The following is a 57,671-nucleotide window of genomic DNA, read 5'->3' as shown; positions in this document are numbered from 1 at the left end:
TATTGGGCGGGCCAACCCAGATGATATTTACCTGATGCTGGCGGGCATCAAGCAAAATAGCGTCAATTCGTTGACGATAAAGGTTTTCCCAATCCTCGCTGGCGAATTTCAAATAAGGGCCTCCACGTTTTGTTGGCATATCCCAAGGGTCATTAGGGCCTAAAAACATGACAACCAATTTAATATCAGGGTTATTTCTCAGGGCATTGCTAATGGTTTTCGGCCAGTCAAAGAACCCGGGATAAGATAATCCGGTACTCTGCTTGCTTAAGTTAATGCTGGAAATACCATATTCCTGATAAAGGCGACGTTTCAAATGTGGCGCAACGCCCTGCATCATTGAATCACCGACAAAGAGCACCTTATCTTTTACGCCGAGATTAACGTGAGTCTTCTGGACAATTTCAATGGCAGGGTTTTGTCCCCGGCTATTTTGGAGCCAGGGTGTCTGAACGAGTTTAATATCCTTTTGCAGTAATGCTGGAAATGCGAAAGAGAGATTCTCGATAGGATGTACATAACCTTCAAGAAAGCGCAGGCCGACTTGAAAATCAGGAGGAAATACGGCTCGGGTGCCATCACTATTCATGGCCTGCGTGTGATTATCTTGATATTTACCAGTTGCATATGCCATGAATGTCTCACCGGCAGCAAGTGAGCCTTGCTGAATATTATTACCTAAATCCCACAATGGCTCACCCTTGAGAGATGCCCAAGGGCTATTGCGGTGATATTTTTGTTGCCAGAAGTTTTCCAACGAACTTTGATTCAGCCAGATGAGCAACAGACTGGTTACGGAAACGACACAAATCACTTGTCCGACTTTTTTAAGATTAGATATAAATTCAGAAGTTGGCATAGATAAATCCTGGCATTCCAGAAGGTGACAATATAAATACCAAAGTAAGGATCAAGGCTAAGGGAATCGGATAATAAACCCAGGAAATCAGGTTATGATTTTTTTCAATTTTATTTCTGAGATTCACCAACCACGGATAGATAATAAATAATCCCCAAAAAGCCATTAATAACGCGCTGCTGGATAGCAGTGCTGTGAAGATATTCCCGGAGAACAATTGATTTAACACAGCTAACGCATCATTAAACGTTGGGCTACGGAAAAAGACCCACGCAAAGCAGACAAAATGGAATGTCACCACGCGGGATAAAAATAATGAAACCGGATTCCTTGCTTGTAACTCGTTATTTTTTTTCGCTGTGGGGAACAGGGCATTTTTAATATTTTGCAAAATTAACCCTAAGCCATGAATCGCTCCCCAGATAATAAAACTGAGACCGGCACCGTGCCATAGACCCGAAATCACCATAGCTATGAACATATTCAGATTCTTGTGGAATGTGCCTTTTTTGTTACCACCCAGTGGAATGTAGACATAATCACGGATGAACGTTGACAGGCTGATATGCCAGCGTCGCCAAAACACCTGTAAATTCTCGGCAAGATAAGGGGCATCGAAATTGCGTGGGACGTTGAAACCTAATAGCAGGGCGATACCAGTGACAAGATCGGTATAACCGGAAAAGTTAAAATAGATATTCCAGGCGTAAGCATAAATTGCCACGAGAATTTGCCCGGCATGATAGCTGGTGGGATCTTCAAAAACGGGATTAACAAAATTCTCAGAGAGCGTTGAACTGAGTAAAAAGAGTTTTGCGATAGCGAGTGCGATCAATAGCAGTGCTCTTAAAGGTTCCAGCATCACTCTGGATGCTGCCTGAATTTGTGGCAGAAAATCTTTGGCCCGATTAATTGGCCCGGCGACGATGCTGGGAAAAAAGCAAAGATACAAAATGACATCGGGCAGTGGAGCGGGAGGCAGTTCCTTCTTGCATACGGATATAACATAACTGACCGAATGGAAAGCATAGAATGACAGCCCTAACGGCATCAGTAATTCCAGTACAGGAAGATCTACGGTCATGCCAATATTGGCTAATGATTGCTGAATAGCTTCTTGGAAGAAAGAGTAATATTTGAAGGCAATGAAACAGCCGAGAATACCGAATGTCAGCAGAGTGAATATGACTTTATTGGATAAATAACGACTGAGAATATTCGCCAAGAGATAAATAAATAGGGTATAGGTGAATAAAATGTAGGCGAAGTTTGCTGAAAAAGAGAATACAAATAAATAACTAACTAAAATTAATAAGCCATTCTGTAGCTTGGGGGCCTTCTGCAAAAGCCAATAGACAACAAGCAGAATAACAAACGATCCAAGAAACTCAAAAGAAAAAAAATTCATATTAGGCTCTGGCTAACCATTTATCGTTGGGAGAAGGTATATAATTGTGGGGCACATTATAGTATGGAATTTATCTATGTTTACATAGGTAATATAGAAGAGGCTTATAAAAAAAGAATCCACTTTGCAATTAATACAAAATGGATTATTGAGAGATTATTGTACTGGCTATTCCCTGGCCTTTTTGTTTATTTAGCCGTATGTTTATTGGATAGAGAATTCCTGTACCTGTGAAATCAACTGCTTATTGACATTAAATACCTGATGCAGATAGCGATTGTAGCCAGCACCCAGTTCGGAATAACCATTAAGGTTATCGATAAGTTTGCTGGTATTCAGTGGCTTCTGCGCTGTCCTTTGGTTTGCACGCGAAGAACGCAGTGACTCATAGGCACGGTGCGTGTTCAGGTTTTTCATATAGGCAACGACAGAATCATCAATGGTATGGTAAACAGAATAACCTTTGACTTTTCCTTTCGTTTTACCACAAGAGCTACAGCGCATACCAAACAAGTTATTGTTTTTCTGGGCAAGCTCTGACGTTCCCCAGCCGGATTCTGCTGCTGCCTGAGTGGCGACAAAATGGGTCGGTATAATATCAACCCGGCTGAGTAGTTGATTCCAACTGACCCGTCTTGGTGAGTTGCAGGTCATTTTGTAATCCATGCAGATATTTTTTAATCGATTGATATCCTGTACAGACCAGTTACGTGTTTTCTGATATGACAGGAGCCATTTACGATCCTGCATAATCTTTTGATTATGCTTGTCAATTACAGGGACAACAACATTTAAAAACGCTTTCTTCCGGGGTGTACCTGAAGGGTATTTTCGCAAATCAGGCAAGTTTGACTGAATGCCATTGTGAGAATACTCTTCCTTTTTCGAGGTACTGGTCGAGGCATAGCTCAGACCGGTAAAGACTAATGAGATAAAGAAAGCGAAGACCGCAGTTGTCCTCATCGTTCGAGAGGGCATTTGCTTCTCCTCGTTTTATTACTCTGGATAAAAAACAAACGAATATTAGCAGAGCAAACAATATCTGGCTACTGTTATTCGTCCTTCATAAGTTTCGTTTCTGTAACGAATATTAGCACCCTACTGACAAATATCTATATTTTTTACGTTGTATAGTAAATAAGTGTAATGATTATTATGATTTTATCTGGTGGATAGTATGGGGTATTTAATGTTTATCTGTAATTATGGGGGAGTTTGACTTTACGGGGTTTTTTATTACTTTTTGTTTTTAAAGTATTATATTATTAATTTAATAGATTGATGACAGGGTGGTTTTGTTAATTTTGTTATTGTGTGAATCGTAATTTAAATCAGTAAAAATTTATTATTAACTTTTCTGGTTTATTTATTGTTAATTACCATAGCTGTCATTTTCAAAAGTCGGCTGCACTAAACGTGATTATGCTCGGTACTCGTGTGCACCAAAACCCAGAACTACACGGAATGATTGCTAACTTAGCTCTGGCAATTCAGTGTAGTCGAGTTCTGACAGGATGTGCAGTTTTGTCTAAAAATGACTTTAATGAGGTCAAAACAGTTACGTTAGATTATCTCGCGTCCATCCAGATGATTAGCAGGCACCATGCGCTTGTGTAGTACGCCAAATATAACCAGTTGCCGCTCGTGGATCATGTAATAAATGACATGACTGGCATGGGGAAAGCTCAACACTCCCGCACCAACGTCCGTCCTGAATCTCCCCAGAGAAGGGGTGACAGACAACAAACGAAAAGTTTGTTGAAGTTCGGACAGGTATTTTTTTGATTGTACCTTACCCCATTGCTTCACGGTAAAACGGCGAATTTCAATGAGGTCGGACTGGGCATCTGGGGTTAAGCGATAGTTTTGTCTAGTCATTCGTCGTTAATTATCCCTGGGAACATCGATGCTGCCTTCAATAATATCTGTATGGTTGGCAGATGTTCTAGTCGTAATGACCTGAGTTCAGTTCATTAAAAAAAGCTTCGCCATCAACGATGTTACCAGCTTCGATATCAATGCTGGCCTGAGCCGCCCTTGACTGCAATAATTTTAATCTGAGTACTTCAATACCTTCGTACTCATCCATTGAGATAACCACAGCCACGGGTTTTCCATTTTTATTTATTTGGATTGGGGCGCGTTGTGCTTTAAGTAGCATGTCGCCAAATTGAGTTTTGGCTTCATTGGCAGAAAGAGCATCCATTAGAGTTCCCTCGTTGAATGATGGTTCGATTTAATCAATATAAACGAATCGAACGATTAGGTCAATTTTTACTCTATCAAAAAGTATTGTCATTTTCAAAAGACGACTGCACCAATTGATAGGGTTTAAAACCGAGTGTGCATATGACTTCTGACAAAATAATTTCAGAAGTCGGCTGCACTAAACGTGATTATGCTCGGTACTCGTGTGCACCAAAACCCAGAACTACACGGAATGATTGCTAACTTAGCTCTGGCAATCGAGTGCAGACGACTTTTAACATTCCGTGCAATCGTCTCCTGAAAATGACAATAGTTGGTTGAAAAATGTTTTTGGTTTTTATTTGAAATTAAACCAATTACTTATTTGCTGAAATCAAGTGAAATACCCAATTTCATATCTGGTTAAAAAACGCGATGCTTATCAGAAAAGAATTAGGGAGCCGCAGCTCCCTAATTGTGCATGATGGAAAATCAACGAAATATTACAGCCATTTAGAAACTCCGCCGTGACGAGAACATGCTCCTTTACGAGATTTACTCTTGCTATAAGTTCCGTCTTTACAAAGAGCCGTATTGGCACCTTTTTTCACAGATTTATTTTTCTTCTTAGAAGCTTTTTGGCTTTTTGCTTTTTTGGTGACTTTCTTTTCTGGTGAATTAACTTTATTTTTAGCTGCTTTCACATTATGTTCTACTGCCGTTGCTGTTTTTGACGCAGTTTCGGCTGAGGTTGATACTGTAGGCGCTGCAAGTGCGGCACTTGAAAACAACACCAGTAATGCTGCAACTGATAACTTCAAGCTTTTCATCATATATGTCCTCTGATTAGAGTCCTTACAACCCGAAATATACTCTTGCAGTTTGGAGTATAGTTTTGAATGTTATGATTGCAAATTTAACATAGGGAATATTTATATTTTTATATATGGGCGGTTTATGTTTTCTTTTAGGAACAAATGATTATATATATGTGATATTGGGTTTATATGTTTATTTTTAATTAGCTAATCTATTTTATAGGTAATTAATGGTATTTAATCTGCAAGGTTTTGATGTGAAAAAATAACACGAAAAATGAGGAGAATGGCGGGGTTATTGTTAATGTTTCATCCGCTGCTTCCAGACTGGGGGCTCCTCATGAATATGTTGATTATGCGGCATCGAAAGGTGCCGTTGATACGATGACAATTGGCTTGGCGCAAGAAGTGGCTGCACAAGGGATTAGGGTAAATGCCGTGCGTCCTGGGTTCATTTATACCGAAATACATGCGGATGGTGGGGAACCTGAGAGGGTTGATCGCATCAAAGATTCTTTGCCCATGAAACGGGGTGGACAGCCGGAAGAAGTTGCTCAGGCCATTGCGTGGTTGCTGTCTGATGAATCATCGTATGTTACAGGCAATTTCATTGACTTAGCAGGTGGCAAATAGGCTGATGGAATTTGAAATGAGGCTCTGGGTAAGATGGCCTGAAATATTCGTATAGAAATATTAAAAGCCGGAATTCTTCTTAATATTTCCGGCTAATTGATAGAAGGTAATTTTTTAGTGTCAATGGTTTTAAGCCAACATTTCCATCAACTTAGGTTTAAGAATAATTTTGCCAGGTTCCATCTCAATATTAATGGGTTGTTCTATTAACTTACTGATTGTCAGCCAATCTCCTGCAATATAAAGCTCACCATTTTCACGGATATTGTCGATCCCTTCATATGGATTAGTTTCCACTTCGTTGATCAAACTCGCCAGATCTGCATTGGGATCAATAAGAGAGATGATGATTCCATTGGAAAATTGGGAGATATGAAATAACTCATTCGCGGTAAATCCAGCATCGCTGAGTGCACTGCCATTCAGGATTAATTCTGGGATATCAATGTCAGTATGGCGAAATGAAACATGAAGGCTCATTTGTACGTTCCTTGTGTTATTGGGATATATTACGATACTTTATCAGCACTTCGCCCGCACTGCACCGCGAATTCATACGTGTTTTCATTTGTATCGCATTCTTGGTTAATGATTGATACCTACCCTAGCGTTTAGTTGACTAATATGCTATCGACAATGTTGCTCTTTGCGAAGCGACTCGCAAAAAATCACTGGATATTTATCCATTTTCAAATGCTTTGTTAGCATTCAACCACACAATCATTCTGATATGATTGTCATATTTATGAAATAAATTTTTCATATAATTGTCATTGGCGATTTTTCTCCCGTTACATTTTTTACATGCTAATACGAATGAAGGTCGGGAACAGGAGGCTATCTCTTCAAATTGTGATCTGGAAATAAATAATGATCTGGAGATAAATAGTGATCTGGAAATAAATAGTGGTCTGGAAATAAATAGTGGTCTCAGGTGGAAAGTTTTTTAATGTGTTATCTTAGCCCTTATTGAGACAGTTCCTTAGTGGCTGATAATAAAAAATATAAATTATCTTTATGGAATGTTTATTATTGATAACGATTTTATATTTGTTTGTTATGGAAGAGAAAATGAAACTGGATTTATATAAAAATAACCATATGGTTTACTATGTATTTCTAATACCTGTATTCATGATTGTGTTTTATCGAGTTATATATAATAGTTTTTTATTTTTTAAGTCAATGATTCCTTCTACCACAGTGAGTAATACATTATGCTAAAACGTAAATATTTAACTCAATCCGAAATTGAGCAATTGCTGGCTGAATTAGAAAAAGGGGCAAATGCAGAGCGTAATATCTGTATGCTTTTTATGGGGTTTCTCCATGGCTTTCGCGTTTCTGAGTTACTTGGGCTACGTATGTCTGATGTGGATCTGCGTGACCGGAGTTTGAGTGTTAATCGCTTGAAAAATGGTTTTTCCACAATCCATCCCATGATCTCGCGTGAAATTCAATTATTGCGTAAGTGGCTGACTATCCGTAAGAAATATGAAAAATTCGGCAAGAGTGAATGGCTGTTTATTTCCCGCACTGGCGAGCCTTTATCGCGGCAGCAGTTCTATAAAATCATCAGGAACACAAGTATCAAGGCAGAAATTGCGATTTGCGCGAATCCGCACATGTTGCGTCATTCGTGTGGTTATGCGTTAGCGGATAACGGAGTCGATACTCGATTGATTCAAGACTATTTAGGTCATCGTAATATTCGCCATACCGTCAGGTATACCGCGAGTAATGCGGGTCGCTTTGATGGAATTTGGAGGCAGAGAGGGAAAAGAAAAAGGGTTACATTTAGTACCAAACTGTTAACCCAGGATGATTAAACTTAGTTTGAATATTATTTTGGTTTATTACTCCAACATCAATGGAGGTTTTAATTTATACAGCTTTCGATGTCGAGCAATTTAAACTTTTGTTCAACGTGATAGCAAAAAAGGAATATTTTGATAAGGGAAAAACAAAGTGTGGGGTTAGGATAGGAGGGAAATTTTTTAAGCTTGAATCAAAGAGTTATTTTGATTCTTGCGAAAGACGTGAAGATAAATAGTGTTGAAAAAGTGGGAAAATTTATTGGTTAACAGTTTGGTACTAAATGTTAACCATTTGGCAGTTTCTTGTCTTATATTTTCCGGTTAATATTTAAACAATCACTACCTCCCAAAGAAGTAGTTGAAGGATGATAATGAAAAAAGCCATTCCTGTTCAGGAATGGCTTAGATTTTTGAAACCTTAATCTTTTTCTATTTATTAACAATATAAACCTCTGCCTTATAATCCCAGTATGGTTTCCGCTACACAGGCATATTGATTATTCATATTCACTTTAGGGGGAGTAAAACAATCTTCCAAAAACCAGTCTGCGGGAGTTTCCAGGGCAATAGCAATAGCGACCAAATGCTCCAGACTGATTTTATTGGTTCCTCGCTCATAACGTGACAATTGCTGATGGCTAACTCCAATTTTGTCTGCCAGCTCTGCTGCTGTCACTCCAATTTCTTTCCTTTTCATTTGGATTCTTTTTCCTACCAGCATACTGACGTGCATGATATCTTTGCTCTCAATTTATAAATAAGTTAAATAAACGACTGCGGTGCCTTCATATTTACCGGCTTCTGGTGGAGTGATTGTGTGCAGTGTTGATTTTAGTGTGAAAGGCGATCTTTCATTATTTTTTCTGGCAGTGACCCCAACCCCATTTGCTGCGTTTTGGTCATTAATTTGCAATGTCGCATATACTTGTCTATTGGAATCAAAATAAACTTTAGACTCACCATCGATTGATTTAGCGTGCAACTGTATTTTGCTACTGGGCAGAGCACATTGAAGGTAACCATTAATTGTTCGGCTGGCATTATTCACTTCTGAAGCAATTAATTCTCCGTATGCAATTTCAGAAGGTAGATAAATTTCACAAAATTGACGCGGAGGCGGCATTTTATTGCAAGTGGAATTCGGGAATTTTGCAGCATGACCATATCCAGGGGATGTCTGCGCCGCATAAAACAAACCTACACATTCTGAATCTGCGGTCATAATGTCGAATGTAACCCGTTTAGGAATTCCAAATTTCTTTTTATAAGCTCGCATAACATCAGCTGTTGTCGGATATTTTTGTGCATCTGTCAGGCATACCCCGGCAATGTCGCAAGAACCGTACATACCCGGCTGATGATTACTATACTGTACATCAGGGCCAACAAGGCATCTTCCCCATCGATAACAAGGATTCGGGATACCCTCTTCCTCTGTCCATTCAATAATTTCCATGGTTGTGGTAGCTTGAGTACCCTTTGGTACCGTATTCACCGGCATCACATAAGCCCCACCATAGACATGTGTGGCACTTAATAAAAACAGCAAGGCCGCTAGTTTCAACAACGATTTTTTAATATGGCGCATAGCTTATTTTCCAAATAGCATCTGATTCTGACTAAAGATCGTGGATGAAAAACCAGTCAGCATGACTAGTCGTAGTTAACTTCAAAAGCCGCGATGGCAGTAAATCGACCAATACCAATCTTTTTCTCCTGAAGAGCGCTAGGTTCAGCCTGTATATATGCCCGGAATGGGATCACATTATTTCTGCTATCAGCTAATAACGGGAATTCACTGGTTTTATTAAACGGTATCGGTGTACCATCGGTTGTTTCCATTCCAATAGCGACTCCCCCCTTACCAGCGGTAGATCTAATTGCTAACAATCCCGGCAATTCTTTGCTGGATTCTCCTGCGAACTTAATTTTTAGGCGTTTTGTGACACGAGGATCACAATTCTCCAGACGAAGATTAAACCGTTGGTTTTCTGTACGGTGTTTCTGATAAAGATCCCTGTTAGAAATATTTCCGAAATCTACTTCTATATTTTGATCTTCTGTCTTAATCGAACAAGTCGGAGCAAGTACAGTGAACGTAATTTTGACATCTTGGCGCAGGTTATCTTGTGCATACGCAATTGGCTGGCTGTTAATGCCCAAAAGAAACAACCCTGTCAGTACATATTTGGATAATTTGATGCTTAACGGACTCATTATTATTACCCTACATTTAGCCAATTATTTATCGAAAGAAATTTATCTCGTTCCGGCTAGTTCTGTATTGATGCCCACCAATGTCGTCGCTATTTACTATTGATGGGACATCACCTATACAACTTAATTTAATCAGCTTCCTTCAGTGACGATTTTTTTCACCGCACAGGTATTGCCACTACAATTAAATGTTAACTGTGGATGACCACCATAATCATTGACATAGGTCAGTACCGGCGTATTTCCCAATAAACTGATTGTTCCACCCAGTTTTTCGCTGCTTCTGGGCGCTAACATAACAGGCTGAAAACCCTCTACACTCTTACCATCCAATTTGTTCGATGCTTCTGAAATAGTGATGTAATAAGGTGTCGGGTTATTCACTAAATACTGATTTCCTTCACGGGTTAGAGTGAGTTTTTCCTGCCACGGGTTATCAATATCAATACGACGTGCGATGACAGATTCAGGACGGTAGAACAATTTGATGCGCGTCTGTACCGCAAGTTGCAATACATTAGGCTTCTCACTGCGTGGTGGAATTTCGCGAACATTGAAATAGAACAAACTCTCTCTATCTTGTGGCAGTTGAGCGATTGTCGGCAATGTTTGAATCTTAACCTGACTCTTTGATCCCGCTTCAATACGCTGTACAGGCGGAACAACGACAAGCGGGCCATTGCTCTTATTTCCCTTTTCGTCTTCAATCCATGACTGTGCCAAATAAGGCAAATCAAGATGTTGATTTTCGATGTTAAGGCTAACGGATTTCATATCCCCATTAAAAATGACTCGGGTACGATCCAACGTTATTGCTGCCATTGCCTGATGAACTGACATCAAACCAATCAGTGTCATGGCAGTTATCATTAGAATTTTTTTCAGTTTCATAGTGTCATTTGCTCATGCTCAAAAGAAGCTCAGGTTTATACTGCTGTGCTAACCAAAGGCAGCACTTCCCGCGTCAAAAAAGCAATATAATACGCTATTTAAGACAGATTTTACGGACTGTTTCATTACATTTTACTTATCCTCGCCTTTTAAAAACTGACAAGGTAACAAAATTGCAGATAAAGATTCTGCGGCAATATCATCTGGTACGGTAATCTCACACTGGGCACGCCCATTCCAATGTACTGTCAATTTTTCACCCTGATTAATGCCGCTCAGGTAAGCGTATCCATCATCACTGACAATGCCGATTTCACGCTGAGCGGCATTCAAGACAGAGGCACCAAAAGGCGGGAATGAACCGTCAGGCTGCTGGATAATCGTCATCGCTTTAATCCCTGACACAACCTGGAATTTGCGATAACCAATCGCACCTTCTGTCAATGTTGCCTGCTGGACAGAGCGCAGTGCCTCTACATCATCTGGCAAGTTATCTAAGTCAATATTTGCCGTATTACGGTAATAGTTGTTCACATCAACCAGCACTGCTTTACCAAAATAGTTGGTATAAACGGCCGAACCGAATCCTCGGATAGGTACATTGCTGACACCTTCTGCATCTACCATTAGACGCGTTGCACCCGGCATGTTAATACGGTGCAGTGCGGCCCCATTTGCGGTTACAGTCACCCCACCTTGCAAGCCAAGTGCGGCCGTGGTATTGCCACCATCCTGATAACTGGCGCTGGCAGTCAACAGTGCCTTGTCACCATAGTGAGTGTAATAACCATCCGCTAATGCTCTGCCGCTCATATTGGTACCCGCTGAAATACGGTAGTTATTGCGATCATCAATGCGGCCATAGTAGCCAGCCATATGAGAGTTGCCTTGACGGTTAAGCATTCCGCTATAACTGAAAGTGCCACTATCTCCCCACGGAACGGAAAGATTCAGGTACATGCCGTCATCTTTTTTATTGTCAAAATTGTTGCGGTAGGCTGATAGGCTGACACTGATATTTTTATAACGTCCAATATCTACGTATTTGGATAAGGAGACGTTATAACGATCATTTGTTGGCCTATTCCAGTAGGTTTGATGGCTATAGTTAAGGTGTGCACTCAGACCGATATCTATAAATTGTTTATTGAAAATAATGGTATACAGCTCTTTGCCACTATCAGAAGAAACATTACGATAGCGGCGATCAATATACTGCCCCATATTCATGAAATTACGTTCAGAGAAACGATATCCGGCAAATGTCACCTGGCTGTTGTATTGATCAAAACGTTTCGAATAACTGAGACGATAAGAGCCGCCCGTCAGCGTCTTATGCTCTCCCGGTAATCTCGCCCTTGATTCCGTCACGTCAAAAGACAGCGCACCAAACATCATCAAGTCACGGCCGACCCCCAATGACAAGGCGTTATAGTCCCCCGCCGCCAAAAGGCCGCCATACAGTGACCAACCGTTGTTAATTCCCCAGGAAAATTCCCCCAGACCAAACGCTGGCCCTTCACGACGGTGCTTATCATTAGTCGATTGACCACCAACTAATTTGTACTGCACGCGTCCGGGGCGTGTCAGGTAGGGAATAGTTGCTGTGTTGACCTGAAATTGCTGGATGCTGCCGTCCTGCTCTTCAACTCTGACATCCAGCGTTCCTGACACAGCATCACGCAGATCCTGAATACGGAATGGGCCAGAAGCGACCTGAGTTTCATATAATACTCTTCCCAGTTGGCTAATCGTCACCTTGGCATTAGTCCGCGCCACACCTGTGACTTCAGGCGCATATCCGCGCAAATTCGGTGGCAGCATATTTTCATCTGTCACCAAACTGATACCTGTATAGCGGAAGCTATCGAAAATGTTGGAATTGAGATAATCCTCACCCAGTGTTAATTTCGCTTCCAAACGAGGGAGTGCACGATACGCGTAATAACGGCTCCAATCCCACTCACGCTCGCTTCCCGTAGAATTATTCCGACCAGAGCTATTCCCATTAAAGCGATTCGATTTATCATCCTCGGTTTTAAAACGGTTATATCTGGCCTGCCAGTCAGCGCGAAAACGCCATGCGCCGGCATTCATACCCGCGGTTCCGATAGCGCTTACCTGTTGGTTACTGCTGCCATGGTTAGGTTTGGATGTTTGTGCGTTAAGGTTATAGTCAAATAGCAATCCGGGGATCCCATTATCCCAACGGGAAGGTGGATCCCAGTCCTGTAAATCATATTCCAAATAGATTTTAGGGATGATTAAATACAGCGTGTAAGTGGCTAAATCACCTCTGGCCGATACGCCCGGCAGGGTATTGAGATCGAGACATTTCCCTTCATTCTGCCAACCCAATTTTTCTACCCACTCCGGTTTCAGTGCGATTTGTTTCACTAATTCGGGGGATATACAGGCTTCACTGCTTTTCGGGTCATCAGGTGGTGCAATGAAATCGATAGGATACATCTCCGGAAATTCATTTTTATTCACCCGGACACCCATTATATAGTTACCCGGCATGATATAACCTGCGCGTGCGAACTTATCCAAATCAATATTGGCACGTTCACCGATATCCAGCGCATCGGTATTAAATTCAATTGCTGGCTTAGAATAACCTGCCTGAATACCCGATACTGCAAACAGTACCAGAGCAGAAAGAGGTTTGATTCCGTAGAGTAAATAGCCTGTTTTTATTTTATTAACTATCTTCTTTTTATTAACCAATCTGTTTTTATTAAAGGTGTTTTTTCTATTACTGTTCGTTTTTTTATTAAAAGATGAAGAATCATGATTCATAGAATCTGAAAACAAAGCCATAGCATCCTCTAAACAATGAATCGTTAATAATCTAATTTGAATTTAGCCGCTGTTTGATACTGCCAAATCTGTCAGTGTGTAGGAGTTCTCACCAACCACATGGCATCATTAAAATTCATCGTTCTAAATTGAGGAATATGACCAATACTGAGGTTGCAGAAGTAGCCACATGTCCTGCTTATATCCGTAATAGTTACGTTCTCTGTTTATGCTTTACTGGATTAACCGTACTGCGGGGAATAGAGAAAACATGTCGCCATCGGTATGCCATCAAAAATTAATTTCGAGTGGAAAAAAATTATTTTCCTAATACAGCCAATAGAGAACACCGTAGTTTAAATAAACAAAAAAGGGTATTTCAATTTACCTCATATAGGGTTAATTTCGTTAATGGCACATTCTGCTTACTCAATGATTCGTAATATTGATTTATATCAATAAAGCCGATCCCGTTACAGAATATTGTAATACCATACTGCTAACATGTGATATCCAAGAAATACCCTGAAAGTATCATCAGGAAACTCATAATAGAAATCGCGATTGGTTTCCTGATATTCAACTAATAAAAATTACCTGTCAGTTCGGAATATTACAGGTAGTTCAAAGTGAAGTTTGCGATAGCAGTAAAGTTACCTGTTTTCACTGTAATGTCTTTACCTTCAGTGCCACCCTGCAACCCTTTCAGGCGAGCAGCGAAATTCAGGTTATTGTCGCCATCTTGCAGAGATACCAAGTCAGATGCCTGGCCCAGAGGAATATGCTTGTTGCCATGATTAGTAATCATGATACCAGCACCTTCTGCACCACCTTCAATAGCCAACAAGCCTTTGATATTACCGTCAGCTTCTGGGCCGGTGAACGTTGTGGTTACGCCTTTTTTAACGCCAAGCTCACAACCTTGTAGTTCAATCTTGAAAGGTACAGAAGCTGAGTGACCACCATCTTTCAGAACAACGTTGCTCACTTGGCCCATTTCAACTTCAAGATTATTATTTTTGATTGAACACACTGAATTAATAATAGAACCATTGAATTTGACTGTACCGTTACCTTGAGTAGGTGCTGCATTTGCCGCGCCAGCAGTTAAAGCCACACCCAAACCTAAAACCATCGCCAATTTGTTAAGTTTCATAATTTAACTTATGCCTTTAATTGTAAAATAGATTCTGATAGCCAAAAGGAAGCCGAAGTACAGAAATTAATTTCTGACACTTAGGCGAATGATTATTTAGTTTTTTGACAGAAATCATAACTGGTCAAAATAAACCAAACTGACAATATCATTCTACAGAATAAGTCTTAAGTCAAATTTCAGCCGATAAAACTGGTTATGTGCCTTAACATCATATGAAATATGAGTTTTTATAAAAAAGTACGCATAATGAGTAGTATATTTTACTAATAATTTTTTTATTTTGGATTATTCCCCTGAGTTATATCGAGCGATGTTTAGTAATTTAGTATCTTAATTGGCGTTGCTTTATTGCTCTAATTTATCTTTCTGAAAAGCAGGGGGGTTTTATTATCTCGACATAACCATAATATTTAGATTTTATTATCAACCCTATTGATTAAGCCAAAATAAACACAAAACATTTATCTGGGAAGCATAGTTATCAAGCTAATTATCAATCAATGGTATAATTTAAAAAAACGCCACTTTAAATTTATTAAATTTCTTCTCTTCATTCATTTTTTAGCCAATTTGTTGTGGAATAAAATAACTATTAAATGAATCTGCCTAACCTATCATTAACAAAATAGGAAAAGGGAAAATATATTTTAGAAATAAAAAGCCCTTTCCATTATTGGAAAGGGCTTATTTATTTCTGATAAAACGGTAAAATTATTTACGTTTTTTTAATTATCACCTAACAAAATGGATTCAAGTGCAATCTCAATCATGTCGTTAAATGTATTTTGACGTTCTTCAGCTGTTGTTTGTTCGCCTGTACGAATATGGTCAGAAACAGTACAGATCGCCAGTGCTTTTGCACCAAACTCAGCAGCAACACCGTAAATACCTGCTGCTTCCATTTCAACACCCAGAATGCCGTATTTTTCCATGACATCAAACATCTGAGGATCTGGCGTATAAAACAGATCAGCAGAGAAAATGTTACCTACACGAGCATTGATATTCTTCGCCTTGGCAGCATCAACCGCATTGCGAACCAGATCAAAATCAGCAATCGCTGCGAAGTCGTGATCTTTAAAACGCAAGCGGTTAACTTTGGAATCGGTACATGCCCCCATGCCAATCACAATATCACGGATTTTGACATCTTCACTGACAGCACCACAGGAGCCGATACGGATGATTTTTTTAACACCGAATTCAGTGATCAGTTCTTTGGCATAGATAGAGCAAGATGGGATGCCCATGCCGTGACCCATAACAGAGATGCGGCGGCCTTTATAAGTCCCGGTGAAGCCAAGCATACCGCGAACGTTATTAACCTGACGAACATCTTCCAGAAAAGTTTCAGCAATGTATTTTGCACGCAGTGGATCACCTGGCATCAAAACAACATCAGCAAAATCGCCCATCTCAGCATTAATATGTGGGGTAGCCATAAGTTTATTTCCTTGTTTTTATTACGTATCAAAATAAGTGAAAATGAGGAGGCCCATGGCCTCCAAAAAATTAAAACATCGCTTTACCGTAATCCATTGGCGTCAGGTCGAAATATTTCGCCACGGTCTGACCAATGTCGGCAAATGTTTCACGATGCCCTAATGAACCTGTTTTAACGTTAGGTCCGTAAACCAGAACCGGGATATGCTCACGCGTGTGATCAGATCCCGCCCAAGTCGGGTCACAACCGTGGTCGGCAGTAAAAATCAGAATGTCATCTTCTTTAACCAATTTCAGCATTTCTGGCAGACGACGATCAAACAATTCCAATGCAGCCGCATAACCCGCAACATCACGGCGGTGGCCGTAAGAAGAGTCAAAATCAACAAAGTTGGTAAATACGATGGTGTTATCCCCTGCCTGCTCCATTTCAATCAGTGAAGCATCAAACAGGGCATCAATTCCTGTTGCTTTAACCTTTTTAGTGATGCCCACGTTCGCGTAAATATCGGCAATTTTACCGATGGAAACCACTTCACCCTGCTTTTCATCAACCAGTTTTTTCAGGATGGTTGGCGCTGGTGGTTCGACCGCCAAGTCATGGCGATTGCCGGTACGCTGGAAATTCCCTGTTTTATCACCCACAAATGGGCGGGCAATAACGCGCCCAATATTATATTCGCCAATATTCAGCTCTTCACGGGCAATTTCACACAACTCATACAGGCGATCCAAGCCAAAGGTCTCTTCATGGCAAGCAATCTGGAAAACAGAATCCGCAGAGGTATAGAAAATCGGTTTACCGGTTTTCATGTGCTCTTCACCCAGGTTATCCAGAATCACGGTACCAGAAGAGTGGCAGTTCCCCAGATAACCCGGCAAGTTAGCGCGCTCAACCAGTTTATCCAGTAATTCCGGTGGGAAACTGTTTTCTTGGTCATGGAAGTAACCCCAGTCAAACAGAACCGGAACGCCTGCAATTTCCCAGTGGCCTGATGGCGTGTCTTTACCAGAAGAAAGTTCACTCGCGTAACCATAAGCACCAATAATTTCGGCATCTTTATCCAGACCAATCGGAAAGGTTCCACAGGATTCTTCCGTCGCCTTACCCAATCCCAGACGGCTGAGGTTAGGCAGGTGCAATGGCCCTTTACGACCAATATCAGCCTCACCACGAGCACATTGTTCTGCGATATGGCCTAAAGTGTTAGATCCTTTGTCACCAAACTTTTCAGCGTCAGCACTTGCACCGATGCCAAAGGAATCTAATACCATGATGAATGTACGTTTCATAATTTTCTCCTGCGTCAATTCACGCTATCAATGCGGAAACTGCCAGCTATTAAAATCGATTTTCAATCTTGTGTGGTTTATCCACTAATATGACGGTAAACCATCGGTGTGGCGGCTTTTGTTTCAGTTTTTTCAAAAACCGTTTCTTCAAAATCCATTTCTTCAAAAACAAAGGCATTACGCACGGTTTCTGCGGCTTCATGCCAGGCATTTTCGCTATTGGCATGAATCATCGCCAAAGGGGTATCTGCATTGACTTTTGTCCCCAGCGCAACGATATCACTTAACCCCACACTGTAATTTATAGGGTCGGTCGCCTTACGACGGCCTCCTCCCAATGCAACAACAGACATTCCCAACGCTCGGGTATCCATTTTTGCAATGATTCCATTCTGCCCGGCCAGTACTGGCTTGCTGAATCCCGCAGTCGGCAGGTAACGGGCGTAATTTTCAATAAAATCCGTTGGCCCTTTCTGTGCTGCCACCATGCGGCCAAATATTTCAGCCGCTTTGCCACTGTCCAGTGCGGCCTGTAACTTACGACGCGCATCATCACGATCGGCGGCCAAATTGCCTGAAACCAGCATTTCAGCAGACAGCGCCATCGTGACTTCAAATAGCCGGGGATTACGGTACTCGCCTGTCAGAAACCAGACAGCTTCACGAACTTCCAACGCATTACCGGCACTGGATGCCAGAACCTGATTCATATCCGTCAATAATGCGGTTGTTTTGCACCCCGCACCATTGGCTACTCCGACGATAGACTCTGCCAGACGTTCTGATTGTTCATAAGTCGGCATAAATGCCCCGGAACCAACTTTCACATCCATAACCAACGCATCCAATCCTTCAGCCAGCTTTTTACCCAAGATCGATGCAGTAATCAAAGGAATAGAATCAACGGTTGCTGTGATATCACGCGTCGCATAAAAACGTTTATCCGCAGGTGCCAATGAGCTGGTCTGTCCTACAATAGCGACGCCAACATCCTGAATAATGCTACGGAAACGTTGTTCATCTGGAAAGATGTCAAAGCCGGGAATAGATTCTAATTTATCCAGCGTTCCTCCGGTATGCCCCAAGCCTCGCCCGGAGATCATCGGTACATATCCTCCACAGGCTGCCACCATAGGGCCAAGCATCAGGGAAGTGACATCGCCCACACCGCCTGTTGAATGTTTATCGACAATCGGCCCGGGTAAGTTCAGGGTTTTCCAATCTAAAACTGTACCAGAATCACGCATTGCCAATGTCAAAGCAACCCGTTCTTCCATTGTCATATCATGGAAATAGATGGTCATTGCCAGAGCAGCAATCTGCCCTTCAGAAACCGTGTTATCACGGACGCCATTAATGAAGAAGCGTATTTCTTCTTCACTCAATGGATGACCATCACGTTTTTTGCGAATAATTTCCTGTGCCAGAAACAAAGCTACCTCCCAATCATTATTATCTGAAAAGAATGGCAGTAATACACATCACTTTAATCTTAACGTGTATTTAATGAGTCATTATTGCTCTCAATAACTACTGCTCTGCTTGTGTCCCTGATGTCCAAGTGTGGTCAGCAAATTACCCAACAAGCTGGAGGCACCAAAACGGAAATGGCGGGAATCAACCCATTTGTCTCCCATGATACGTTCGGCCAGTGCCAGATACTGCGCCGCTTCTTCAGCAGTACGCACACCACCCGCAGGTTTAAAGCCAACGGTATCGCCGACGCCCATATCACGGATCACACTCAGCATAATTTCAGCACTTTCCAGTGTCGCATTGACGGGAACTTTACCTGTTGAGGTTTTGATAAAATCCGCACCTGCTTTAATTGAAATTTCAGATGCCTTGTGAATCAGATCCGCTTCTTTTAATTCACCGGTTTCAATAATGACTTTCAGCCAGATGCCTGATTCTGCACAGGCTGTTTTACAGGCTTTCACCAGATCAAAACCAATCTGTTCATTACCTGCCATCAATGCACGGTAAGGGAAAACAACATCCACTTCATCAGCACCATAAGCGATGGCTGCGCGGGTTTCGGCCAGTGCAATATCAATATCATCATTGCCGTGTGGGAAGTTAGTCACCGTGGCAATGCGAATTTCGGGGGTTCCCTGCTCACGCAATACCTTGCGCGCCACGGGAATAAAACGTGGGTAGATACAGACGGCGGCCGTATGTCCGGCAGGGCTGTTTGCCTGACGACAAAGTGCCGTCACTTTTTCATCTGTATCGTCATCATTAAGTGTAGTTAAATCCATCAGACTCAGCGCACGCTGAGCGGCGGCGGTTAAATCGGTCATAAAACTCTCCAACGGTATTATTATCGTGACTGAATCAGTTCACATATTCTTTTGTACGATTATTTTGAACGAACGGTTATCATTAACCATTAACACATTCGTTTGTTGGCGAGCGGACTTGGTTCCTTGAAGATGTTGCTATCATAATAATAGATGACAACAACAATAGAGTTCCTTCTCTCCGCACTATTTTTTGTGCAATCTTTCTGCACTTAGCTCTCTTCAGCCTGCATAACCTTACGGGTATCAGCTTCGTCCATAAAGTCTTTGCGTATCATTATTTGAACATGTAAATGATCAATAATTAGTGCTGAAAATCACATTAACAAAATACAATTTGCAACCATAAACATTTTAATGTGAATTAAATCATATTTAATAATCCCAGGAAAAACAAAAGCAGGTGAGATATCTCACCTGCATTCAATTTGATACGCGTTTCCCTGCGTTTACTATTCCCTGCGTTTTACTATTCCCTGCGTCTTACTATTTCCTGCGTCTTATAATGCGAGGAAAAATCCGGCAATTGTTGCACTCATTAAGTTAGAGAGTGAACCAGCCAGTACCGCTTTCAGGCCGAAACGGGCAATATCACCGCGACGGTTTGGTGCCATACCGCCCAAGCCACCCAACAGAATAGCAACAGAAGACAAGTTCGCGAATCCGCACAGAGCAAAGGCAATAATGGCTTTAGTATGGTCAGAAAGCACTTGCAGACCGGCTGCCTGAACCACATCATCTGCCTTCAGGTATTCACCAAAGTTCATGAATGCGACGAATTCATTGACGACTATCTTCTGTCCAATGAAAGAACCCGCGATAGTCGCTTCATGCCACGGAACACCAATCAGATAGGCAATTGGAGCAAAAACCCAGCCCAGAACCAGTTCCATGGATAATTGAGGATAATCAAACCAACCGCCGATGCCACCTAAGATACCGTTCAGCAAAGCAATCAATGCAGTGAATGCCAGCAACATTGCGCCGACGTTCAGAGCCAGTTGCATACCTGATGCTGCACCGGATGCGGCAGCATCGATGATATTTGCAGGGCGATCTTCCACCGATACCAGTGACATCGCATCAGCCGTATCGTGAGTTTGTTCTGTTTCCGGCACCATCAGTTTCGCAAACAGCAAACCGCCCGGTGCAGCCATGAATGAAGCGGCAATCAAGTATTCCAATGGAACGCCCATGGACGCATATCCTGCCAATACTGAACCCGCTACAGAAGCCAAACCACCACACATAACAGCAAACAACTCAGATTGAGTCATGGTCGCAATATAAGGGCGGACAACCAAAGGCGCTTCTGTTTGACCTACGAAAATATTCGCAGTGGCAGACAGAGATTCAGTCCGTGATGTTCCCAACACTTTCTGCAAACCACCACCCAATATTTTGATGATGAGCTGCATAATGCCCATGTAATAGAGAACCGCGATGAGTGAGGAGAAGAACACGATGACAGGCAGAACACGCAAAGCAAAAACAAAGCCGCCGCCGCCGAACAGTTCGAACATTTTGTCGGAAACCAGTCCGCCAAAAATAAAATCTGTTCCTTTCTGACCGTATCCAATCACGTTGGAAACGCCTTGTGATATTCCTTGCAGAATGTCTTTGCCAGCCGGTACGTAAAGTACAAACGCCCCAATAACAACCTGAATCAAAAAGGCGCCTAGGACGGTACGGATTTTAATGGCTCGATAGTTACTGGAAAAGAGTACTGCGATAAAAATCAGCACTACCATCCCGATCAGGCTCATAAGGAGTTGCATTGGAAGAATCCCTGTTCACTGAATGAATAATAAAAAAAATATGTCAGCTATTCTTAAATTCCTACTGACATTGTGTGTGCGCCGATTATACCTAGTCCCCAAAAGGAACAAGCAACTAACATCACAAATTAATACCGCAAAAAGTAATATAAAAACTCAAAATGAGAGATTCATCACATAAAACCACCTAATTTCGGTGGAGTTAGATAATCTTATGGAGAAAAGGATAAAATAAAGAATAAATAGGCAGGGAATATAAGTTAAATATTATTAATGTTTGTCTGAAACGCGTTGTACATTTCTACGATTGAAGAATTTTTACCATTTTGTTGATTAAAGTTAACTCAATGTAAATAATGCTACACTATTCTGATAAATTTGGTTGACAATTTCATCTGGAGATTCTCGGCGTAATTCACACAATATTGAAAAAACCTGTGCGACTCTTTCTGGCCGATTTGGCTGTCCCTGAAATCCTGATAGTGGCATGTCAGGTGCGTCTGTTTCCAATACCAGAGATGACAGCGGCAATTGCGAAATGGTATTACGTGTCTTTTGTGCCCTTTCGTAAGTAATCGTTCCTCCAACACCAATGTAAAACCCCAAACGAATAAAAGCCTGAGCCTGGGACAGACTCCCTGCAAAACCATGAATCACCCCTGTGCGTGGCAAATTATATTTCCGCAAGATTACCGCTAATTGGTCGTGGCTTTTTCTGGAATGAAGTATCACAGGCAAATCATATTGCCTGGCTAGCTTTATTTGCTCTTCCAACACATTTTTTTGTTTTTCAAACTGTGGCTCCGGCATATAAAGATCCAGACCAATCTCACCTACCGCCACACATTTGGCACTTTTCTTCTGTAGCTGTCGCTCCAACTCATCCAGATGCACGTTTTGATGTTCACGAATATAGAGTGGATGTAAGCCAAAAGCAGCATAGATTGAGGGATAAGTCTCTGCCAGCGTGGCAATTCTCTGGAAATTCATTTGGCTCACCGAAGGCACGATAATTTTTCCCACGCCCACTTGTTTGGCTTGTTCCAGACTTGTTGTTTCATTACCTGCAAAAGGAGGAAAATCAAAATGGCAGTGCGTATCAATAAACATCTACTTATCCAGACTATCCACGATAATCGACTCTGTTGCCTGTGCATTATCAATCACATCAGGTACAAGATTCTCTACTATTGAGTGATTGGCATGATTCAGAAAATGGTTGCGCCGGAAGCAATTACGATTGATGCCATCAGCGTTTAAACCACTGCGGCACACGCCATAACTCTTACGCTCTGCGTGACCAAATTTTCCACCCACAAATGTATGCCCGATCGTTGCCAAAAAATACCGCCCACAGCGCCTTCCTAAATGATAATCCTGATTTAATGCGCTGATTCGGCTTCCCAATGCCATAGCAGACAGGGGGGCAGGTGGATAAATTTCAAAAATTTGTACATCATCCGGTGGATTCTCGATAAATTTCTGTGTCCGGAGGTAACTCTGCGCATGGAGATTGAGCATTTTCACCATTTTTTGCAAACTGCTGGTTTCCAGCCAACGCTCCATACGCTTGAGCCATTGAGGCGTATAATACAGTTGTGAAGGTACTGTCCGGATAACAACAATCGTATCTGCACCACGGCGATAGGCTTCTTGCACAGGTATCGCATCGCTAATACCACCATCTTGGTAAATAACATCACCAAGTGTCACACCATTACGATAAAAACCGGGAATAGCACTGGAGGCTTTCACAATGTTCATCCAGTTTTTATCATCAGGATGCAAATAATCTGCTTTAAAATCATCAGCGCGACAGGCACACATATAGAATTCGCGTCCGGCATCAAATTGACGCATTGCCGCAGAAATATTAAGTGGTAACTGCTCAGAGATAGTATCAATATACCAATCGAGATCGATCAAGTGCCCACCACGAACAAAACGAAGAGGGTTAAAAAAGGCGGGATCTGTAGTATAACGATTGATCACTCTACGGGCATAGCCCGGTTGACCACAAATATAGGCAGAGAGGTTTTGTGCTCCCGCAGATGTCCCAATAAATAATTCAAAGGGATTAAAATTAAGCCGGAGAAATTCATCCAAAACACCTGCGGTAAAAATACCTCGTTGACCGCCACCTTCACAAACAAGGGCAATTTTCCCTGGCTTAATCTGGGAGTTATAAGCTAATGGTTCTATATTACCCAGCGTTATTGGAATATGTTTCCCCACTCTTCTCCTCCTCTAAAAACAATGAACCCTATGGACTCACACATTTATGCTAAATATCTATCAAGATATTGTTGCTTAAACAACTCAACTTGTAATGGTTTGGTTAAAAGATTAAGAATAAAGCATCAATAGATAAATAAATATTAGCTTAGCAAGTTACCTAAATACAGCCAGTGAATAGTATTCTTATGAGATAATCTCGCAATTTAATAGGATTTTATTTGAGGAAAAGAAGTAAAAAGAGTGGCTTATTACCACCACTCTATTCACAATTTCAGTGACTGTTTTATACCCTTCATCTTGAAATCCATTGGGTATATATCCGTTATTCTTTGATCTCTATCGTGCTTTTCACGGATTTAACACCTTTCACTCCATGAACAATTTTGGCTATTTTTGCTGCCTGATGTTTGTTTTTGACAAAACCTGAAAGGTAAACAACACCTTTTTCCGTTTTCACCGAAATGTCATTACTGTTTATACCCTTATGTTCCAGCAATTTCCCTTTCACTTTTGCCGTAATGGCGCTATCGTCCAAATAAACATCGGCGTGCTGCATGGAATTATCTATTTTCTTTCCTGTATTTTCTATTGAGCGATCAATTTTCTGCCCTGTACTCTCTACGGTTTTTCCCGGAGAGGTTTCGGCAGCCAGAGCACTACCACTGATCAGTACCGAGCCTAGAACAACAGCCAGTAGTGAATGTACCAACTTGATATTTTTCATCCTACCACCTTTTTAATTTAAGCTAGAATCGTTACCAACAGTATGTCAACTAGACTGTGCTGATAAAATGGGATTTACAAAAAATAACGTATATTTTCATTAAATCAGAGAATTATTCTTTAACTTAAGAAAAAGGTAGGGGATATGAATAAAATAGAAAGAGCCAACAGGATAGTTGGCTCAAAAGAAAGATTAGTGTTCCCGTGTCTTACGGAAAGCAACATCAGGATAGCGTTCACTGGTCAGGTTTAAGTTAACCATTGTTGGCGCAATGTAAGATAAGTTATCACCACCATCGAGTGCCAAGTTCATTTCATTCTTACGTTTGAACTCTTCTAATTTCTTCACATCATTGCACTCGACCCAACGAGCCGTAGAAACGTTAACCGGTTCATACAGTGCTTCAACGTTGTATTCACTCTTCAAACGGGCAACAACAACATCAAACTGGAGCACACCTACCGCCCCAACGATCAAATCGTTATTGGCCAGTGGGCGGAAAACCTGAACCGCTCCTTCTTCTGATAATTGAACCAGACCTTTCAGTAATTGCTTCTGTTTCAGCGGATCACGCAGACGGATACGACGGAACAATTCTGGCGCAAAGTTAGGAATACCGGTAAATTTCAGTTCTTCGCCCTGGGTAAAGGTATCACCAATCTGGATTGTGCCATGATTGTGCAAGCCGATAATATCTCCCGGATAAGCATGCTCAACATGGGAGCGATCTCCTGCCATAAAAGTCAGTGCATCAGAAATGACGACATCTTTCTTGATGCGGACTTGGCGCAGTTTCATGCCTTTTTCATATTTACCGGAAACAACCCGCAAAAATGCCACGCGGTCGCGGTGTTTAGGATCCATGTTAGCCTGAATTTTGAAGACAAAACCGGTGAATTTCTCTTCACTGGCTGTCACTTCACGTGCATCAGACCGTCGAGGCATTGGAGTTGGCGCCCATTCAACAAGACCATCCAACATATGATCGACACCAAAGTTACCCAACGCAGTACCAAAAAAGACCGGCGTGAGTTCACCTTGTAAAAAGGCATCCTGATCAAACTCATGAGATGCACCTTTGACCAGTTCCAGCTCTTCGCGCAATTGATTCGCCAGCTCTTCACCTACCGCAGCGTCCAGCTCAGGATTGTCCAATCCCTTGATAGCACGGACTGCCTGAATAGTGTGGCCTTGACCAGATTGGTACAGGTAAGTTTCATCAAGGTAAAGATGATAGACCCCTTTGAAAGACTTACCACAGCCGATCGGCCATGTAATCGGGCTACATGCGATGTTCAGCTCATTTTCCACTTCATCCATCAGCTCCATCGGATCACGAATATCACGGTCGAGCTTGTTCATGAATGTCAGGATTGGCGTATCACGCAGACGGGTCACTTCCATCAACTTGCGGGTACGATCTTCAACCCCTTTCGCAGCATCAATCACCATTAAACAACAGTCAACGGCGGTCAAAGTACGGTAAGTATCTTCGGAGAAGTCTTCGTGGCCCGGGGTATCCAGCAAGTTAACCAGACAATCGCTATAAGGAAACTGCATCACAGAAGTGGTAATGGAAATACCACGCTGTTTTTCCATTTCCATCCAGTCTGATTTTGCGTGTTGGTTAGAACCTCGGCCCTTTACCGTCCCCGCTTTCTGGATAGCCTGTCCGAACAGTAATACTTTTTCGGTAATAGTCGTCTTACCCGCATCGGGGTGAGAAATTATTGCAAAGGTGCGCCGTTTCGCAACTTCTTGCAGAAATGGGGAATTTGCCATCAATTGGGATCTTCTAGTCTATATGCGGATTAATGTCATTTGGGAAGCGCCTCCTGCTGGCACTTCACCTTCAAATCCGTCGTGTTAATCGTGATTGGCGCTTATTTTGGCTGAACTTGGCGTTATAAACAACCAATGATTATCGCCCTCATTAGCAAAATCCGCCGCCCAATGCGGGCGGGCATTCTTGAATGGCCTGCCTGTTTACTCAACTCCCCAAAGTTGCCCCACCATCAACAACGATATCCTGCATCGTGATATGGCTGGCGAGATCTGATGCAAGAAAAAGAACGGTATCCGCAATTTCTTTCGGTAACGCAATTTTTTTCAAAGGAATACCTAACTTAAATGTGTCAGGAAAACCCTCAATGAGGTTTTGCCTGAATACAGCACCTTGTTGTGGATCGTTTTGCCACATACTTTGTAGCATGGGGGTGTCCGTGGAGCCGGGAGAAACCAGATTACAACGCACACCGTAAGGTGCCAATTCAAGCCCGACACTTTGGCACAAGCTGCGCATCGCGGCTTTGGAAGCACCGTAAGCTGACATTCCAATCCGTGGAACATGAGCGGCGTTAGAACAGACAGAAACGATGTTTCCACTGCGTTGTCGTTGAAATTGAGGGATCACGGCTTGAAAGAGGTTAAAAGCGCCACCGACATTGACGTTGAAACATTGTTGCCAATCTTCCCAACTCAGTGTTTCTGTTCGTCCTGTCCGCAGGATGCCGGCACCATTGACTAATATATCCAAGTGAGGCTCTGCCTTGAGCCGTTTACGGCAAAACTGGCTGACAGCGACAGGATCACTGACATCTAACTGATGGGCAGTAAAAGGAAGGTCAGAATCGGGAAATGCCAGATCCAATCCGATCACTTTCGCTCCAGCCTGACGGAACCGGCTTGCAATGTGATAACCGATGCCGCGTCCTGCTCCTGTCACCCAAACATGCTTACCGCTGAAATCGAAAGTTATGTTCATTGTCTGAATTCTTCTCTCTCAGTCAGCAGGGCGAGCCAGTTTGCCAGCGTTGGGGTTTTCACAAGTGAGATAAAAGTAATATTATGATTTTCATGGTTCCAGCGAGTGACCAACGACATGATTTTTACAGAGTCGAGACCGTAATCCAGCATGTTTTCATGATCATCAATATCACCACAGTCATCATCCAATAGCGGCAAAATCTCAGCGCGGAGGCGTTCGCGAGTCCATTCAGATTGCGGGGATATTTCATTGAGCAGTGTTTCTGTCGTCAATACACGACCACAGCGACCCGCAATATAACGTAATGCCATGATGTGCTCATCGTGGCTAAAATCTGCCAGTGCATCAGCAACAAAAAAAGGCTGGATATCACGCATAAAGGCATCCGTGGCTGTTGTCATGCAGCCAATATGAGCATAAATTCCACTGATAATTAATTGATCGCGACCCAGTTCTTTCAATTGTTGTTCAAAATCAGAGCGTTGAAAGGCGCTGTAACGCCATTTTGTTAACACGATATCATCGCTTTCAGGTATCAATGCGTCAGTGATGCTGTGCTGTTCTGGATGCTGATTTAATCCCGCCCCCCACATATCATTCAGCAACCCACGCTCTGCATCGCTCTGATGATTCGGTTGGGCTGTGTAAAAAACGGGTATTCCCTGTTTCTTGCACTTGCTTTTTAGCAGCACGATATTATTGATAACCTGTTTCACCAGCAAACTGTCAGCCTGCCAGAAACTGAGGAAATAATTTTGCATGTCATGGATAAGTAGCGCGGCACGCTTGCCATCAAGTGGCCAATTCACTTTATTGGTCGGTAGTTCTTGAGTTGTGGGGAGAAAATAATCATTCAGTGTTGGAATACTCATTTTGTACCTCTGTGATACGTTAATGTGCTGCGTGGTTCAACGTGCTGTGTGCGATTTGGCGTAATTTCTGTTTATCGATTTTTCCGACAGGTGTCATAGGCAGGGATGGAACATTTTCAAAGCGGTCAGGAAGTTTGTAATCAGCGATGCCTTGCTCACGTAAAAAACGGCGCAATAGGGCGGACTTGACCTCTTCGCGGGTAACGATATAGGCACAACTTTTTTCACCCATCAGTGAATCAGGGATGGCGATCAATGCGGCATGAAGCACGAGTGGATGGCGTAACAGTAAATTTTCAATTTCCTCTGCTGCAATCTTTTCGCCGCCACGGTTAATTTGATCTTTTTCCCTGCCTACAACTTTTAGATAACCTTGTTCTGTTTGAATAACGATATCACCTGAACAATAAAAACCATTTTCATCAAATACTTGACTGTTATGTTGATGACTTTGATAGTATCCGCGGAAAGTATAGGGCCCGCGTGTCATCAGCAGACCGGGAACGCCGTGAGGAAGAGGATTCCCTAAACAGTCAGAGACCCATACCTCATCATCATCACTGATCGGGCGGCCTTGAGTGGTGAAAATAGTGTGTTCGTCATCACCCAGTCGTGTGTAGTTAACCAATCCTTCGGCCATGCCAAAGACCTGTTGTAGTTGACAACCCAGTTCTGAGGGGATTCTTTGTGCCAGCGATTCACTCAGGCGAGCGCCTCCCACCTGCAATAACCTCAAGCTTGCAAGTGGTGATTTATCACCTGTCAGTGCGATGGCTTCCAGCCACAGGCTTACCGCAGGAGGCACTAAAGCAGCCACATTAACCTGATATTGTTCAATCAATGGAAAACAACTTGATGGGCTGGGATCACTGGCCATAATTACCTGACCTCCCGCATAAAAAACCCCTAACGCTCCCGGTGAACTCATCGGGTAATTATGGGCGGCAGGAAGGGCGCATAAATAGCGTGTTTGGGCATTAAAATGGCAGATATCAACGCTGGCACGAATGCTGTAGTAGTAATCGTTGTGAGTGCGAGGGATCAGTTTTGGAATGCCGGTACTGCCACCCGATAGCTGGAAGAAAGCGACTTCATCTGCCGGAGTCGGCGTTGCGGTAAAATTGTCTGCTTCTTCACTAATCAGTGCGGTTAAATCTATCGGGCTATCGTTATCTCCTCGCAGGAATACATTTGCCAATGAAGGATAACGGGTATGCAGATCATGAATAAACGTATTATCAAAAAACAGTGAATGATTGCGATCGGCGATCAGAAGTGCTGGCTTGATCTGTTCGGCATAAGCCAGTAACTCACTGCGCTGGTGGTTAAACAGGGCGTTAACCGGCACGACGCCTAAACGCAGCAGGGCAAAAAAGGTGATATAAAATTCTGCAATGTTCCCCAATTGCACTAATGCGGTTTGCCCCCGCTGGACACCACGGCATTTGAGAGATGCAGCCAAATTATCTGCCAGTTGATTGAGTTGTTGATAACTATATTGGCTATATCCATATTGCCGATTTGTGCAAATCAGCGCGGTATTTTCGTTGCCGGCCTGACGGCTGAGTATGTCATCAAGGGGAAGATCAACCCAGTAGCCACGTTGACGATAATGTTGTGACAATGCTTCGGGCCAGCGATTGAACTCAATATTCATAACACATGTTCCTTACTGGCAGATAATCCCAGAGCCTGTAGCATAGTGCCGAGTTTTACCCCCGTTTCCTGCCATTCGGCATCGGGTTGAGAGTCAGCAACGATGCCTGCTCCGGCAAAGAGCCGAATATGATTTTCGAATAACTCACCACAGCGAATGGCAACCACCCATTCGCCATTGCCTTTGGCGTCACACCAACCGACGATGCCACCAAAATAGCTGCGTTCGAAAGGTTCGAGTTGGGCAATAAGCTCGTAGGCTTGCTTTCTTGGTGATCCACAAAGTGCGGGTGTCGGGTGAAGTAAACAGGCAACGGAGAGGGCATCAATGTGTTTGTTGCGTAATTCACTGCGTATTTCTGTTGCGAGATGCCAGAGTAACGGGGTACTGAATATTGAAGGTGAATCAGGGATCAGCAGTTCAGTACAGTGTTCAGCAAGTGCGGCTCGTATTGCATTAATCACTAATTGATGTTCATGGTGGTCTTTAGCTGAATACAGCAACGATTGCCGCAAAGCATTATCTTCTGCGATATTGCGGCTTCTGCGTGACGAACCCGCCAGCGGTTGAGAAATAATGGCATTACCCTGTTTGCGTAGCAGAAGTTCCGGGCTGGCACCGATGAGCGTCTTGTTACCCAATGGAAGATGGAAGTTATAGCTATAGGGATTCTGGGCATTAAGCTGCCTAAACAGCTGGATAGAATCAGGTTTCTGCTCAAATTCAAGGTCAAATAAACGTGAAAGGACAACCTTATCAATCCGGCCATGGTGTATGGCCTCAAGAGCTTGAGAAACTAGTTGGCAAAATTCTGCTTTTTCGGGCCATAAATGGCCCTGCTGTAATGGCAACTGTGGTGTAGAAAACGGGGTGGAAAAACGTAAGGTGTCTCGTTCAAGCCAACGATATTCATAAGGGATATAGAGAGCAGAAGGTTGTTGTTTATCAAAAGGAATAGCACCCACTGCAATCGGGTTTTTAATTCCTGCAAGTTCAGCCTGACGGAATAATTGAGAAAGATGATCCTGTAATGGATTATCAATATCATCATGATGATTGGCAGGTGTTGTTATTTTGGTAAAACATCCGTGTGCATGCAGGCTCTTATTTGAAGACAGAAACACAAAATCATCACAATTAAAATCCGATTGTTGGGATGTGGGATATTCAGCAGTTAACTTAAGCACGATGTTTCCCTATTAATTATTTTTTATAGCTTTTATCGTTCGAGTCGCCGCGTTGTCTTCTGTGATCACTCACTCCAACCACAAAATAAGATGTGGATAAAGATTCATCCTTTTGCGGCTGTGCTGCGACTTGAAATCTCATTCCCAATGGCAGAAAAGCTGAGTCATCACGTTGCTTTTGCGATGGCGGCTTTTTTGCCACTGAGGTAAGTGAATTTTGCTTTACCAGCTATATTCCACAGTGGCAAAGATGCTGCGTCCGCTGCCATAGAAGCAGGCTCCTGCATTCGAGCACGAAGCGACGTAATGTTTATTGGCCAGATTGTTTACATTCAGTCGTATATTCGCGCCTTTTAACTGAGGAGAGGCTTCGCCAAGATCGTATTTCGCCATAAGGTCATAGAGGGTATAAGGCTTGACGTGGAAGGTTTCTGAATAATCACCGGAAGTAGAGCCGGTATAACGTACGCCTGCTCCTAATGTAAATCCTTTCAGCGCAGTTTGTGTGAAGGTATAACTTCCCCATGCAGAAGCCGCATGTTCAGGAATTGAAGGCACTCTTTTGCCGATACGTGAAGTATTGTGATCGTCTTTGGTTTTGGTATCGGTATAGGTATAGCTTGCTGTCAGATTGATTTCTGGTGTGATTTGAGAGTGAATTTCAGCTTCTGCCCCTTTTGAGCCGATTTTGCCAATTTGTTCGCTAAAACGAGTGACTGGGTTACGGCTGGTCACGTTTTTCTGGGTGATATCGAACAGAGAAAGCGTTAACAGGGTATTGTGATCTTTTGGCTGGAACTTGATACCGATTTCAGTTTGTTCACCGGTTGTGGGTTTGAAAGCCGGGGTGCCGGGTTTACCTTGATCCAGATTAGGCTCAAACGAGGTGCTGTAACTGATATAAGGCGAAATGCCGTTATCAAAGGCATACAATAACCCCGCACGTCCTGTAAAAGCACGGTCTTTTTGTGTTGTTGATGTGCCCCTCATAATGTTTTGTTGCTTGGTTTCAGTCCAGTCATAACGCCCTGACAGAACTAAATTCCAGTTTTCCCAACTCAGTTGATCCTGTAAGTAAACACCTAACTGATGAAGTCTCTTTTTCTCATTTCTGTTGAGAGACAGCCCTTTTTCATCGACAGGCATGCCCCAAACCGGGTTTGACCAATCAAAATGGTATTTGCCGTTTTCATCCCAGTCACGCCAAAATTTATTGTGACTATTTACCCACTTATAATCGATCCCACTGATGATGTTATGTTCAATGTTACCCACTGAAAAAAGCACTTTCAGTTGGTTATCCATGCTTATTCCTTGAGATTTGTTATGATCGCGCTGTGGAAAACGCGTAATGATGGGGCGATTGTGATCTGATGCAAGAACGAGATATTTATAGCGTTCATCTGATTGCGAATAACGCAAGTTTTGTTGGAAAGAGAAGACATCATTAATGTCATGCTCAAGAATGTAGCCGATAGAGAGCTGTTCCCGTCTGGCCTGATTAAAAGAAGGGTCACTGAAATTCATATTGTAGGGGATATAACCTGCATTGGGTACGGGAGTTACCGTGCCGTCTTTAGGATAGAAGTTGCGGTATCCCGCTTTGGGATCGTACTGATAACTGGTCAATAACGTAAAGGTTGTATTATTGTTGGGTATCCATGTCAGCGCCGGCGCGATGGCAACCCGCTCTTTTTTATAACCTTTAACGAATTGTTTTTGCGTGCTGAGAATACCATTCAAACGATAGAGAACGGACATGTCATCACTCAACGCGCCACCGAAATCAAACGCTATTTCCCCAAGGCTCTGATTACCTGCTTTCATCTGTACTTTATGGATGGGCTGAGCAGTTGGCCTTTTGCTGGTCATATTAATCAATCCCCCAGGGCTGACCTGACCATACAGCACGGATGCCGGCCCGTGTACCAACTCCACACGTTCTAATAACCAAGGATCTATCTGACCCACAGTGCCGCTTGAACTGTTCGTACCATAACTCAATCCATCGAGAAATTTAGGGGCATAACGGAAGCCACGTGTAATCACTTCGTCGTTGCGGTTGGAAGAGCCCCGGTAATTAGTCACAACACCACTTGAATAATTCAGAGCGTCAGCCACCGTCATGGCACCTTGTGCTTCCATCTGTGTGCGGTTGACGACGCTGATTGATTGGGGAGTTTTAATCAGGGGAGTGGTGCTTTTGGTGCCAGCGGTGCTGTCTGATTCTACAAAATGTTTTACTGAGTTGCTTTGACTGGTGCTTGTGACGGTGATGATGTCTTCTTTTTTGTCGCTGGTAGTTCCAGGGTTTGCTACAGCATAAGGGGATAACAGCAAAGTGGAGGTCAATATTAAGGGTAACTTATTATAGTTATGTTTTTCCTTTATTTTTATTGCAGTTTTTACCGTTTGATTCTTGATAAGCAGTACCATGGATTTCATCTCTCAAAATAGACTTATTAAAAATAAATATTAAAAATCAATTAATTAATTGAAATTATCCCATTATGACCAAGCGGAATTGTGAGGTTTCCTGCCACATTACCCCTGATATTGCTCCATGAATTCTGCCAGCCAGTCGCTACAACCAATAAATAATACGAATGATATTGCAAATGAAAATCGTTATCAATATCATTCTTGCGGCGGTGATTTTTTCCTTTGTGAGTGTTATTGGCTCCGATGTATCAGGTATGAATGTTATGTGTGAACGAATCGTGTGAGCGAATCTTTTTGAGAGGGATAAGGGGATGAAGTTAGTATTTCAGCCATCAGGCACGGCAGATGATTTGTTATCTGCACCTCATGTTGGCAGTGAATTATGGTGGAAAAATATTGCTGTTTTGGGAACGCCCATCATAGAGGTTCCAACAAATCATCAGGTTCAGACAACATTCTTTTGGCGGGATCCTAATGGCAATGAACAAAACTCAGATCTTCGCAGAGTCTACATTGACATCAATGGTATTACGGATCACCACCGCCCAGATCCACAGAGTTTGCAACGATTGCCAGAAACGGATATCTGGTATTGGTCAGTGAGCCTTGAAGATGACTGGAGAGGAAGTTATCGATTTATACCGGTCACGGATGCCCATTTTCCCCCCGACTTTTTTGATGAACCCAAACCTGATGAACTCAAGCCTGATGAACCCAAGCCACGCAACCAGCAACAACGTGAATGGTGGATTTCACTCTTTCCGTTATCCACTCCAGATCCTTTGAACCTCCAGCATCATCACCATAATGGGCTTGGTTTGCCTTTATCCGCAATTCATATGCCTCATGCAACTGAACAGACTGCATGGGAAGGCGTGGGAATAAAGCCAGACCCTGCTACGCAGCCAGGTAAACATGAACCTTTGCTTTTGCATTGGAATAGTGACCGCCTCAACAATCAAAGACGTGTCTGGCTTTACGCTACAGGAGAAGAGATAGGGGAAGAAACAGGGCACCCACGCCCTCTTATCATTCTGCTGGATGGGTTAACCTGGCTGGAGAAAATGCCGATTTTTCCGGCGATTGACATGGCGACCGAACAACAGCAAATACCCGGTGCAGTCTGGCTTCTGATTGATGTTATCGATATGCCTCACCGGGAGCAGGAGCTTCCCTGCAACCCTGATTTTTGGCAAGCGATTCAGGATGAACTATTACCGCTGGCCGCACAGCATACGGTTTTCAGTGATGATCCTGAACAAACCGTTATCGCAGGACAGAGTTACGGTGGGCTGGCCGCGCTCTATGCGGCTCTCCACTGGCCGCAACGCTTTGGCTGTGTCCTCACGCAATCCGGTTCTTTCTGGTGGCCCGATAGCAGAATTGTCCGACAGTTTATGCCATCTGCGGACCATAAACCCGGCTGGTTGACACAACAAGTTCTTGAACAAAAAGTGCCCCCCTCATCATTGAACGTCTTTCAGGAAGCGGGTTCCCGCGAAGCAGATATCCATTTTGTTAATGATCAAATGTATGCCGCGCTGCAAGGGGCAGGGCACCGTGTGAATTATCGCGTGTTTAACGGTGGGCATGATGCGTTGTGCTGGCGCGGTGGGTTAATTGATGGCCTTAGTTGGTTACTGGCTGAAAAGTGATGCAGTAAACCGATTGTTCAAATCCCCAATATAATTGAGAACCAACGATGAATCTGGAACAAAAGAACCCTTTTGATGATGACGAAGCGACTTTTTATGTGCTGATAAATGATCAACAACAATATAGCCTTTGGCCAACCTTTGCCACACAACCCGCTGGCTGGGAACGGGTTATCGGCCCTGATTCACGGGCGGCTTGTATCGCATACATAGAAGAGCACTGGATCGATATGCGTCCAGCCTGTCTGCGTAAACCATTCTGCGTAAGCCCATAGATAAATCAAATTAATCATGCTGATGGTTTAACCTGTCGATAAGAAAGGAAATCAAACGTGCCTAATGTATTGCAATTTTCGGAAATTAAATCGGTCAATCTGACGTTGCCGCTTGTGGCTGCCCAGCCCGGAATTTGGATGGCCGATCAACTTGCCAGTCATCGAAATGAATTCACCATTGCCCATTATATTGAAATCAATGGCGAACTGGATCGTTCTTTATTTGATGCGGCTATCCGCCAGGGATTGGCTGAGGCCGATACTATTCATGCGCGATATTTTATTAATGAAGAGGGAGAGCCTGTACAGCAAATCCCGGATTTTCATCATGTACACTTTCATCATGCACAACAGGTTATTGCACCGGAATGGATTGATTTCTCTCATAAACAGCCCCACAAACAGGGAGAAAACGCATCACAGGAATTAATGCAGACGGATTTGGCTATTGAGTTACCCGCAGATGGAGAACGCCCCCTTTATCGGCAGGTGATTATGAAGATTGAGGCTCAGCCTGAACGTTGGTTCTGGTATCAGCGTTTTCACCATCTCATGTTGGATGGCTTTAGTTTTGATGCCCTGACCCGACGTATTATTGATATTTATAACGCGTTAAGTGCAGGCCGTCAGCCGACTGAAAATCCTTTCAGCCCGTTTGAGTTGGTCGTCAAAGAGTATCAGAGCTGGGAACAGTCACCCGAAAAGGCAGAGTCAGCCGCATTCTGGCAAAAACATACCCGTGAACGTGGTGTTTCTGTTTCACTTTCCACTGAGGACATTGTCAATACGGGCAACCCATTACCGTTACATTATCATTGCCATTTCCCGATGGCTCAGTTTGCCCTATTAAGGGAAGATAATGCGCTGCGGAAATTCCAGCCGGCTGAAATTGTGATGGCTGCACTCTGCATCTATTTCTATCGCATGAGCGGAGAAAAACATCTGTCGATTGGCTTTCCTTTTATGCGGCGTCTGGGATCTCAGGCGCTTTGTGCGATGGGACCCGTCGTTAATATCTTGCCGCTGCAAATAAAATTGCAAGACAGTATGAACCTTGCAGAGGTCGCAAGCCTGTTTGTGGATGAAATGAAGCAAGTTCGCCGTCACCAGCGATATGAAGCCGAACAGCTCCGTTGTGATTTGGGATTATCGGGTAGCAATAACGTGCTTTATGGCCCTGTTTTCAACTATAAAATCTATAACGAGACGTTGAAATTAGGGGGGAAACCCGTCAAAACACATACCCTCGCTATGGGACCTGTGGATGATTTAGAGTTTGAATTATGTTGCTATGACAGTCAGTTTCATCTGGCACTTATCGCTAACCGAAAAAAATACAGTGAACAAACCCTACAGTGGCATGGTGAACGGATCAGCTATCTGTTAAACCAATTGCTGTTGCAGTCACAGCAACCTATTGCGTTTACTCCAATAATTCCACCACAGGAACAGCAACGGCTTGATGGATGGTCATGCGGGCCAAAAATTCAATTACCTGTAAAAATTCAATTACCTGTAAAAATTCAAGCAGCTGTAAATAGTGTTTCTGTATTGGATCTCTTTTTACAGCAAGTCGAACGGCAGCCTGACGCTGTCGCTATACGTTGTCGTAATGAACAACTGAGTTACCGCCAGTTGATGACAAAAGTAATGCAACTTGCTCGTTTCCTGCTGTCGCAAAACATCGGGGCTGAGGATGTGGTTGCCATTGGTATTCCTCGTTCAATGGATTCAGTGATTGCTATCTTCGGTGTGTTAGCCAGCGGCGCGGCTTATATTCCCCTTGATCTCGATTACCCGCCGGAACGTTTACAGTTAATGTGTGACGATGTTCAGCCAGTCTTGTTGATCACGCACCTGAATACGTTGTCACATATGCCCGAAGTAACCAAGGTTATCTGTCTGGATGATCAACAGATCGCGGAACAGTGTTCCGGTTTGCCTGCGTTGCCTGTTACAGACGCAGAACGGCGCGAAAAACTGCGTGGGGAACATTTGGCTTATATGATCTACACCTCAGGCTCGACAGGTAAGCCAAAAGGTGTCATGAGCACACATGGCGGGTTGCTGAATTTATTGGTTTCCCATGCTACGCATCTGTTCGGGCCGATCATTGAGAATTTTTATCGCCAACATGGCCGACGGGCGCGAGCGGCACATACTGCGTCTTTCTCCTTTGATTCTTCATGGGAACCCCTGTTTTGCATGATCCTGGGCAGTGAACTGGCTATTTTTGATGAGGAATTGAGGCGGGACGCTTGGGGTATGGTGCAGCAAATGAACCTGCTGCCGATTGATATCATGGATATCACTCCTTCCTTTTTGACTCAGCTTATCGACAGCGGGTTGCTGGAAAAAGGCAATCATCAGCCAGCATTTATTATGATTGGTGGTGAAGCCGCTACGCCACGGTTATGGGAATTACTTAAGCAGCAGTCGCAAATTGATGTCCATAATTATTATGGCCCTTCCGAATACACTATCGATACGCTGGGAGCCAGTATTCAGGTAGCTGAACAACCCGTGATTGGGCGTCCGGTTGCCAATACTGATATCTGGCTTTTGGATAGTCACTTACAACCCGTACCAATTGGGGCTGTGGGAGAACTGTATCTCTCAGGAGCGGGCATCGCACGTGGTTATCTTCACCGTCCGGGCCTGACAGCAACACGTTTTGTCGCCAATCCATTCCGTCATGGCGAAGTGATGTATCGCAGTGGGGATCTTATGCGTTGGCGGCCTGATGGACAGCTTGCATTTATTGGTCGTGTGGATCATCAGGTTAAAGTGCGTGGTTTTCGCGTTGAATTGGGTGAAATCGAAAATGCGCTGGTGGATTTGCCAGAAGTCAGTTCTGCGGTAGTCATTGCTGAGCCTCTCGGTGCAACGTACCGGTTGGTGGGGTATTGTGCTGTACCCGACGAGCAACGACGCGCTTTACCGGATATCTCTGCTCTGTTATTGGCAGAACTGGCAAAAAAACTGCCTGATTATATGGTTCCTGCTCTTTTAATGGTATTGGAAACCTTACCGCTTACAGTGAATGGCAAAATTGATCGTAATGCGTTGCCCAAGCCGCAACAACTTCAATTGCCTGTGGGCAGAAAAGCGGAAAGCGAACAGGAAAAATCTGTTTGTGAAGCATTTGCCCGCTTGTTAGGTGTGCAAGAAGCCAGTGCCGATGATGATTTCTTTGTCCTCGGGGGAGACAGTATTTCCGCGATGGCACTGGGAACACAGTTACGTCGCCTTGGGTGGCAGTTACGCCCTCGGGATATTTTCAGCGAACGCACACCTGCGCGCATGGCGTTGAAGATGACGCCTGTTGCCAGCGCAAAACAGGCTTCTAAGCGCATTCAAAAAGGGGCGATCGATAGCCTGCCTATTTTGCATTGGTTTGCTGAATCTCATGGGATCAATACCCGTTTCGCTCATGGTGTATTTGTCCGCGTTCCCGCAGAATTACAGCCGCAACAATTATCACAAATCTTGACAGCCTTAGTGCAAGCGCATCCTGTGTTGCAAGCATTCACCCGTGATAGCCAACTGATTGTGGGAGAATCGCCAGCCTTTGGTGAATCAACAACCATGACCGAAGGGGGTTATTACAGCACATGGCAAGGTTGCGCAGATCTTGAATCTTGTGCAGAGCGAGCCTTCCACGATGCGGTTATGCGTTTGGATCCTGCGAATGGCCAGTTATTCCATGCCTGTTTATTACAAAAGGAGGGTGTATCTGAGGGATTAGTGTTTGTTATTCACCATCTGGCAACGGATGGTGTTTCGTGGCGAATTCTATTAGATGAACTGCGTCAGGGAGCAGAGGCAGCAATCACTGGTGAGGCCATGATTTTGCCCGCGGAAGAGTACACTTTGTACGATTGGAATGATGATCTGCGCCAAAATCTGCCACAACGTGCGGTCGAATTACCTTTCTGGCAACGCATGTTGAATGAAAAAACACCCCTTTTAGGGCAGCGTTCGTTAGATGTGCAGCGGGATCGCAGGATAGCCGCCTGTGAAGAGAGAACATTATTGAGTGGTGAACAGACCACTGCATTATTGGGATCATTACCGGCACAGTACCACGCCAATGTTGAAGAAATTTTATTAACCATATTGGTCATGGCTTGTTACCGTCACTTTAATGCCGACAAATTACGTTTCCAGTTAGAGTCTCATGGTCGCATTGAATTAGACCAAAAAGGTGATTTATCCCGAACCGTTGGCTGGTTGACCGCTGAATATCCGATAGTGGTAGGCGTGCCACCAACAGGCGAAAACCAGCCTGCTGAAATGGTCAGGGCTGTCAAAAGCGTTCTGCGCGCTGTTCCTGATCGTGGCGTGGGTTATGGCTTGCTGCGCTATCTTGATCAAACGGGACGGGAAATATTGTCACCGCAACCGGCACCAGAGATCTTATTTAATTATCTGGGGCGCTTTGTCGAAACAAATCATTTATGGGCACCCCAACGAACTGAAAATCTTTTCCGGGATGCGTTTGCTGTTTATCAAGAGCCCGACATGCCTCTGAGCCACAGCCTGGAAATCAATTTGTTTGTGGATGAACAGGAGGATATTCCGCAGTTGGTGATTAATTGGCAATGGGTTGATGGTATTTTCAGCCATCAAGATATTGCGGAATTACATTTTGGCATGGCATGGGCAGCAGATCGTTTAATCCAATTCGCCAACCAGCAGCCCCGACAGGCTATGGCGACGTTAGTTGCCGCAGAAGTGGGAATATCCGATGTGGAGGAGAACGATCTTACTCAACTGGCTGAGCGCTATGGGCCATTATCTGCGGTGTTACCCCTGTTACCGCTGCAACAAGGGTTATTATTCCACGCACAGACAGCCACGGAGCATGGCAGCTATAATTCATTGGCGCGCCTTTCTTTGTCCGGGCCATTAACCGTTGCTGAGTTGCGTCAGGCACTGTCAGCTTTAGTGCATCACCATCCGCAACTGGCTGCGAAATTTGATACTGAACAGTGTGCTTCGCCACTGCAACTGATACCAATCATCTCCGATGATAAAGATTATTGGGCACTCGATCTTCATCAACTGCCTGAGTTGTCTACGGAAGAAGAGGAGATGGCATTACGGGAACTTGAAAAAGCTGAGCTTGCGCGGGATCTCTTCCGGCAGCAAGAAGCGATGTTACACGCATTGCTGGTCCGCCATGATAACAGTACACGCTATACGTTATTGTTGAATGCTCACCATTTGGTCGTCGATGGCTGGTCTACCCCTATTCTGGTGCAGGATCTTTTGACGTTGCTGAATCAGGGTGAGACAGCTTTGTGCCGACCAGATAATCGTTATCAAGACGTCGTCCATCAATTATTGGGGCGTGAAATAGAACCGGCTCGCCAATGTTGGCAACAGGTATTGCAAGGTGTTCAACCAACGTGCTTGTTCGCTGAACAATCCCATGTTGGCGAGGTTAAGGAGTTGGAAATATCACTGACACCCGCGATGGAACAGGCGTTGATCAGCGTGTGCCAGCAACGTGGCTTAACGCTCAATACCGTGATGCAAGGAATTTGGGCGTTGTTATTGAGTATGCACAGCGGCTCATCTGATGTGGTTTTCGGTTCTCCGGTGTCGGGCAGGTTTGGACAGACAGAAGGATTGGATCAGCACATCGGGTTGTTCAGTAACACTTTACCCGTTCGGGTGATGCTGGATATGGCACAACCACTCTTGCCTCAATTGGAACAACTACAGGCACAGCAGATCCAATTGATTGAACATGACAATATCGGGCTTGGTGAAATTCAGAAAATGGCGGGGACTGGCACACTGTTTGATACCCTGCTGGTGGTTGAAAATTATCCCGAAGTGGAACAGCACCAAAGAGATGTTGAGGGCATCATCTGTCAGGGTATCAATAACCGTGGTTACACTCACTATCCTCTGACGTTATTGGTGCTGCCGGGTAAACGTCTGCGCTTATTAATGGAATATCGGGATAATGTTAAACAGCCGGAACGCTTGGCACAGCGCCTGATTCTCTTGATCCAGCAATTGCTTGAACAATCGGAGATCGCACTGCGGGAGTGGACCCTGCAATCGATTGATGAAAAAGCATTCATTGAGGAAGTAAATAAAAGCTACCATGATGTTCCTTCCACAACTCTCCACCAACTCGTGATGGAGCAGGCGAGAAAAACACCTGATGCTTTGGCGCTCCTGGATTGCCATCATCGCCTGACCTACCGGCAAATGCGTCTGCAAACTCGCCTGTTAGCTGATCGTCTAATTGAAGCCGGTGTACAAGCGGGGGATATTGTCGGGGTGGCATTATCACGTTCAGTTCGGCTGAGTCTGGCGTTACAGGCAATTCTGGAAACCGGCGCTGCGTGGTTGCCTCTTGATACAGGCTATCCTGATGAGCGTTTGACCATCATGCTGGAAGATGCCCAACCCCGAATCGTGATCACCGAAAGTACGTTTAAGGCACGCTTTGTCAGTCAGGCCTCTTTGTTGTTATTGGATAAATTGTTATTAGATAAACTGGCGGATGAAACACCGTCGCCTGTCCATACTGCCGTTAACGTCACGCCTGAACATCCGGCATATATTCTCTATACGTCTGGCTCCACCGGGCGGCCAAAAGGCGTGGTCGTAAGCCACCAAGCCATTGTTAACCGTTTACTGTGGATGCAGGAAGCTTACTCACTGACGGCGGATGATGTGGTATTGCAGAAAACGCCATGCAGTTTTGATGTTTCTGTATGGGAGTTTTTCTGGCCGTTGATGACAGGTGCCCAATTAGTCATGGCGCCACCAGAAGCGCATCGCGATCCCGCAGCCCTTCTCCAGCTTATTGATGACTACCGTGTCACGACATTGCACTTTGTGCCATCAATGTTGGCAACTTTAATGGATTCATTGGCGTTGCGGGAACAAGAAGCGCCTTTCTGCTGTAGTCTGAGACGTGTTTTCTGTAGTGGCGAAGCCTTGTCATGTGAACTGGCACGCCGCTATCAGACGCTGATAGCAGCCCCTTTACATAATCTTTATGGCCCAACCGAAGCGGCTGTGGATGTGACATGGCAACCTGCGTTTGGTGAGGCATTGGCACGTTGCAGCGGCCCGGGGGTTCCTATCGGCCGACCCGTATGGAACACCCAATTACGTATCTTGGATGCTTGGTTACGTCCCGTTCCTGTTGGTGTGGCAGGTGATCTCTATCTCAGCGGTATTCAGTTAGCCACAAATTACCTCAACCGCCCCGATCTGACCGCCAGCCGTTTTGTGGCCGACCCGTTTGCCTCTGGCAAACGAATGTACCGAACAGGGGATATTGCCTGTTGGTCAGAAAATGGTGAAGTTGAATATCTTGGACGCAGTGATGATCAGTTAAAAATACGTGGTCAACGGATTGAACTGGGGGAAATTGAACAGGCTTTGCTGGAACAACCGGGAATCGCTCAGGCGGCGGTTGCAGCGCGTGAGCTGGGTAAATCAGGTCAGGTGATTGGTCATGTTGATGCGCGTCAGCTAATTGCGTGGTTGATTCCTCAATCCGATGTGACATTGGATCTGGAAACATTGCACCAAACGATGATGAAGCGATTACCGGCTTACATGCTGCCTGTCAATTATGTGATACAGAAAAATTTCCCGTTGAGCGCTAATGGCAAATTGAATCGCAAAGCACTTCCGATGCCAGAAAAATTAACCACGGGCAGGCAACCAAAGGCGGGTTTGGAAAGCCAGATAGCCGAGTTATTCAGCGAGATTTTAGAGTGTGGCCCCGTTTGGGCTGATGATGATTTCTTTGCTCTGGGTGGGCATTCGTTGCTGGCAATGCGTCTGGCCGCTGAGATACGACGACGCTTTAATCACCGCCTTTCTAATCACCGCCTTTCTTATCATAGTGTTTCAGTCGGTCATATCATGGTCGCGCGAAGTGTAGAGAAATTGAGTGCGTTATTGGTTGATGAGCAGGAACAGAATTCGGCAGAAAATCGTGGCATAGGGGAAATTTTACCTTTGCGGGAAGGAACAGGGCCAGCGCTGTTTTGTATACATCCTGCGTCGGGTTTTGCCTGGCAATACAGCGGGTTGTTGCGTTATCTGGAAGGGGATTGGCCGATTATCGGATTACAGTCACCTCGTCCCCACGGTGTGATTGCAGATTGTGATAGCCTCGATGCAATGTGTACACACCATTTGGCTACATTGCGCACTGTCCAGCCTCATGGGCCTTACTATTTGCTGGGGTATTCTCTGGGCGGAATGTTGGCTCAGGAGATGGCAATCCGTTTACGGCAGGAAGGCGAAGAAGTCGCTTTCTTGGGATTATTGGATGCTTATCCCCCGGAAGGGCAGGATTGGGGCGGATTAAGCGAGGAAGAGGCCAAACAGGAAATTGCCCGTGAACAGGCGGAGTTTATGGCAGCGACAGAATATGGGCATGATCCGCAACTGGGCAGGGAAAAACAGGCGATGTTTGAGGATATTGTTGCTAACTATCAGGATGCTGTCCGCAGTTTATTGTCTGCCGTTAACAAGCGATATGATGGCGAAGCCATACTGTTTGTGGCAGCGCGGACACTGCCCCCAGAGTTAGATGTTGAAAAGACGTGGGCACCCTGGATTAGCCACTTAACGGTGTATCGGCAAGATTGTGAACACGCCGATATTCTTTCTCCGGCATCATTGAAACAGTGGGGACCATTGCTCAATAACCTGTTGAAGCAATGCCGAAATTAATAACAAGGCCGCAACTCACTTTATCGCGTTTAACGTTATCGTATGGAACATTATGGCTAAGTCATCAATCTTTTTGGATTTTAGTTTGCTCAGAAAGAACGCACATTTCCGCGCTATCTTTATTGCCCGCATGTTATCTGTTTTTGCATTAGGCATGCTGACGGTTGGCGTTCCTGTCCAAATGCAATTTCTGACGGGTTCTACCTTACAGGTAGGTATTGTGGTAGCTCTGGATGGGATCGGTATGTTTATCGGGCTTATTCTGGGAGGAATACTGGCTGACCGTTATGACCGGCGTAAACTTATTCTGTTTGCCCGTGGTACTTGCGGTATCGGTTTTGTGGCATTGAGTTTTAACGCATTTTTAGATTCACCATCGCTGTATATGCTCTATTTTCTTTCTGTTTGGGATGGTTTTTTTGGTGCGTTGGGGATGACTGCGTTAATGGCGGCAATTCCAAATCTGGTCGGACGGGAAAATCTGGCTTCAGCAGGTGCCTTGAGCATGATCACTGTTCGCATTGGTGCCATTATTTCCCCCGCTTTGGCAGGTATCATTATTGTTGCTGGTGGGCCGGGCTGGAACTTTGCCGTTGCCGCAATCGGGACATTGGCAACATTGCTGCCTTTGATGAGACTCCCTGCAATGAAACCTCAGCCGGGTAAGCAAGAGCATCCGATCAGTGCGCTGGTCAGTGGTGTGAAGTTTGTTTGTCAGCACAAAATAGTAGGAAGTGTCATTCTGGTGGGAATGATGATAAGTGTTGCGGGAGCGGTTCGGATTCTGTTTCCGGCCTTATCTCAGGAGGTTTACCACCAAGAGCCATCAGCGACGGGATTAATGTATTCCGCCGTGCCGTTGGGCGCTATGCTCGGTGCTTTCACCAGCGGTTGGATAGGAAAAAGTACCCGGCCGGGAGTCTTACTGATTATATGTGCCCTGTGTTCCTTTATCACGTTATCTATGCTGGGTGTTGTCACCAATATCGTACTGGCATTAGTGGTATTGGTCTGTTATGGCTATTTGAATGCGTTTGCATCTCTACTGCAATTTACGCTTATTCAGAGCCATACACCGGATCATTTATTGGGGCGAGTAAACAGTTTTGTGACCGCTCAGGATGTGACAGGTGATTCATTGGGGGCGTTGGGATTAGGTTTTATGGGACGTTTGTTGTCTCCATTAATGACTGCCTTTTCATTTGGAGCCTTTGCTGCCCTTGCCTGCTTATTGCTTGCCGCTGTCGTAAAACCGTTGCGCCATTCCACATTACATGACAGCTCATTATTATCAGATACACAACCTTTAAAAATTGAACCTCAGAAAAATGAAGGTTAATGGGCTTGAAGCCCGGCCATTATTCCTGGCAGAAGTTGCTCACGGTTAAATAAGCCACGGCGTGGTATCAATATCACGCCACTCCTTCCCCCCCCTGAAATATAAACATAACTGCACCATTTTCCCAAAATAACATTATTTGTTAGGTTTTATTTAAAATATATATAAATAAATGTTAACAAAATATGGCATTTTATGGATGTTTAGGGGGTGCAGGTGATGGCGTTGATTAAACACATTTTTTTAATGAGAACCTGAAAATCAGCATGTCTTTTTAACCCTTCCCTGTTCTTAGGAAACTATACCTTTGATGGTTCCTGCCCGCTTACACAATAAAAAAACATAAGAATTTGTATTTTGGCAAATCAACAATGGATGGTAACTGAAATGAAGAAGCGATATAGAATACCTCGAAGTGCTCTGACTACCGCGCGTTTATCCATCAAAACCCAACCCCGTATACTTTACTACTCTATCGCCTTCTGTCTGGCTGCTGCCAGCGCAGGAGCTTATGCGGAAGACTATGTTGAGAAGGGAAAAATAGGTGATCCGGCTAGTTGGCGTACCAGTGAGTTCTTGAAGAGCTGGGGGCTTGGTGCTATTCATGCCGACGAAGCTTATGCCAGAGGCTATACCGGTAAGGGAATCAAACTGGGGATATTTGATCAGGTGGTTTATGCCAATCACCCTGAATTCGCAGGAAAAGATAAGGTTATCAACCTGACCACTTCTGGAATACGCGAGTATACCGATCCCTACATTGAGGTTAAGAGAGGCGACAAATTCACTTATGACGGCACCCCGACCAAAGATAGATACGGCAAACTAGGGGCACATGGTGTTCATGTTGCGGGCATTGCGGCAGCCAATCGAGATGGCAAAGAAATGCATGGCGTGGCCTATAACGCCCAAATAATCAGTGCGGATAATGGTGACCCCGGCCCGGAAGATGGCATCATCTTAGGTAATGATGGCGGTGTTTATCAGGCGGGCTGGAATGCGTTGATAAACAGTGGGACTCGCATCATTAACAACAGTTGGGGTATTGGTATTGATAAGAAGCTTGAGGATGGCGGTAAATACCCGGATGGGCCTCATTTTACCTTGGCAGAAGCCCAGACGCAGTTTGATGAAATCAAACCCATTTTGGGTACAAAACCGGGCGGTGCATATCAGGGGGCCATTGATGCGGCACGCAGTGGGATTGTGACAATTTTTGCTGCCGGTAATAGCTATAACTACACGCATCCAGATGCCATCGCAGGCTTGGCATGGTTTGTCCCTGACATCGCCCCAAACTGGTTAACGGTTACCAGCTTGCAGAAAGATCCCAATAGTACCAATAGCGAACCTTATACCATCAGCGATTTTGCTTCCCGCTGTGGTTATACCGCCAGTCTTTGTGTCAGTGCACCCGGCAGTTATATATACAGTTCAATTATCACAGGAACAGGGGTAGACGATTTGAAAAACGACTACGCCAGTTACAGAGGTACTTCAATGGCGGCCCCATATGCTGGCGGCAGTATTGCGGTATTGATGGAGCGTTTCCCCTATATGACGGGGGCTCAAGTCGCTTCTGTGCTTCGTACTACAGCGACAGATATGGGCGAAAAGGGGATTGATGAGCTTTACGGTTGGGGATTGATCAACCTCGGTAAGGCAATAAATGGCCCCGGTATGTTCTATACCGCAGAAGATATTCCTGAAAAATTCCGCATTCCCGATCCCGACGGAGTCGCTTATGGTAACGGTCAGTTTATTGCTGATATCCCGGGGGCGGGTGCTGTGCTTGATAAAGGAAAACCCACCGAGCGCGTCTGTCATGGTGGTTTGTGTGAATGGGATATATGGAGCAACGATATCAGCGGTCATGGCGGGTTGACTAAACAGGGGAGCGGTAAGCTTATCCTCAGCGGTAATAATACCTATTCCGGCCCAACCTTGATCAAACAAGGGTTACTGAACGTCAGCGGCAGTATTTCTTCTACTGTTTCAGTACAGGAAAGCGGAATTCTTGGCGGGAATGGTACTGTTGGTATGCTCAATGTCCAGAGTGGCGGTACTGTTGCACCGGGTAACGCTATTGATTCGCTTAGGGCTATTGATCCGCTTAGGGCTATTGATCCGCTTAAGGCTATTGGTACGCTTAAGGCTACTGAAAAAGTGACTTTTGAACCCGGCTCTCATTATGCTGTTGAAATTGCTTTCAATGGACGCAGTGACCGCATTCAGGCTGAAAAAAATGTACAACTCAATGGCGGAAAGGTTTCTGTTTTCCTTGAAAATAAGGATAACTTGCTTTCCCTTAACGAAGTGCAAAGCTTAGCCGGACAGCAATACACTATTCTTAGTGCGAAGCAGGACATCAACGGTCGGTTTGATCATGTTGTTCCGAATTACTTGTTCCTTGGCACGAGTTTGTCTTATCAACCCAGTGACGTCACTCTCCATGTCGGACGCAATGATACCGCTTTCGCAGCAGTGACTGAGACACAGAATGAACGTGCAATAGCTGTGGCTGCTGATACCCTCGGCGCTGGCAACCCGGTTTACGAAAGTCTTCTGACCAGTACTTCTGCGGAACAAGCCAGATATGCCATTCGTCAGCTCGATGGGCAAGTTCATGCTGATATCGCTTCCTTGTTGGTTAATGACAGCCGCTATCTGCGTGATACGTTGAATACTCGGTTGAGTCAGGCTGAAGGTCGTTCATCATCGCCCGATATTCATGGAGACGATAACGGTGCATGGGTAAGATTGCTCGGTGCATGGAGCCATGCTTCCGGTACACAGAATGCGACGGGCTATCGGGCATCCAACTATGGTGTATTCCTGGGCGCAGACGCTCTCATGGATGAATACAGCCGTCTTGGTATCGCGGCAGGTTACACCCGTACTTCGCTGGATGGTGGTAACAGTGCCACTGCTGACAGCAATAACTATCACCTTGCGCTTTACGGAGATCGCCAGTTTGGTGATTTAGTTCTGCGTACCAATGGTGGGTTCACCTGGCACCGTATTGACACCCAACGTTCTGTGAGCTACGGCAGTCAATATGACCGTGAAGAAGCGAAATACAATGGACGGACAGCACAACTGTCTGCGGAATTGGCTTATCATCTGCCAGCGGGTGCGGTGAATTTGGAACCTTTCGTTAATCTGGCTTATGTCAATTTCCGCAATGAAGGCATTAACGAAAACGGCGGGGCTGCTGCACTCCACGGTGATAAACAACATACCGAAGCGACCATCTCTACACTGGGATTGCGTGCTAACCATAACTGGCAGACTTCATGGGGTTCTTCAATTGCCCTGAATGGGGAATTAGGCTGGCAGCATCAATACGGTGAACGTGAACGCGCTACAGGCCTGGCATTCCGTGGTAGTAACACGACTTTTGTAACCCGTAGTGTTCCTGTTTCCCGTGACGGCGTAGTGTTGAAAGCGAATGCAGAGATGAGTGCAAGTGATAATGTTTCATTCACGCTCGGCTATAGCGGGTTGTTGTCCGGCAGCCATCAGGACAATAGCATGAACGTGGGCTTTAAATGGCAATTCTGATGATTCATAGGGTATAAAAACAAGCAGAGCTGGTTAAGCTGGCTCTGCAATTTCCATTGTGTATCTGTTAACATAGTTCGCGGCATGATGGTGAGGTCTGGTTATTTTTTGGCGAAAACGATTATACCAAATCATCATGCTGTGCAATAACTCCTCACAAAACGTCAACAGTACCTAGCACCTTAGATCCTCAGAGCGTACTTGATGGGATCAGGTTGGCTTGTTGCACTTACCTCAAAGGTTCATGTGAAGTAATCGGGGAAGCGTTGGTGCATGCCTTTTAGCACTTAACCGTTTTACTTGGGGCAGTTGTTGGCGATTCTAGCTGTTATTACCACTATCATTCTGTATCTTGCGAGTATCAGTGAATATGATGCTTATCATTGACTGTTAAATCAGAATCCAGTTTCGCCAGTGGAAACTCAAGTAGTTGTGATAGTTACTATTACATGTACAATTATTTTTACAACAATAAGTTAACAATTATTATGACATACCGTTTATTATCTAAAGATATTTGGGCATTGGGCCTGGATACATGTGCTGACACTGTATTTATTCGGGGGTTAGCATGAGTCAACAATGGACATCCCGTCTGGGGCACGTATTAGCAGCAACCGGATCTGCCGTTGGCATTGGTGCCATCTGGAAATTCTCATATGTTTCAGCAACAAATGGTGGCGGTGCATTTCTGGTTGTATTTTTATTGTTTAGCTTTGTGATTGGACTAGCGGTTCTGTTAGCTGAAAACATACTGGGAAGCAGTACGGGTGAAGTGGCCGTTAATGCGTTTAAAAAATTACTGGGTAAACATTGGGGGTGGGTTGGCTTTATAGGTATATTCAGTTCATGGTGTATCTATAGCTTTTACAGTGTTGTCGGTGGTTGGACCATAGGTTACACGGTGATGGCGAGTACAGGGAAGCTGAATATTACAGACATCTCTCAACTGACATCTATTTTTACCAATTTCATCAGCAATCCATGGTGGCCGATAATTGCCCATCTGGCATTTTCAGGGCTAACCTGTTTCGTGGTATTATCTGGTGTGCAAAAAGGTTTGGAAAAATCAGTTAAGGTCATGATGCCACTGTTATTCTTGATCATGATAGCGTTGATTATTGTCGGCATCCGTTTACCTGGCTCATCAGAAGGGCTAAAATTATTCTTATACCCAGACTTCAGTAGCTTGACCGGAAAAGGTGTTTTAGATGCCTTAGGCTTAGCATTTTTTTCACTGTCTATCGGTTTGGGTATCCACATTACGTACAGCTCCTATTTGCCTAATAACAAAGGGATTGGCAAATCGAGTATCTGGGTTGTAATCCTCTCCTGTTTGGTTTGTATATTGGCTGGTCTGATGATTTTTCCTGCTTTGGCCGCTGCTGGCTTAAAACCAAATGCGGGGCCCGGATTAACATTTATGACGATGCCAATTTATTTCGCCAGTCTTCCTGGTGGCTCAATCTTGGCAGTCACTTTCTTTTTATTGTTATTAATGGCCGCACTGACCTCATCGATTTCACTACTTGAGCACATTGTTGCTTATGTTCAGACGCGTTTTCAATGGTCGCGTCGTAAAACAAGCTTAATAGTCACGGCATCGATTATGTTAATGGGGATCCCTGTTTCGTTATCTTTTGGTCCTCTAAGTCACATCACATTAGGTGGAAAATCCATCTTCGACATGCTGGACTTTATTACTTCCAACGTCCTAATGCCATTGTTCGGGATTATCATTTGCCTCGTATTTGGCTGGTCACGTAAAGTCAATGCACTAATACCGGATAATATGTCATCGCGGAACCGTCAGTGTTTACTGTTTATATGGAGATATGTCGGTCCTTTATGTATCGGGGTGATTTTGGTACACGGACTTATTTGATTGTGTTAAGTATCATCTTTCATCCGTTTTTATTTGATAGAGGAATGATGCTTCAATTTTGCGACACAGTTACATTTTAGGTAAAAATAATACCCCTTATATTAAACGGGCGAGTTTACCCACCAAAACCGCCCGTTAGCCATCATCAGAATGAGCGCATAAAATCGTGGTGGACGACTTAAACAAGGGAAAGCCAAAGGAAGAAGTCATTATTATTCATTATCATCCGGCAGAATAAATACCTCAATAACCTGATTGAACAAGTTCACCGCAATGTCAAACAGCGAACACGCCCCATGCTGGGATTCAAAAATTTCAGGCGTGCCCAGACCGTGTTAACTGGAATTGAACTGGTCTGTATGTTGCGTAAAGGACAATACCCGCAAGAACCGGGATGCCCGATTTCCCCGACAGCTTTCTTCTGCCAACTGACTACATAAAAATCAATCAACACACTTTCGCTTGAGATCACCATCCAGAGGGCAGATAGCCTAGCAATGATGCGATGGCATACACCGCGCTGGCCAGATACAGCAACACGATACTTATCTGTAGCAGTGGATGAGTGATCTGGCTGCACTGCCAGAGCGGAGTCTGATCGCTGTATTTACGCGCGCCGCGTAGGATCAGTATTGGCATGATCGACAGAATCACTCCACTGAATACGCCTGCGAAATACAACGCGTTAACAAACGACACCAGACCACTGTAAGCCAGCACGAACGGTGGCACCACTACCAGCAACAGTACGCCGAAACGGCGCAATGGCTGCTCGTCGTTGCCCAACTGGAATTTGTCAAAGATATTGGTCAGGAAGCTGCCGCCCAACCCCCAGTAAGAGGTTAACATTGCACACAGTGCAAATACGTTGGTGGAAAAGAACGCCCACTGCCCTAGCGCCTGGCCCCAGGAAATGGTCGCCACGTCGGAGATGTTGTCCAGCCCGCTGAGCACGATCACTGACATTGGCACTGCTGCCAGTAATATAAAGGTCACCACCATACCAACGATAATCGCCTTCGGTAGCTGTTCCGGCTTATAGGCAAAGCCGCGCGCCATTTCCGGCACGATATACTGCGCCGAGAAACAAAACACCACCACATTGAACACTGGTACCATAAAGCGGTAGTCGCCATCCAGCAGGTGGTACATATGGGTACTGTCTTTTAGCAGTGTCGCCGCCACCAGTACCAGCAGCATCACTACCATGCCAATACTAATAAATTTTTCGCCACGACCAATTGCCTTTAGACCAAGATACAGCACTCCCGCCGCCGGCATGAAGAACAGCAGGCTGCCAATTGTCGGCGAGACACCCAACAGTGACTGCAACAGCTTGCCGCTGCCGGTCATGTAGGCGGTCAGAGCACCGACGCTGTTGATGCACACTGAAATGAAAATCAGCCAGGCACCCACACCGCCGACGTAGCGTTTCGCCAGCCCGCTGAGTTGCAGGTGAGCGCGGGTGCGCAGGGTGGATTCAGCGACATACAGCATGGTGATGGTGGTCAGCACGCCCACTAGTACTAGCCAGAACAGCAGCGGGAAAAAACCGGTTTTTCTTGAAGCGTAGGCGATGGATAGCACGCCAGCGCCGATGTTGGTGCCGACTATCATCGCCACCCCTTCGAGGAAACTCAGTGACTTGCCGGGTGCAGGTGTCCGCCTCTCGATGGCAACCGCCGAAGAAATACTGGTATTATCAGAAGACATGCCTCCCCCTTTATCGCCCGACGGCAACGACCACCGGGATGGGTTAATTTCACAGTAGTTAACAGCTCACATCGAAAGACGACCGACATTTACAATTACGTCAACGTCAACTTCAAGACACAAATTAACATCAACTTCAAATCCTCTTTTCTTCCTTTCAATTGAAGATGATCAGTGATGCAGTAATTATAGACCAAGCTGACAAACTCCGTTATTTTCAACGAGGTTTGTCAACAATGTGTAATAATTCTTATGATCATTTATGATGAGCTAAAACGATGAATGTGATTTCAAAAAAATCAACTAAAAAAACAACCTATTGATTGTCAAGTCAATCTTGTGACACAAAAATTGCATTCCGATTCAGAATGCCGGAATATGGGTTGGTACAATATTTATCTCCCAAAACAACAGGGACAAAGTAACTTTCGTTGCTTTAATATTGGTAAAGAAATTTACTTCACCAAAAGTTACTATTATGGAAAAGAACCTCTGTTTTCTAAGAGCAACTATCTTTGTGACACGACTCTTATGATCTTTGGCCTGAAAGGGAAAAGTCATCTGGGTCTCTCAGCAACACAACTAAACCACACGATCAGTGCAGGAGATATTTGGTTATTTAATCTTCATCATCTTCATAACCCTGCATTATATCGCCTTAGCACACCGAATCTCCGACATGAAATGGCCGTTCTCAAATTTCCTACAGAACGTTTAAAACGCGCCTTTTCAGCTAATGATGAACAACTTATGTCAATCTTTAATCTGGAGGTGTCCCATGTGGCAATACAACAGGATAATGATGAATGGATTGCTCCTCTGGTCGAGAACCCATTAGAACCCCCTTTGATCGGATAAAAGCAGAGGGCAGGACACTAGAACTCATTTCACACTGGTTACTTCCTCTCGGGCAATCTATTTCCATCACCTCAAAAAATCATTCAGACACATGTTGTTATCAAATTTTATCCCAACGGAATTGGGTACGGGATATCAAAGTAGGATGATTTGAGAAATAACCCGCTAGCCAACAACTCCCCGTCCAGAATCCGGCAACCCAAGAGCCACGAGACGACGTCACCCATGACGGACTATCGATAAGTCAATATAAAGGAAAACGGGGAGCAATCTGTTTCTCAATCTTAGCCACAGACATTGCCAGTTTATGAATCAACCTCTGGTAATCGAAGCGCATAATGAGTGCCTTCTGCTTACATCATCTGTGACAAAGACCAGCGCAAACGGAGCACTGCAAGAAAACTGAAGCTTAATAGTATCAACATGAATACCACTCCCGCCCATGTCGATCCGAAATAAGCCACCACCCATTGGAAAAGCAATGATCCCAATGCTAGCCCGCCAAAAAATACAAAGGAAACTCGTCCAGATGCTGTGGGTATCTCACCAAAACAATCATGATGCAGAATCATAGACATCGCCAAAGCATTGGTTGCTACAAGCGTACAGCCAATCCCAATCACCCCGACATAAACCAGCCAGAGGTTTTGTGCGGAGGCATTAAATGTCGCGAGTAAGGCGAGAAATGCGAATACAAACAATAAAGCCAATAAATCGGATTCCTGCTTAAAGCGGCTTGCCAGAGGCGTCAGCACCAAACGAGAGACCCAGCCCATCAACCCGAATAGCGTGACAAGAAATGCAGCCTGGCTAAGAGGCATTCCCAATTGAGAAGCAAACATCGGTACTTGGGTAATAAAGGCGGCCAACACAATACCAACACAACCCTGCATTAACATCAGCATACTTATGGTGTTCAATTGTGCTGTCTTGCGGGATTTTATCTGTGGAACAGTCACTTTTGGCTGCCAGTCACGGATCGCAGCTAAAATCGCCATGAACAGGCACACTGGAACAATAGCACCTAACGCTACCCGCCATCCCCATTGTGCTGCAATCCATGGCAAAATCGTCCCTGCTACCAATGCGGAGAGTTGAACTCCAGATTGCTTTAATCCCACCATGAACGATTTATGTGTAGGTATCACCTGAGTCGCAATGGCCTGATTGGTCATTGGATTTGCCAAAGCTTGCGCAATACCGCAGACTGCTATTGCCAGTATCATCAGCCAAGGATGATTTGCCAGAACCAATGCTGCAAATGCTCCACCAGTGAACAAAAACAACGTAATACTTGCCCAACGAATACCTAATTTTTTCACCCATCTTCCAGCGGGTAAGGATAAAATAGCAGCTACACCAAATGTTGCTAGCGTAAATCCCCCCAGGAGTTCGCGGTCAATCTCACCCTCCTGTAACATAAAGGGCGCTAATGCTCCACTAGCATAAAGAATCAGCATAGGCAGTGCCATCGCCAGCACTAAAATAAACCCCAGCGATAGCTCTGTCTTTTTATTATGGGCTTCATTTTGAATCGCCATATACAATTACCTCCTCTGACGCACTGATTTATTTTCAATACAAGGGTCTTGGTCCAATTCTGATAACATATTACAAAGAGTAGGTTTATCAACTTTATCTGCGGGGCTAAAAGGTAATTGACTGAAATGGCAAAGATATTCTGGTAACTTGTGCTGTTCTAATCCATATGACTGCAAAAACTGCGCTACATCATTCAGAGAAAGTGGCTGTACGCCTTCCCGCAGTGACAAACAGAGACAAATTCTCTGTCCTAACTCCCTTCTCTTTATCTGTCCCGCGTGCAAATAATCGGGGTTCCAACATACAGATAGATATTTAAAAGGAGGGCAGGTAGTAAAGAATATCAAACGATGAGCTAATTTTTATCATTCTGTGAACGCAAATCTGGTTTGTTCGTCATTTGATATCAGATTGCTCCGTGTTTTATATCGGGCGACACCACAATCCCTATAGTGATATTGGACAGGAAAAACAATTTTGAAACGGGGTGGTTATCAATGGATTGGCTTCAACACATGTCATGACCATAACATGTGTTGAATCATGTATAGTATGTCTATTTGGAGAACATTCAGATGGCAAAGATTGATGTGACCTGCCCATCTTGTTGTGCAGTTAAAGGGATCCACCGTAATGGGCGCTCTCGCTCTGGTCATCAACGTTATCTTTGCCAGTCCTGCCGTCATTCTTGGCAACGGGAATTCACTTATGCCGCTTGTCGTCCCGGTACACATCAGCAAATCGTCGATATGGTCATGAATGGAATGGGATGCCGGGTGACAGCACGTGTGATGGGGATTGGTCTGAATACGGTCCTTCTCCATTTAAAAAGCTCAGACCCAAATCGGTAACAAAAGCCATTGCTCCCGGCACTGAAGTGGTTGTCTGTTGCGAAATGGATGAGCAGTGGTCGTACGTGAAGTCAAAGAATCAGCCCCCGTTGGCTCTTTTATGCTGACGACCGGATCAGACGGAAAGTGATCGCCCACGTTTTTGGCCCAAGAACAAAGAAGACATTGATGCGTCTGATGGTGCTATTGGCTCCCTTCAACATTGTGAGCTCTATGACCGATGGCTGGAGAAGCGATGAAAAAACCCTGGCGGGGAAACTGCATGTGGTCAGTAAGCGTTATACACAACGCATAGCGCATAGAGAGACATAATCTGAATCTTCGTCAACACTTAGCAAGACTGACTCGCAAGACGTTGTCTTTTTCAAAATCCATAGTAATACATGACAGGGTCATGGGGTATTATTTAAACATTCATCACTCATCACTATCAATAAATTGGTATCATGACCTAATTCTAATTTCATGATGTATTCAACTCTGATAATTTACTCTAACTTATTAATTTTTTTATTTTTTGAATGATTAATTTTTCATTGCGAGGAATTAGGCTAACCAGAGTTTTTAAATCTGATTAGCCTAATTAAATTAATTACCTAGAGATAACGATTTTACCATTGATAATGGATAAGTAGGGGCCATAGGTGGTATCCTCCCCATTTTCCTTGTTATGAAAAATAATAGGAGAAAAACCAAATGCACCTTTTTCCAGACGGAATAAGCGACCATTTTTATAACTAACCAGTTTATATATTTTCCAATCAGGTTCTTTAATAACAGATTTATCATTTATATCTTCTTCAAAGTCCATCGAATCAAAAAATATTTTGGCGCTACTATTATCTGCTATAGCCCATTCTTCCCATGCTGGCTGGCTCATTTTCCATACCTTATCCAAATCACGATGAGCAAAAGCATTACTGATCTCTTGATAAAATGCTTTTATGGCAGGTAAATCATTCTCAGTGACTGGTTGCGCTTTTGTCCACATCCAATTTGGTAAACTATTTACTGAGAATGTTTTTTGAGCCGCAAATAAATTCTTTTCTCCTTTCTTTGTTGACATATTTGCATAATCAAACCTTTCATTCGAATTTATTGAGTTTTTCGTTATAACGTTTCCGTTATCATCTACAGTTAATTTGATATTACTGATCACCTCTCCTTGTTCATCATGAGAAGCTATTTTTTTGATTGTTACTTCACACCATGATTCTGGATGGAATTTTTCGGTGTTTTTGTCAAATGACTTACGACCCATAAGTAATTTGATAGTATTAGAACCATTTTCTAAAAAAGCCGATATATTATAACCGCTAGATTCCGTTCCTGTTCGTGAAGAGGTATTTTCCAATATTAATATTTCATTTACTTTTAATGCACATAGGCTACGATGCGTATTAAATGAGACTAGATATTTATGTTCCATAATTATTGATTTTCCTGATGCTGTTTTTATTATAATAAGTAATGTAAGAAATAATAAGCTACCCCAAAGAGATCCTGTAAGGAGATTTTTCTTTTGGCAGTGGTTCTTGAAATATCCAATCTTTTTCAATAGGTTCGTCTTCATGTTTTAATTCTCCATTATTATCTATTTCATCATCACTTTTTTTTGTTTTAATACCTACTCCATATTTAACACTCGCTGATGCCTGAATGCCATCATGATAAAGCACAAGCTCCATACTTTTTTCTGTAGATTCCAATGCTACTAGTACTTTAGCTGCAATTTGTGCCGAAGCATCAAAATAGCCATTAACA

At 44.1% G+C, this 57,671-nt stretch carries 38 protein-coding genes and 4 pseudogenes (1 of these 42 running past the window's edge); 11 read left to right on the top strand and 31 right to left on the bottom strand.

The features are described 5' to 3' along the window. The 6 genes from Xmir_RS00225 to Xmir_RS00195 form a co-directional block, all read right to left on the bottom strand. Nucleotides 1–859: the 5' portion of an SGNH/GDSL hydrolase family protein gene (locus Xmir_RS00225; RefSeq protein WP_099112500.1), read on the bottom strand. It extends 278 nt beyond the left edge of the window; 859 of the gene's 1,137 nt are visible here — the first part of the coding sequence; its start codon is at nt 857–859; its stop codon lies off the left edge, out of view. Next, the gene (locus tag Xmir_RS00220) at nt 846–2,267 is read right to left on the bottom strand and encodes an MBOAT family O-acyltransferase (protein WP_099112499.1); all 1,422 of its coding nucleotides are present in this window, start codon (nt 2,265–2,267) and stop codon (nt 846–848) included. The genes Xmir_RS00225 and Xmir_RS00220 overlap by 14 nt, the downstream gene beginning before the upstream one ends. A gap of 204 nt (nt 2,268–2,471) precedes the next feature. Next, nucleotides 2,472–3,245, bottom strand: coding sequence for a protein bax (locus Xmir_RS00215; protein WP_099112498.1), 774 nt, complete (start codon nt 3,243–3,245; stop codon nt 2,472–2,474). A gap of 585 nt (nt 3,246–3,830) precedes the next feature. Beyond that, nucleotides 3,831–4,145 carry a type II toxin-antitoxin system RelE/ParE family toxin gene (locus tag Xmir_RS00210; protein ID WP_099112497.1) on the bottom strand — a complete coding sequence of 105 codons (315 nt, stop codon included), beginning with the start codon at nt 4,143–4,145 and terminating at the stop codon, nt 3,831–3,833. A gap of 67 nt (nt 4,146–4,212) precedes the next feature. After that, a complete protein-coding gene (locus Xmir_RS00205) occupies nt 4,213–4,473 on the bottom strand; it encodes a type II toxin-antitoxin system Phd/YefM family antitoxin (protein WP_099112496.1) in 261 nt (86 codons plus the stop codon). 484 nt (nt 4,474–4,957) lie between these two features. Next, nucleotides 4,958–5,287, bottom strand: coding sequence for a DUF3761 domain-containing protein (locus Xmir_RS00195; RefSeq protein ID WP_244170817.1), 330 nt, complete (start codon nt 5,285–5,287; stop codon nt 4,958–4,960). Between the two features lie 273 nt (nt 5,288–5,560). Here Xmir_RS00195 and Xmir_RS00190 point away from each other — a divergent pair. Then, nucleotides 5,561–5,905: pseudogene (locus Xmir_RS00190) on the top strand (SDR family oxidoreductase); the annotation flags it as partial. Nucleotides 5,906–6,034: 129 nt separating this feature from the next. Here Xmir_RS00190 and Xmir_RS00185 read toward each other — a convergent pair. Then, complete coding sequence (locus tag Xmir_RS00185; protein ID WP_099112495.1) at nt 6,035–6,385, bottom strand: SymE family type I addiction module toxin; 351 nt, start codon at nt 6,383–6,385, stop codon at nt 6,035–6,037. Between the two features lie 737 nt (nt 6,386–7,122). Here Xmir_RS00185 and Xmir_RS00180 point away from each other — a divergent pair. Continuing rightward, nucleotides 7,123–7,734, top strand: a complete 612-nt coding sequence (locus tag Xmir_RS00180; protein WP_099112494.1) for a tyrosine-type DNA invertase — start codon at nt 7,123–7,125, stop codon at nt 7,732–7,734. Between the two features lie 445 nt (nt 7,735–8,179). Here Xmir_RS00180 and Xmir_RS00170 read toward each other — a convergent pair whose 3' ends face one another. From Xmir_RS00170 to Xmir_RS00070, 20 genes are all read right to left on the bottom strand, one after another. Beyond that, a complete protein-coding gene (locus tag Xmir_RS00170) occupies nt 8,180–8,455 on the bottom strand; it encodes a helix-turn-helix domain-containing protein (protein WP_099112492.1) in 276 nt (91 codons plus the stop codon). A gap of 18 nt (nt 8,456–8,473) precedes the next feature. Further along, complete coding sequence (locus Xmir_RS00165) at nt 8,474–9,310, bottom strand: MrpH family fimbial adhesin (RefSeq protein WP_099112491.1); 837 nt, start codon at nt 9,308–9,310, stop codon at nt 8,474–8,476. 65 nt (nt 9,311–9,375) lie between these two features. Continuing rightward, nucleotides 9,376–9,939 (bottom strand): fimbrial protein, encoded by a 564-nt coding sequence (locus Xmir_RS00160; RefSeq protein ID WP_099112490.1) that lies wholly within the window; start codon nt 9,937–9,939, stop codon nt 9,376–9,378. Nucleotides 9,940–10,071: 132 nt separating this feature from the next. Beyond that, nucleotides 10,072–10,830, bottom strand: coding sequence for a fimbria/pilus periplasmic chaperone (locus Xmir_RS00155; RefSeq protein WP_099112489.1), 759 nt, complete (start codon nt 10,828–10,830; stop codon nt 10,072–10,074). Between the two features lie 132 nt (nt 10,831–10,962). After that, entirely contained in the window at nt 10,963–13,653 is a 2,691-nt protein-coding gene (locus Xmir_RS00150) for an outer membrane usher protein (protein ID WP_244170816.1), read from the bottom strand. A 592-nt stretch (nt 13,654–14,245) separates the two neighbouring features. Next, entirely contained in the window at nt 14,246–14,788 is a 543-nt protein-coding gene (locus tag Xmir_RS00145; protein ID WP_099112487.1) for a fimbrial protein, read from the bottom strand. Nucleotides 14,789–15,516: 728 nt separating this feature from the next. Beyond that, on the bottom strand, nt 15,517–16,233 hold the full coding sequence (gene deoD, locus Xmir_RS00140) for a purine-nucleoside phosphorylase (RefSeq protein WP_099112486.1): 717 nt from the start codon (nt 16,231–16,233) through the stop codon (nt 15,517–15,519). 70 nt (nt 16,234–16,303) lie between these two features. Further along, a complete protein-coding gene (gene deoB / locus Xmir_RS00135; protein WP_099112485.1) occupies nt 16,304–17,527 on the bottom strand; it encodes a phosphopentomutase in 1,224 nt (407 codons plus the stop codon). 77 nt (nt 17,528–17,604) lie between these two features. Beyond that, nucleotides 17,605–18,960, bottom strand: coding sequence for a thymidine phosphorylase (gene deoA, locus Xmir_RS00130; RefSeq protein WP_099112484.1), 1,356 nt, complete (start codon nt 18,958–18,960; stop codon nt 17,605–17,607). 90 nt (nt 18,961–19,050) lie between these two features. Beyond that, nucleotides 19,051–19,830 (bottom strand): deoxyribose-phosphate aldolase, encoded by a 780-nt coding sequence (gene deoC / locus Xmir_RS00125; RefSeq protein WP_099112483.1) that lies wholly within the window; start codon nt 19,828–19,830, stop codon nt 19,051–19,053. A 500-nt stretch (nt 19,831–20,330) separates the two neighbouring features. Then, nucleotides 20,331–21,596: a NupC/NupG family nucleoside CNT transporter gene (locus Xmir_RS00120; RefSeq protein WP_208620373.1), complete on the bottom strand. Its 1,266-nt coding sequence runs from the start codon at nt 21,594–21,596 to the stop codon at nt 20,331–20,333. Nucleotides 21,597–21,947: 351 nt separating this feature from the next. Next, nucleotides 21,948–22,718 (bottom strand): TatD family hydrolase, encoded by a 771-nt coding sequence (locus Xmir_RS00115; RefSeq protein ID WP_099112481.1) that lies wholly within the window; start codon nt 22,716–22,718, stop codon nt 21,948–21,950. Beyond that, nucleotides 22,719–23,843 carry a patatin-like phospholipase family protein gene (locus Xmir_RS00110; RefSeq protein ID WP_099112480.1) on the bottom strand — a complete coding sequence of 375 codons (1,125 nt, stop codon included), beginning with the start codon at nt 23,841–23,843 and terminating at the stop codon, nt 22,719–22,721. 325 nt (nt 23,844–24,168) lie between these two features. Next, nucleotides 24,169–24,570, bottom strand: coding sequence for a BON domain-containing protein (locus tag Xmir_RS00105; RefSeq protein WP_099112479.1), 402 nt, complete (start codon nt 24,568–24,570; stop codon nt 24,169–24,171). Between the two features lie 192 nt (nt 24,571–24,762). After that, nucleotides 24,763–26,352 (bottom strand): peptide chain release factor 3, encoded by a 1,590-nt coding sequence (prfC, locus tag Xmir_RS00100; RefSeq protein WP_099112478.1) that lies wholly within the window; start codon nt 26,350–26,352, stop codon nt 24,763–24,765. A gap of 208 nt (nt 26,353–26,560) precedes the next feature. Beyond that, nucleotides 26,561–27,334: a 2,3-dihydro-2,3-dihydroxybenzoate dehydrogenase gene (dhbA, locus tag Xmir_RS00095; protein ID WP_099112477.1), complete on the bottom strand. Its 774-nt coding sequence runs from the start codon at nt 27,332–27,334 to the stop codon at nt 26,561–26,563. Continuing rightward, nucleotides 27,331–28,209 (bottom strand): isochorismatase family protein, encoded by an 879-nt coding sequence (locus Xmir_RS00090; RefSeq protein ID WP_099112476.1) that lies wholly within the window; start codon nt 28,207–28,209, stop codon nt 27,331–27,333. Before Xmir_RS00090 ends, dhbA begins: the two co-directional genes overlap by 4 nt. 19 nt (nt 28,210–28,228) lie before the next feature. Next, nucleotides 28,229–29,866, bottom strand: coding sequence for a (2,3-dihydroxybenzoyl)adenylate synthase (locus Xmir_RS00085; protein ID WP_099112475.1), 1,638 nt, complete (start codon nt 29,864–29,866; stop codon nt 28,229–28,231). Further along, nucleotides 29,863–31,053 (bottom strand): isochorismate synthase, encoded by a 1,191-nt coding sequence (locus Xmir_RS00080; RefSeq protein ID WP_099112474.1) that lies wholly within the window; start codon nt 31,051–31,053, stop codon nt 29,863–29,865. The genes Xmir_RS00085 and Xmir_RS00080 overlap by 4 nt, the downstream gene beginning before the upstream one ends. Before the next feature lie 222 nt (nt 31,054–31,275). Next, nucleotides 31,276–33,489 carry a TonB-dependent siderophore receptor gene (locus Xmir_RS00070; protein ID WP_099112472.1) on the bottom strand — a complete coding sequence of 738 codons (2,214 nt, stop codon included), beginning with the start codon at nt 33,487–33,489 and terminating at the stop codon, nt 31,276–31,278. A gap of 317 nt (nt 33,490–33,806) precedes the next feature. Here Xmir_RS00070 and fes point away from each other — a divergent pair, with 317 nt between their 5' ends. From fes to Xmir_RS00035, 7 genes and pseudogenes are all read left to right on the top strand, one after another. Continuing rightward, a complete protein-coding gene (gene fes / locus Xmir_RS00065) occupies nt 33,807–35,150 on the top strand; it encodes an enterochelin esterase (RefSeq protein ID WP_167385919.1) in 1,344 nt (447 codons plus the stop codon). Between the two features lie 47 nt (nt 35,151–35,197). After that, complete coding sequence (locus Xmir_RS00060) at nt 35,198–35,425, top strand: MbtH family protein (RefSeq protein ID WP_099112471.1); 228 nt, start codon at nt 35,198–35,200, stop codon at nt 35,423–35,425. A 57-nt stretch (nt 35,426–35,482) separates the two neighbouring features. Beyond that, nucleotides 35,483–44,155 (top strand): non-ribosomal peptide synthetase, encoded by an 8,673-nt coding sequence (locus Xmir_RS00055; protein WP_244170815.1) that lies wholly within the window; start codon nt 35,483–35,485, stop codon nt 44,153–44,155. A gap of 52 nt (nt 44,156–44,207) precedes the next feature. Further along, entirely contained in the window at nt 44,208–45,494 is a 1,287-nt protein-coding gene (entS, locus tag Xmir_RS00050) for an enterobactin transporter EntS (protein ID WP_099112470.1), read from the top strand. Nucleotides 45,495–45,881: 387 nt separating this feature from the next. Further along, nucleotides 45,882–49,058 carry an autotransporter outer membrane beta-barrel domain-containing protein gene (locus Xmir_RS00045; protein ID WP_099112469.1) on the top strand — a complete coding sequence of 1,059 codons (3,177 nt, stop codon included), beginning with the start codon at nt 45,882–45,884 and terminating at the stop codon, nt 49,056–49,058. Nucleotides 49,059–49,629: 571 nt separating this feature from the next. Continuing rightward, nucleotides 49,630–50,943 carry a sodium-dependent transporter gene (locus Xmir_RS00040; RefSeq protein WP_099112468.1) on the top strand — a complete coding sequence of 438 codons (1,314 nt, stop codon included), beginning with the start codon at nt 49,630–49,632 and terminating at the stop codon, nt 50,941–50,943. Nucleotides 50,944–51,161: 218 nt separating this feature from the next. Then, nucleotides 51,162–51,383: pseudogene (locus tag Xmir_RS00035) on the top strand (DDE-type integrase/transposase/recombinase); the annotation flags it as partial. 28 nt (nt 51,384–51,411) lie between these two features. Here the strand turns inward: Xmir_RS00035 and Xmir_RS00030 are convergent. Next, nucleotides 51,412–52,656 (bottom strand): aromatic amino acid transport family protein, encoded by a 1,245-nt coding sequence (locus tag Xmir_RS00030; RefSeq protein WP_099112467.1) that lies wholly within the window; start codon nt 52,654–52,656, stop codon nt 51,412–51,414. Nucleotides 52,657–53,034: 378 nt separating this feature from the next. Between Xmir_RS00030 and Xmir_RS00025 the strand changes: the two genes are divergently transcribed. Further along, nucleotides 53,035–53,514, top strand: coding sequence for a hypothetical protein (locus tag Xmir_RS00025; protein WP_099112466.1), 480 nt, complete (start codon nt 53,035–53,037; stop codon nt 53,512–53,514). Between the two features lie 353 nt (nt 53,515–53,867). On the opposite strand, the gene Xmir_RS00020 is transcribed toward Xmir_RS00025, so the two are convergent. Continuing rightward, nucleotides 53,868–55,055, bottom strand: coding sequence for an MFS transporter (locus tag Xmir_RS00020; protein ID WP_099112465.1), 1,188 nt, complete (start codon nt 55,053–55,055; stop codon nt 53,868–53,870). Nucleotides 55,056–55,631: 576 nt separating this feature from the next. Between Xmir_RS00020 and Xmir_RS00015 the strand changes: the two are divergent. After that, nucleotides 55,632–56,376, top strand: a pseudogene (locus tag Xmir_RS00015) (IS1 family transposase). Nucleotides 56,377–56,499: 123 nt separating this feature from the next. Here the strand turns inward: Xmir_RS00015 and Xmir_RS00010 are convergent. Then, nucleotides 56,500–57,336: a hypothetical protein gene (locus Xmir_RS00010; protein WP_099112464.1), complete on the bottom strand. Its 837-nt coding sequence runs from the start codon at nt 57,334–57,336 to the stop codon at nt 56,500–56,502. Nucleotides 57,337–57,394: 58 nt separating this feature from the next. After that, a pseudogene (locus Xmir_RS00005) lies at nt 57,395–57,671 on the bottom strand (hypothetical protein); the annotation flags it as partial.

It is taken from the genome of Xenorhabdus miraniensis (genome assembly GCF_002632615.1).
This window is presented reverse-complemented; position numbering and strand designations above follow the sequence as displayed.

Bases quoted from the DNA above. Each gene is read 5' to 3' on its own strand.
- Xmir_RS00045 (WP_099112469.1), top strand. From the start codon at position 45,882: ATGAAGAAGCGATATAGAATACCTCGAAGTGCTCTGACTACCGCGCGT.
- Xmir_RS00145 (WP_099112487.1), bottom strand. From the start codon at position 14,788: ATGAAACTTAACAAATTGGCGATGGTTTTAGGTTTGGGTGTGGCTTTA.
- Xmir_RS00160 (WP_099112490.1), bottom strand. From the start codon at position 9,939: ATGAGTCCGTTAAGCATCAAATTATCCAAATATGTACTGACAGGGTTG.
- Xmir_RS00195 (WP_244170817.1), bottom strand. From the start codon at position 5,287: ATGATGAAAAGCTTGAAGTTATCAGTTGCAGCATTACTGGTGTTGTTT.
- Xmir_RS00030 (WP_099112467.1), bottom strand. From the start codon at position 52,656: ATGTCTTCTGATAATACCAGTATTTCTTCGGCGGTTGCCATCGAGAGG.
- Xmir_RS00115 (WP_099112481.1), bottom strand. From the start codon at position 22,718: ATGTTTATTGATACGCACTGCCATTTTGATTTTCCTCCTTTTGCAGGT.
- fes (WP_167385919.1), top strand. From the start codon at position 33,807: ATGAAGTTAGTATTTCAGCCATCAGGCACGGCAGATGATTTGTTATCT.
- Xmir_RS00105 (WP_099112479.1), bottom strand. From the start codon at position 24,570: ATGAAAAATATCAAGTTGGTACATTCACTACTGGCTGTTGTTCTAGGC.
- prfC (WP_099112478.1), bottom strand. From the start codon at position 26,352: ATGGCAAATTCCCCATTTCTGCAAGAAGTTGCGAAACGGCGCACCTTT.
- Xmir_RS00070 (WP_099112472.1), bottom strand. From the start codon at position 33,489: ATGGTACTGCTTATCAAGAATCAAACGGTAAAAACTGCAATAAAAATA.
- Xmir_RS00090 (WP_099112476.1), bottom strand. From the start codon at position 28,209: ATGAGTATTCCAACACTGAATGATTATTTTCTCCCCACAACTCAAGAA.
- entS (WP_099112470.1), top strand. From the start codon at position 44,208: ATGGCTAAGTCATCAATCTTTTTGGATTTTAGTTTGCTCAGAAAGAAC.
- Xmir_RS00060 (WP_099112471.1), top strand. From the start codon at position 35,198: ATGAATCTGGAACAAAAGAACCCTTTTGATGATGACGAAGCGACTTTT.
- Xmir_RS00180 (WP_099112494.1), top strand. From the start codon at position 7,123: ATGCTAAAACGTAAATATTTAACTCAATCCGAAATTGAGCAATTGCTG.
- Xmir_RS00010 (WP_099112464.1), bottom strand. From the start codon at position 57,336: ATGGAACATAAATATCTAGTCTCATTTAATACGCATCGTAGCCTATGT.
- Xmir_RS00205 (WP_099112496.1), bottom strand. From the start codon at position 4,473: ATGGATGCTCTTTCTGCCAATGAAGCCAAAACTCAATTTGGCGACATG.
- Xmir_RS00025 (WP_099112466.1), top strand. From the start codon at position 53,035: ATGGGTTGGTACAATATTTATCTCCCAAAACAACAGGGACAAAGTAAC.
- Xmir_RS00020 (WP_099112465.1), bottom strand. From the start codon at position 55,055: ATGGCGATTCAAAATGAAGCCCATAATAAAAAGACAGAGCTATCGCTG.
- Xmir_RS00170 (WP_099112492.1), bottom strand. From the start codon at position 8,455: ATGCACGTCAGTATGCTGGTAGGAAAAAGAATCCAAATGAAAAGGAAA.
- Xmir_RS00040 (WP_099112468.1), top strand. From the start codon at position 49,630: ATGAGTCAACAATGGACATCCCGTCTGGGGCACGTATTAGCAGCAACC.
- deoB (WP_099112485.1), bottom strand. From the start codon at position 17,527: ATGAAACGTACATTCATCATGGTATTAGATTCCTTTGGCATCGGTGCA.
- deoC (WP_099112483.1), bottom strand. From the start codon at position 19,830: ATGACCGATTTAACCGCCGCCGCTCAGCGTGCGCTGAGTCTGATGGAT.
- Xmir_RS00220 (WP_099112499.1), bottom strand. From the start codon at position 2,267: ATGAATTTTTTTTCTTTTGAGTTTCTTGGATCGTTTGTTATTCTGCTT.
- Xmir_RS00210 (WP_099112497.1), bottom strand. From the start codon at position 4,145: ATGACTAGACAAAACTATCGCTTAACCCCAGATGCCCAGTCCGACCTC.
- Xmir_RS00165 (WP_099112491.1), bottom strand. From the start codon at position 9,310: ATGCGCCATATTAAAAAATCGTTGTTGAAACTAGCGGCCTTGCTGTTT.
- dhbA (WP_099112477.1), bottom strand. From the start codon at position 27,334: ATGAACATAACTTTCGATTTCAGCGGTAAGCATGTTTGGGTGACAGGA.
- Xmir_RS00185 (WP_099112495.1), bottom strand. From the start codon at position 6,385: ATGAGCCTTCATGTTTCATTTCGCCATACTGACATTGATATCCCAGAA.
- Xmir_RS00155 (WP_099112489.1), bottom strand. From the start codon at position 10,830: ATGAAACTGAAAAAAATTCTAATGATAACTGCCATGACACTGATTGGT.
- Xmir_RS00085 (WP_099112475.1), bottom strand. From the start codon at position 29,866: ATGAATATTGAGTTCAATCGCTGGCCCGAAGCATTGTCACAACATTAT.
- Xmir_RS00120 (WP_208620373.1), bottom strand. From the start codon at position 21,596: ATGAGCCTGATCGGGATGGTAGTGCTGATTTTTATCGCAGTACTCTTT.
- deoD (WP_099112486.1), bottom strand. From the start codon at position 16,233: ATGGCTACCCCACATATTAATGCTGAGATGGGCGATTTTGCTGATGTT.
- Xmir_RS00150 (WP_244170816.1), bottom strand. From the start codon at position 13,653: ATGGCTTTGTTTTCAGATTCTATGAATCATGATTCTTCATCTTTTAAT.
- Xmir_RS00215 (WP_099112498.1), bottom strand. From the start codon at position 3,245: ATGCCCTCTCGAACGATGAGGACAACTGCGGTCTTCGCTTTCTTTATC.